A 57,671-nucleotide genomic window follows, 5' to 3' on the forward strand; every position below is an offset into this window, starting at 1 on the left:
TTACACTGCCACCCTAACCGGTGCCGACGGCAAGCCGGTCACCGCGCAGAATGGTCCCGTCACCGTTACCCTGGACAGCGGCAAGACCATCATCATCGCAGCCGGCGCAAGCTCGGGGGCGTTGGATGTCGCGGTTGGCAACGATGTCTACACCGGCGCGCCGTCCATCACCGAGACGATCAAATCGGCATCCGGCGGCAATCTCGAAGCCATCGGTATCGACAAGACCGGCGCGTCGACGGCCGTGGGTGACACGGTCGACAACACCACCGTCAGCATCACCGGCAGCACGTCGGTCACCGAAGGCCTGGCGGCCACGTACACCGTCAGCCTGACGAACCCGGCGCAAACCGAGGTGACGCTCAAGATCGTCTACAGCGGCACCGCCGCCGACGGCACGGACTTCACCGGCGTCTACACCGTGAAGATCCCGGCCAACGCCACCAGTGCGACCTTCAACGTGGCGACGCTGGACGACAAGATCACCGAAGGCACGGAAAACTTCGTGGTCAAGATTGACTCGGCTACCGGTGGCAACTTCGAGCACTTGGCGGTCAGCGGCACCAACGGCAGCGTCAGCACCTCGATCATCGACAACGATGCGCCGCCGGTACTCGACCTGGACGCCAACAACTCCAGCGGCAAGACCGGCGCCGATTATCAAGTGACGTTCACTGAAGGCACCACCGGCCAGGGCGTATCGATTGCCGACACCGACCTGAAAATCACCGACCCGGACAGCACCATGCTGACCGGCGCCACCATCGTGCTGACCAACCGTCAGCCTGGCGATCATCTGAACCTGGGCAATAGCGTCAACGGCATCAGCATCAACGCCAACAGCACCGACGGCAAAGTCGTCCTGACGCTGACAGGCAATGCAACGCTGGCCGACTACATGCAGCAGATCAAGAACATCAGTTTCATCAACAACAGCGAAGATCCGAGCACCGTACCGCGCGTCATCACCGTGACAGTGACCGACGGCGCAAGCTACTCCAACACCGCCACCACCACCGTGAACGTGGTCGGGGTCAACGACGCACCCGTAGCCACCGGTGGCGCGGTGACCGGTACCGAAGACACTTCACTGGTCCTCGGCTGGTCGACGTTCGGCATCAGCGACGTGGACAGCGCCGCCACCAGCCAGGGCGTGAAAATCACCGGGCTGCCGGGTGACGGCAAATTGCAGTACCTGGACGGCGCAACCTGGAAGGACGTGGCCAACAACCAGACCTTCAGCAAGGCGGACATCGACGCTGGCAAGCTGCGCTTCACCCCCGATGCCAACGAATCCGGTGCCAACGGCAACCCGGCCGGCGTGGGTAATCAAAAGGCCGACTACGCGCAAATCAGCTTCCAGCCAACCGACGGCCAGACGCTAGGCAATACCGGCACTGTGAAGATCGACATCACCCCGGTCGCCGACGCACCGAGCCTCAACGTGGCCGGCAACAACGTGACCTCCACCGGTTTGATCAAGGAAGTCTGGACCGGCCTGTCCGGCCTGGGCACCGACGGCAGCGGCGCGCCGTCCGGCACGCTCAAGTCGGTGATCGATGCCGCCGGCACGCCGAACAGCAGCACCAATGTGAGCAACGTTCAGAACGACAGCAACGTCAACGCAGGCACCGCGTCGAAAACCTCGGGCCTGATTTTCCTGGAGGCCGGCAAGACCTACACCTTCAGCGGCACCGGTGATGACAGCCTGCTGGTGACGATTGGCGGCAAGGACGTGGCGGGTATCACCTGGGGCGCGGGTGGCAAGTTGAACGGTTCGTTCACGCCGACCACCAGCGGCTACTACACCCTGGACATCTACCATCACAACCAGACCGGCCCGGGCAGCTATGACGTGAACCTGTCGGTCAACGGCAGCACGCCCGTGGACCTGAGCAGCGCCGGCGTACCGCTCTATACCGGCGTGACCGACCTGGTGAATGCCGGCGTGTCCGTCTCCGACCTGCACGGCACCAATGGCGAAGGCTACTACGACGGCTTCAAGCTCAACGAAGGCGCCGAAGGCGGCAGCGTGAACCTGTCGAAGATCACCACCGCCCTGACCGACACCGACGGCTCCGAAAGCCTGAGCGTGAAGATCGGCGGCATGCCGGAAGGCAGCGTGCTGAGCGACGGCGCAGGCCACACCGCGACCGTGGGCGCCAACGGCGAAGCCTCGGTCTCTGGCTGGAACCTGGGCAGCCTCAACCTGACGCCACCGACCTACTTCAATGGCCAGATCAACCTGACCGTGACCTCGACCTCCACCGAAGCCCTCGGCGGATCGGCCGTGACCACCGCGCAAATCCCGGTGACGGTGCACCCGGCGGTCTACAACGCCACCACCGCCACTTCCGGCAGCGACAACGTCACCGGTACCGACGGCAACGACGTCATCGTCGCCGACATCGGTGGGCTGACCGTGGTGCCAGGGGTCAACTACAACATCGCCTTTATGGTCGATAGCTCCGGCAGCATGAGCGACTCGTCCATTGCAGCGGCGAAGGCCTCGCTGACTTCGGTGTTCAGCACCCTCAAGCAGAGCCTGGGCAGTAACTCCGGGACGGTGAATATTTTCCTGGCGGACTTCGACAGCCAGGTGAACAGCACGGTCTCGGTCAACCTCAAAGACTCGAACGCCTTGACCTTGCTCAAGGGCCTGCTCGATTCGATGGTGTCCGGTGGCGGTACCAACTATGAAGACGTGTTCAAGACCACGGCGAACTTCTTCAAGAGTACCGAAGCCCTGAACAATACCGGGGCGAAGAACCTCACGTATTTCATTACCGACGGCAAGCCGACCTACTACCAGACCGAAGAACAGGGCAACCCAACGCTCTACGGCACCGTCAAGCTTGATGACGTCCTGAGCGCGGCCAACTACAGCGCTGGCAAGTACTACACCCAGACGATCGACAGCACGCACAAGTACACCATCTACGAAAACGGCGAGATGTATCTGTCGACCAAAAGCGGCAAGAAATGGATCGACAGCTATGTGGGCACGGTGCATGCCGAGGGCAATGGCACCTTCGAAGTGTCGAAACAGGGCGGCACCGGTTATGGCGACTACTGGAACTATGTAGATTCAGCGGCGGGCTCGACCGATAGCTTCACGCTGCTCAAGGGTTTGAGCACCGTCGAAGCCATCGGCCTGAACAGTGATGTGACCCTGAACGATCTCAAGCCGTACGATTCGGACTCGTCACCACAGACCAACATCGACCCGAACAACCTGGCCAACTCGATCATCGGCCACACCGAAGCAACGTTGCCAGGTGCCGACACGGTCAATGGCGCGGACGGCAACGACATTCTGTTCGGCGACCTGGTGAGTTTCAACGGCATTGCCGGTGAGGGTTACCAGGCCATCCAGTCGTTCGTGGCCCAGCAAAGCGGCGTGGACGTCAGCAAGGTCACCACCAGCAATGTGCATCAGTACATCACCGAGCACTACACCGCGTTCGATGTGTCCGGCGCACATGACGGCAACGACACCCTGCTGGGCGGCGCCGGTAACGACATCATTTTCGGCCAGGGCGGCAACGACCTGCTGGATGGCGGCAAGGGCAATGACATCCTGCTCGGTGGCAGCGGCAACGACATCCTGGGCGGCGGCAAGGGCAACGACACCCTGATCGGTGGCCTGGGCGGCGATACCTTTGTCTGGAAGTCCGGCGACACCGGCAATGATGTGATCAAGGACTTCAAGGCCGCCGACGGTGACCGGATTGACCTGCGGGACCTGTTGCAGGGCGAAACCGGCAGCACCATCGACCACTTCCTGAAAATCAGCACGGTCGATGGCGTGTCTTCTCTGCAAGTCAGCACCACCGGCCAGTTCAACGCGGCCAACGGTGCGGCAGCGACGCCAGACGTGACGATCAAGCTGGAAGGCAACAACTGGTCGAACATCAACCTGAACTCGCTCATCGCCGGCAGTGATCCGACCATCAAGATCGATCACAACAACAGCTGAACCTGACAGCGTCCCATGCGAGAGAGCCAGCTCCCTCGCATGGGATAAGTGTTCATAATCCCCACAGTTGGCCTATGCTGCCCAGCATGACGCCGCTTCATACATGAGGGATGCCCGATGTTTTATGTGCAACGCGATGCACAAGGCCTGCTGGTGCGCGTCGAAGCCACCGCTTATGCCGAGGCCACCGAGACCTTGCCGGCCGACAACCACGAGATTCAGGACTGGTTCGCCAACCAGGCCGTAGAGAACAGCCTCAAGCAACTCAAGCAAAGCGACCTGGAGATGATCCGGGTACTCGACGACTTGATCCAGGTCCTGACCGCTAAAGGCGTCATCCGCGTCACCGACCTGCCAGCAGCGGCCCAGGCCAAGCTGATGGACCGCAACCAGGCGCGGGAAGCGCTGGGTGGGTTGAGTCGGTTGATCGATGATGACGAGAAAGGGTTGATCTAGCCTGTCACCCGGGCTGACGCCATTCCAAGCAGTACACAGCACCTGTGGCGAGGGAGCTTGCTCCCGCTGGCCTGCAAAGCAGGCCCCTGCATTTTTCCAGGTTGACCACATTGCCCGGTTCTGCGACTGCTGCGCAGCCGAGCGGGAGCAAGCTCCCTCGCCACAGGTTCTGCGTCAGCCCGACGCTTGAACCTCCAGCCGATCCATCGCCCGCTCCACCAACAGGTGCACCCCGTCGGCCATTCGGCTGAGCGCCAGGATCACGCTGCGGCGTGAGCCGTCGACGTCATCCGCCAGGTCGGCCGCGATGGCGCTGATGGACAACAAGTCTTCGGAGGCATTGGCCAGGAGGGTTTCGGTGTCGATGTCTGGAGAGACCATGAAAAGCTGGGCGGTTTGGGGTTTCCCCCGAGGCTTTATCGGTTGGTTTGGGATTGAGGTAGTAGTCGAGGGCGCGTTCGGCGGCTTCGTCGAGTTTTTTGGACTTCGCTGATTTGCTAGAGGTTTTGCCAGGGTTTCCTGGCGGATTTGGAGTTACTTTGAACATGTCGTGAAGCTCCATCTGTAGAAGTGGAACCGACACCGTTCGCTTGCACGCAAATGAGGTGGCAGCTGTACGCAGGTGTGCAAGACCGGGCAGACGGAACCCCGGCAGACTCCTTCTTGCAAAGAAATCTCCCACGCACAACCGCCATAAAGCGCTTGCGCGTCGTCTTTTAACCGGCTTGCACGCCAGTGTCACCGTTTTTTCGGTGACAAGCTCAGACTAGCCATGAGACAGACGCCGGACAAGTTCACCAAGTTCGCTACAACTTGAAGGAAATCTCCTAGGATTTTGCTTTCAGAAAAGGGTGTATATCCGTTTCTGCGGTAACGGCTACTGGCGGTTCCGCTCTTACAGCGGGTCACTTTTGGAAGAGCGCCAAAAAAAGTGAGTCGCCGTCAGGGCGAAACCCTAAGTCGCCGTTACCGCAGCAACGGATATGCACTCAATCAGAAGCGTACAAGCCGCCTCACCCCCAACGCTTAGGCTCCCCAACCAACTGCCCCTGCACCCCAAACAACCCCATCTCCCGAATCACCGCCAACTCCCCCTCCGTCTCAACCCGCTCAGCAATCAACGGCAGATCAATACTGTGAGCAGCCCGCTGAATAGCCTCGATAAACAGACGCTTGTCACTTTCCTGATCAATCGCGCGAATGTAGCTGCCATCAATCTTCAGGTAAGCCAACCCCAGCCGCGACAAGTTACCAATCATGCTGAACCGCCCACCAAAACGCTGCAAACTCAAGGAGAAACCGAGCTCGCGCAACTGCCGGGTCAATTGCTCCAGCACCGCTTGCTCCGGCAGTTGCTCTTCACCAATCTCCAGGGTCAGGCGCGACCCAAGGTTGGAATGCGCCCGCAGGATCTCAAAGATCTTGTTCAGCGCCTGCGGATCGGCCAAGGTCGCCGAAGACAGGTTCAACGCCAGGGACTGCTCATGCCCGGCCATTTGCTTGAGCACCTGTTCGAGCATCAGACGGTCCAGGCGCGCGGTCCAGCCAAAGCGCTCCAGCCACGGCAGGAAACGTCCGGCGGGAATGGTCTGGCCTTGTTCATCCAACAACCGCGACAGCACTTTGTAATGCAACACCACATCGGTGTCCTGGGTAGCCACCACCGGTTGGAAATACAGCTCGAAGCGCTGGTTGCCCAAGGCCTGGTCGAGCAGGTTGTGCCAGGCATGGTGATCATCGCCGACACTCGCCGAGGCGCTGTGATCCAGGCAAGCCCAGCCCGGTTCGCCCTGGCTTTCGGCCTGGGCCAGGGCCTGGTCGCCGAGCTGGAGCACCGCTTGCGGCGAGTCGCCATGAACGAACGGCGCCAGACCGATGGAAGCCACCGAGGCCACGTCGGTCGCGCCGGTGGCGTGCAGGCTCGCCAACGCGCTTTCCAGGTTTTGCGCCAGTTGCAGCGCCTCCTCGCGCACCAGCCCCGGCGCCAGCACCGCGAACTCACCGCCGCGGATGCGTGTCACCAGGTTATGGGTTTCCGGATAGCGGGCGCATTCACGCAACAGCTGCTCGCCCACGGCCTTGAGCAATTGGTCAGTGCGCTGCCCGCCCAGCCGCTGGTTCAAACCGGCCAGGTCCTTGACCCGTAGCAACAGCAGATAGCCGGAACTGGCCTGCTCCGGATTGCTCACCCGGGCATGCAATTGCATTTCGAAATACCGTCGATTGGCCAGCCCAGTGAGATTGTCCTGGTAGGACTCGACCCGCAGCTTCTCGCTGCGCTCAGCCTGTTCCTGGAACAGTGCCTTGAGCTTCTCGACCATCTGGTTCATTGCTTGCACCACCCGACGCAGCTCTGGGGTGCGCGGCAGCTCCGGCAGGCTGAGGAATTCACGACGGGCGATGGCGTGGGACTGGTGCACCATGTAATCCAACGGCTTGAGCTGACGACGCAACAGCAAGGCGCCGAGCACCGCGCTCACGGCGCCGCACAGCAGCAACCAACCCAGGCTGCCCAGCGCGCTCTGCCACAGCTTGGCAAGGGCGAACATCGGATGGCTGACCACCTCGACCCGCGCCGCCTGCTCCCAACCACGGCTGACGATCGCATCGCCACCAGCCGGTTCAAGGCCAATAAGCCTGATGAACCATTGCGGGACGCTGCCGGCGTCCGGCGTGCCAGTGCGCTCGGCCAGGGTCCTGTCGGTGGCCACGTCGATCACGCGGATGCTCGCGTAGTAACCGCTGTCGAAGATCGAGCTGACCATCAACTCGACCATCGCCGGATCGTCGATGTTCGGCGTCAGCGACAGTGCGAGCGCCGTGGCCGCGTCCTGGGCATGGGAGCGCAACTGATTGACGTACTGGGTCCGCGAGCTCTCCAGGCTGACCATGAAGCTGCCGCTGAAGGCAACCACCAGGAACAGACAGATAGCGATCAACAGCTGTTTGAACAAGGACATCTGAGCGCGCGCTCCTAGTTAGTCGTCTCGACCGGAAAACCTTCGGCCTGCATTTTTTTCAACACATCCTGCCACCGGGACAGGCGCTTGGTGTCACCCACTTTCTTGTTGCCCTTGGCGCCCGGCAGCCACAGCCCTTCGGCATTGAAAGAGTAGACCGGGAGCAAGTCGGTTCGCTGGCTGGCCGGCTGGATGCCGTCGATCAGGCTGTCGAGCACCAGCGGCATGGCGTCGGGGGTGGCGTAATACGTGAGCACCATGTGCGCACGGTTCTGCCGCAACGCCTTGACGTAGGTGATACGCAGCTTGTCACTGGACACCCCGAGGTGACGCAGGCTGAAATACTTGGCGATGGCGTAGTCTTCACAATCGCCGGCGCCCTTCCACAGGGCCTGGATCGGCGTTTCCCAATAGTCGACCTCACGCCACAGGTCGATGTCCTCCACGTAGCGCACCTGTTTGTTGAAAAACAGGTTCACCACCTTGAGCTGTTCCAGCTCCGGGATCTGTTTCTGGGTCGCCAGCAATTGCTGCCACGCGTCGATCCGCTGCTGCCCTTCGCCCAACGGTCCATATAACGCTTGCGCCCGCCGGCTGATCTGCGCAAAGTCCCAGTCGGCTCGCAAGCCGCCCAGCATCAGGCCGGCCAGCAGCAATGCCGTACACAGCCAGCGCAAGGACCTGAGGACCGGGAAAGGTGCAGCCAAGGGAAATAAGTCCGAAAAGGGCCGTTGGAAAATTCGTTGGATGGTGAAGCCTGGCCCGGCAAAAGACAATGGCAGGTTGCAATCACCACAAGCAGACTAAACTTTAGTTCAGGAACCGGGGCCGCGAGATTTTGACGGCTTGGCAATCTGTAACTAATGTTGGCTTGGATCCAATTTCGTTACTACCAGTCAGGGTGTTGTCGTGACGCAGAAGCCCAAACCGTTAAGCACAATCCAGGTCAACGGACCTATTCCCGCTGCGCAGGCCCGCGCCGTCATCGAAAGCTCCCTGCGCGAAGCCATTCTCGACGGCCGCTTGCCCAGCGGCACCGCGTTGCGCCAGCAGGAGCTGGCCGACCTGTTCGGCGTCAGCCGCATGCCGGTGCGCGAGGCATTGCGTCAGCTTGAGGCGCAATCGTTGCTCAACGTGGTCCAGCACAAGGGCGCGGTGGTGGCTCCGCTGATCACCAGCAGTGCGGTCGAGACCTACGCCTTGCGTTCGGTCCTGGAGAGCTTCGCCCTGCGCCTTTCCATTCCGCTGCTCGATGACAACGACTTGGCAATGGCCGCCCACTACATCGAGCAGCTGGAAACCCAGGCCGATCACGCCGAGATCGCCAGGCTCAATCGGCTGTTCCATATGTCGCTTTACCACCGGGCGCCCAACGCCAAGCTGCTTGACCTGGTCGAGCACGAGCTCAATGAAGAAGAGCGCTTCCTGCGCTTTCATCTGTCATCCATGGGCCTGGGCAAGCTGACCCAGGACGACCATCATGCAATGCTCGCCGCTGCGGCAGCCAAAGACATCGATCAAGCGGTTTACCTGCTGGAGCAGCATCTGGAAAAAGCGTCCATCACGATGCGCAAATACCTGAATCAGTAAGCGAAACGCTCCCCCTATGCGCCGGCCCCGAGCCGGCGTAGCACTTTCTTACACATCCTTCCTACAGCTCAGATTGCCCGCCCGGCACGGCCTCACCGCGGCGGCGATCCGTCTCGACATCAGTTCAATGGAACTGCTATCGATTTGGGCTCACTCTTGCGTTTATCGGTTCGAAAAAAAGACCTGAAGAAGTCAGCGCCTGGCTGCACGCCAAGCGAATCGAAACCACCTCGCAAGGAGCGTCGCCCACTGGCGGAAAGACCCGGAAGTCCGACCGGTCTCCCGCCCATAAACACCAACTTCTTTATTCCCCCGATCCCTGAAGTGCTCCGAGCGAGGCATTCGTTCGAACCATTCGATTCTGATAGTTACAAATCGGAAGGAGCAACTTCGCCCCAATAAAACTTACAACAAAAGTTTTAATTAGCCTCTTCGCGCCTAATAAATACCCAACTTTAAATAACTAAAAAATAACTTGCAGAGCCTTTGATACATGCACTAACTTTTTAATTGTCGAGTTGCTATCGACCGCTCCAGCGCTTTGGCAAACCACGCCAGACAACGGCACAACAGAGCGAAGCGCGCACCAACAAGCATTATCACGAAAACATGGATTCCGGTTCAGGCCCCTGCTCGCCCTGGCAAACAAGGCGAGCAACTTCCGGACAAACATCATTGATGAGGACGTTTCAATGCAGCCAACCAAAGAGCAACTTTCCCTGAAAAAGCACGAACTTGGCCAACACCCGGTCTTTTCTGAAATAACATCAATCGACCTGTTGCGCCGTTTTATGGAAAGTCATGTTTTTGCCGTGTGGGATTTCATGTCACTGACCAAACGCCTGCAACGGGAACTGACCTGCACTCATCTACCGTGGCTGCCGCCGGCCGACCCGCATGCGGCGCGCTTGATCAACGAAATCGTCTTGGGTGAAGAGTCCGACGACCGTCCCGGCGCGGGCTATTGCAGCCATTTCGAACTGTACCTGGACGCCATGCGCGAGGTCGGCGCGGACACCCGGGCGATTGAGCAATTTATCGCCCTGCAACAAGAAGGCGTCAGCCCGGAAACCGCGCTGGACAGCGTCGAGGTAGAACCCGCCGCGGCGCGCTTCGTGCGCCAGACCCTGCACACCGCGCTTCATGCCCCGGCCCACAGCGTGGCCGCCGCATTCGTGCATGGTCGCGAAAGCGTCATCCCGCAGATGTTCCAGCGGATGCTGGACGCTTGGGGCATTGGCCTGGATCAGGCACCGACGTTTCGTTATTACCTGCAACGGCATATCGAGGTGGACTCCGAAGACCACGGCCCGGCGGCGGAAAAACTGCTGGCACGGCTGATCGATGGCGACCCGCAGCGCGAGCACGAAGTCCTGGCCGCCGCCCTCGCTGCCGTCCACAGTCGCACGGCGCTGTGGGATGGCCTACGCCTGAGCATGACCCAGGCCGTTGCGCAGGTGACGCCATGAACGCCATTCAATATCAGTCCTTCGCCGATGCCTGGGAGAGCCGCGCCACGATCCGCACCCGTCCGCGGCGCCGGGTCGAAGACGACGACAAGCTGATCTTTCCCATGAGCCGCCAACCCATGGTGCACAGCCAGACCTTCCTGAGCCATTGCCCGCAGCTGCGTGATTTTGTCCTGGTGCAAAGCCTCTACAAATTTATCAACGACGTGGTGATTTTTGAAACGGAGCTGGTGGACCACACCGCCCGGCGCATCGCCAAGAACCGCTTCGGTATCGAGTTTCCGTTTGCCTGTCGCTACGACGCGATGACCGTGGTGGTGGATGAGGATTACCACGCACTGGTGGCGATGGACTTCATGCAGCAGACCATCGACATGACCGGCATCACGCCGATCCCGTTGCCCCAGCAGATCGAACTCAGCCGGGCGATTCCGGCCACGCTGGCGCGGGCGCCGGAGCATCTGCTCAGCGCTGTGGAACTGATTTGCATCGCCATCGCCGAGAACACCGTGACCAATGAGGTGGCGGCGTTTGCCCGGGACGATTCGGTCAAGGCCTCGATCAAGGGATTGATGGCCGACCACCTGCTGGACGAGGGCCGGCACTCGGGCTTCTGGACGCGGCTGGTGCAGATCTACTGGCGCACCGCGCCCGAAGAGGACCGCGAGGCGATTGCCCGCTTGATGCCTGGTTTCATCGCCGAGTACCTGGCCAGCGATCTGCAACAGGCGTTCGATTTCGAGTTGATCACGCACCTGCCCATCGACGAATCGGCGCGCCAGTCGCTGCGTGAAGACGCTGCCGCACTGGCCTATCCCATCAATCGTTTTCACCCACTGGTGGGCAACATCACGCGTTTCTTTCGCGGCAGCTCGATGCTGGCGTCACCGTGTGTGCGCGATGCCCTGGCTGATTACCTGACCCCATGAGGACCTTCCAATGAGACGCCTCGAAATTGCTGTGTCTGGCAAGAGCCAGGCCATGGCCGAACTGGCCCGGGAACTGGAACTGCACGGCCACGGTGTCGCGGATGCGCAAGCACTGACCGGCCACGGCGCGATCGACTTGTTGATCGACGACGGTACGGTGCCGTGCGCCCTTGAGGTCCGGTTTTGCCTTCAAGTGCGCGTGCTGCTCCAGGCCGTGCCCGGCCAGGCCTTGCCGCAGCCGGTGGTGCTGTTTCGCGACGGTGCGCAACGGCTGTTGGCCCAGGAACGAATCACAGCGCATTGCGACGGCAACGGCCAGTCTTTGCGCCTGCACGCCACGGCAGCGGTGGTGGAGCATGGCGCGCGGCTGGTCAGCCGGTTATCCCGTGAGGAAGCCGGCTTCGATCAATGGCCGACGGAACCGAGCGATCTTATCGACCAACCGCTTCACGGGCTCGACGCGCTGGAGCCGCTGGCCTTCGAGCACCGTCTCAATCAGCCCGCGGTGCCTTGGCTGCTGGCGGCCTCGGACGTGCCGGTGATGCACAACATCGAGCAGCGCATGCTCGATGACGCGAAGCACCCCGCGTTGTGGGTCAACGGCCACGTCATCGACTACAAAGCCTTACGCAACACCGTGCTGCAGCTGCAGCAATCGATACTCGCCAGCCTGCCAAAGACAATCGGCCGCCCACAGGTGATCGGCGTGTGCCTGCCCAAGTCGGCGCAGCTGTATGCCGCGATCCTGGCGGTGCTGGGTTGCGGGGCGGTGTATCTGCCACTCGACCCGCAACATCCGGTGCAACGTCGGCGCTTCATCCTGGAAAACGCCAAGGCCGACCTGTTGCTGCACGACGGTGACGACGAACCGGGCGAGTCTGCAATACCGACGCTGGATGTCCGCCGACTGCCTTCGGCCAAGCCGGGCTTGCCGGCCTCGACAATCCGCCGCGTGGTGAATGCCGATGAACCGGCTGTGGCGATCTACACCTCCGGCACCACCGGCCAGCCCAAAGGCGTGCTGCTCAGCCACCGCAACCTCAGTCATTTCTGCGCCTGGTACGCCGACCATGTCGGGTTGCGACGCGACAGCCGTGCGTTGCAGTTTTCCACCATCAACTTCGACGCCTCATTGCTGGACCTCTTGCCGACCTTCATCCAGGGCGCGCTGCTGGTGGTGCCCAGCGAAGATCAGCGCCGCGATCCGCAACAGCTGGTGGCGTTGATTCGTGAGCAGCGCATCAGCCATGCCTTCCTGCCGCCCGCGCTGCTGAGCGTCATGCCCCTGGGCGCACCGTTGGGGCTGACACGCTTGGTCACCGGCGGCGATGTCTGCGAACCCTTCGTCATCGAGCAGTTGGCGCCGCAGTGCCGGTTCCACAACATCTACGGCCCGACCGAAACCACCGTGCTGGCGACCACTCGGCAATTCGCCGTGGGGGATAACAACCGCAACCTGGGCGCACCCATCACCAACGCGCGGATGCTGATTCTGGATGAACATCTGCAACCGGTCGCACAAGGCACGCCCGGCGAACTGTATATCGCTGGGCCGGGGGTCGGCCTGGGGTACCTGAACGATCCGGCGCTGACCGCCAGCCGCTACCTCGACCTGACGCTGCCCACCGGACAAGCGTTGCGGGTCTATCGTACTGGCGACGTCGGCCAGTGGACCGGCGACGGGATCGAGCTGTGCGGTCGCCGCGACAACCAAGTGAAGATTCGCGGCTTTCGGGTCGAGCCCGAGGAGATCGAACATTGCTTGCGCGACAGTCAGCTGTTCCGTCAGGTGGCGGTGGGGGTCGATGAGCGCCGGCGAGTCCTGGCGTTCCTGGTCAACCCGGTGGACACAGCGCCCGGCGCGGCGCTCCAGGCCTTGCGCGAGCATGTGCAGGACACGCTGCCCAGCTACATGCACCCGGCGGCTTACATCGAACTGCCCAGCCTGCCCTACACCAGCAATGGCAAAGTCGATCGTCGGGCGCTGCTGGCAACGGCGGGCTCCGTCCAGGTCGGCAGCCAAGGGCGCCAGCCGCAAAACCCAGTGGAAACCCAACTCCAGCAGCTGTGGGCCGAGCTGTTGGAATTGCCGGCCGAGGACATCGCCACTGACGAGAGCTTTTTCAACCTTGGCGGGCATTCGATCCTGCTGTCGCAATTGCTGCTGAGCATTCGCCAATCGTTCGGCCGCAGCCTGTCGATCAATCGCTTCATCGAAGCGCCGACGTTGATCACCCTGGCGAAGTTGCTCGACGGCCCGGAGCAAAGCGGCACCGCCACCCTCAGCCCCCAAGCGTTCATCGATGCCGAGGCCGAACTCAACCTCGATCCGCTGCCCATCAGCCAATGCGGTGACGTGCACAAAGTGCTGGTGACGGGCGCCAACAGTTTTCTCGGCGTGCACATCGTCGAGGCCTTGCTGGCATGGGGCGCCACCGAGGTGGCGTGTCTGGTGCGCGAATCCGGCGGGCAAAGCGCCGCCGAACGTTTCGCCCAGGCCCTGCGGGACAACCAGTTGGAGCATCTGGACCTGAGCCGGGTCAGCGTCTATGCCGCCGACATCACCCAGCCGCAACTGGGCTTGCCGGACGACATCTACCTGCGCATCGACAGCACGTTCGGCGCGTTGGTGCACAACGCCGCCCACGTCAACCATGTGCTCGACTACGAGTCCCTGGCGCGAGACAACGTTGAGCCAATCTTCGAATGCCTGCGCCTGTGCGAAGGGCGCAGCAAGAAGATCTTCAATTTCGTCTCGACGCTGTCGGCTTCCAGCGCACTGGATGCCGATGGCCAAGTCTTGGAGCAGCCGGCGGCCAAGACCCCACCGATCTACATCAAGAATGGCTACAACCTGTCCAAATGGGTCGGCGAACGGATCCTGCAACGGGCGCGGGATCGCGGCGTGTGGGTCAATCTGTTCCGGCCTGGCAACATCAGTTTCAACAGCCAGACCGGGGTCTGCCAGCCCCACAAGAACCGGCTGATGCTGATGCTCAAGGGCTCGATCCAGCTCGGCCAGGTGCCGGACCTGTCGCTCAATTTCGACTTGATGCCGGTGGACTTCCTGGCTCGCTTCATCGCCTTCCACGCCAGCCGCTACCAGCCAACGCAAGCGGTGTTCAACCTGCACAACCCCGAACCCCTGAGCTGGGACGCGTATGTGGCGTCGTTCCGAGACAGTGGCCGGGAGTTTTCCCTGGTAAGCGTCGCCGACTGGCAGCAGCAGCTGGCGCGGGTCGATGCCGACAACGCGCTATTTGGCGTGCTGGGTTTTTACCTCAACGGTTTCGAGGAAGACATCGGCGACATCTCGCTCATTCGCCACGACAACGCCCGCTCCGGTGTGCGGCAGATGGGCGCGCGCTACCCGGAAAAGTCCCCGGCCCTTCTACGCCGTGGCGCCAATTATCTCAAAGCTATCGACTTCATCTGAAACATCCCAACCCAACGCAAGGAGCAAGACCATGAATGCATTCCAACCCGACACCCTGATCAAGAACCCCCACGCCTGCCACGTTGAAAGCACGATAGAAATACCGGCCGGTGCGGCTCGCGTGTGGGACGTGGTGGGCGATTTCGGCGGGTTCAACCGTTTCATCCCCGCGCTGGCGCGCATCGAAATGACCGGGGAAGGCGTGAGATCGCTGCGCAAGAAGTTTTTCGTCGACGGACAGAACCTGGTCGTCGAACAACTCAACAGCCGCGACGACCAGGCCATGCACATGACCTGGACGCTGATCTACAACACCCTGGGCATCGACAACCTCTGGGCAGCGATGCGCGTCGAGCCTTTGGCGGACAACCGCTGCCGCGCCACCTGGACCATCATCGCCGACCACACCGACGCTCACACTCCGTCGGGCTTCAGGGATTTCCTGCAAGGGTTTGCCGATGAGGCGATGGGGAATGTGAAGAGAATGTTCAGCTAATCCCTGTGGGGCTTACTCACAGCCCGTGGCGAGGGAGCTTGCTCCCGCTCGGCTGCGCAGCAGTCGCAAAACCGGCCAATGCGGTCCGCCTGCAAGAATGCAGGGGGGCCTGCTGCGCAGGCCAGCGGGAGCAAGCTCCCTCGCCACAGGGAACCGGGTTTGCTCAAGTAAGCACTGGTTCGCCTGGTTCAGATCTTGAAGCTGTCCACCAACTGCTTCAACCGGTTGGCCTGTTGTGACAAGGCGTCGCAATCCTTCAGGGTTTCGTTGAGGTTGGCGACGCTCTGCTGGTTCAGCAGGTTGATGTGGCTGACGTCCATGTTGAGGGTTTCCACCACGGCGGTCTGTTCTTCAGTCGCGGCGGCCACGGATTGGTTCATGCCGTCGATTTCGCCAATGCGCTGGGTCACGCTGACCAGGCGCAGGCCGGCCTGGTTGGCGACTTCCACGCTTTCTTCGCTGGAGACCTGGCTGGCGTTCATGGTGGTCACGGCTTCGCGAGAACCGACCTGCAGCGAGGTGATCATCTTGTGAATCTCTTCGGCGGATTCCTGGGTGCGGTGCGCCAGGTTGCGCACCTCATCGGCCACCACCGCAAACCCACGCCCGGCTTCACCGGCACGGGCCGCTTCGATGGCGGCGTTCAGGGCCAGCAGATTGGTTTGCTGGGAGATGCCCTTGATCACGTCCAAGATGTGGCCGATGTTGTCGGTGCTGGCGTTCAGGGTTTCGATCTGGGTGCACGACAAGCTGATTTGCTGCGACAGCTCGGTCATGGCCTGGATGGTTTTTTCCACCACCTGGCGACCGTCATCCGCCTGCTCGCTGGCGCCGCTGGCTTGTTGCGAGGCATCGGCGGCATTGCGGGCGATTTCCTGGGTCGCGGCGCCGAGCTGGTTGATCGCCGCAGCCACGCTGTTGGTCCGGGCGCTTTGCTCATCCGAGCCGACAAGCGAGGCGTTGGACGAAGTCATGACCCGTTGCGACAGATCATGCACTTGGCGGGTAGCGGAAGACACTTCGGCAATCGAGGCGTGGATACGCTCCACGAACTGATTGAACGAACTGCCCAACACGGCGAACTCATCCTTGCCCTGCACGACCAGGCGCCGGGTCAGGTCGCCTTCGCCCTGGGCGATGTCCTGCATGGCGCGGCCCATGGTGGTCAGCGGACGCATCAACACCTGGATCAACAAGCTCAGCAGCGACGCAATCGCCGCCACCGCGACAAACATCGCGATCAGCGCGGACGTGCGGAAGTGGCTCAGCGGCGCGTAGGCCTTGGCCTTGTCGATCGACAGGCCGATGTACCACTCGGCGTTCGGCAAACCGGCGACCGGGGTGAACGACAGGATGCGGTCCTGCCCGTTCAGCTCGACTTCCTGGACGCCCTTGCCGATGCGCACTGGCGTGCCGGGGTAGATGTCCTTGAGGTTTTTCATCACTTGGTCTTTGTCCGGGCTGACGATGACTTGGCCATCGCCGCTGACCAGGAAGGCATGACCAATGCCGCCGAAATCCACGGAATTGATGATCTTCACCAAGGTTTCCAGGCTCAGGTCACCGCCCACCACGCCGAGCAGTTCACCGTTGTGCTTGACCGGCAGGGCGATGGTCACCACAAGGCCACCCACTGCCGCCAGGTAAGGCGGGGTCAGCATGGTTTTATCGGCGGCCACCGCCTGTTTGTACCAAGGACGCTGACGCGGATCGTAGCCGTCGGGCATCTTGGCGTCCGGACGCTGGGTGAAGACGCCAGTGTTCTGGCCTACGTAAGTGAACTGGAAATTCGAGGTTAACGCCGGTTGATCGACCAGTCCTGGCAAATCGGCGGCAGCGCCCTGATGGGCAATGTTCTGCGCCAGGTTTTCCAGCACCAGGACCCGGCCAGTCATCCAGTTCTGGACGCTGCTGGCGGTCAGGTCACCGGATTGCTCGATAGAAGATTCGAGGCTGCGGCCGATGGTGTTGCGCTGCAGATAATCGTTGTAGAGCGTGAACAGAGCAAAAGCCAGAACCACCACACCAGAGGCGGCCAGGAGGATTTTGTGGCTGAATTTTAGATTCATGGACGGGGCTTCTTATGCAAAAAGTGAGGGTGCATTCCGTTGTGCAACTTCCCTGTAAATGATGGGCAGGATATTGGATCCGCTCCATTTTGGTGCACGCATACCTCTCTGTCGGCCAGCCCGGGGAAAAAATTAGCCCCTTGTACAATTGTCCGACGAGATGGCACTCCACGCTGCTTGGGGCAGGCGAACGGTGGTTGCAAATTTGACTGACCCTGATGACAATGCGACCTATTATCATTTGTGATACCAGGCCGGCGCGTTCATGTCATCTCCCCAGTTTGCAGTACAGGCGCTCTACAGCAGCCATCACGGCTGGCTCCACACATGGTTGCGCAGCCGATTGGGCAATGCCGCCGATGCGGCGGACCTGGCCCAGGACACCTTCGTGCGCCTGCTGCAACGTAGCGAACGCCTGGAACTCAAGACCCCTCGCGCCTTTCTGCGCACCATCGCCCAAGGCCTGGTGATCGACCATTGGCGTCGGGAAGAAATCGAACGTGCCTACCTGGAAACCATCGCGCATTTGCCGGAAGCACAAACGCCCAGCGCCGAAGCCCAGGCGTCGATCCTGGAACTGCTGGAAGCGATTGCCAGGATGCTCGAAGGGCTCAAGCCCAAAGTGCGCAGGGCGTTCCTGCTCGCCCAGTGTGAAGGCCTGACCTACAAGCAGATTGCTGAACAAATGGGCGTCTCGCTGCGGTCGGTGGAGCGTTACGTCGCCGATGCGCTGTACCACTGCTACGTGCTGCGCTATGCAGACTGAGCCAGTGCAGACTCCGCTGGGCCGAGGTCGCGGCCCCTCACAGCAAGTGGTCAAGCAAGCGATCCATTGGCTGCTGCGCCTGCGCAACCATGCCGCCAACCCGGCCTTGCGCCAACAGTGCGAGGCTTGGCGCATCGCTCATCACGATCACGAATTGGCTTGGCAACGGGTGCAATCGCTACACAGTGAATTGACCGCCAACCTGCGAGCCGTGCCCGGCGCCCACGTCGCCCTCGAAACGCTGGAAACCAGCGCCCAGCGCCTCGGCCGGCGCCAGGCCCTGAAGCTGCTGTCTGGCGTGGCCGTGCTGGGCTGCGCCGCCTGGCTGGGCAAAGACCTCGGCTGGCAGCCATGGAACGCCGACTTCGCCACCGCCACGGGCGAGCGACGCGGCTTCCAACTGCCGGACGGCACACGGCTTGAACTCAATACCAACAGCGCCGCCGACCTCGACTACACCGCCACGCAACGCCTGATCACGTTGGCGCGCGGCGAAATAATGGTCACCTGCGGTCGCGATCCCGCGCGCCCATTGTTGGTGAAAAGTCGGCATGGCGAGTTCGAGGGGCTGGAAGGACGCTTCGTCGTGCGCCAAGACAACGATTGCACACGCCTGAGCGTCACCAGTGGTCGGGTCGCCATTGCCTCGCACCGGGACAGCGAGGGTGAGCCGATCCAGGTCAATGCCGGCCAAAGCTATTTGATCACCGCATCGGCAGCGACCCTGGCGCCGCCATTGGACATGGACGCCGGCGCTTGGGCGGACGGATTGATCGTGACGCGAAACATGCGCCTGGAAGATTTTCTCAACGAGGTCAGCCGCTACCGTCGCGGCTACCTGAAATGCGCCGCAGCGGTGGCGGACCTGCGCCTGTCCGGGGTGTTCCGCCTGGACGATATCGACAAGATGCTGGCCGTGCTTCCACGCACGCTGCCGGTGCAATTGCGTTATCGGACCCGCTGGTGGGTCACGGTGGAACGTCCGGCCTGATTTTTTTTTGGCGGGTTTTGCCAAGGCGTCCGGCTAGGACAGTAAGCAACGCTTATCTGCCTTCAGCGACTCCAACGGAAATCCATAATGACTGAGCGCGTAATCCCCAAGACCCCCTTTGGCTGTTCCTCGCAAACAGGCCTGCTGCGCCAGGCCATCCGTGCCACGCTGTTGAGCACCGCGCTGGGCGTCGGCGCCGTGCCGATGCTCGCCGTCGCGGCACAGGATGGCGTCAGCGCCAGTCACCAGAGCTACAACATCCCCGCCGGCCCATTGAGCGAGGTGCTCAACCAGTTCGCCCGCCAGGCCGGCATTACCCTAGCGAGCACGCCCGAGCAAACGGCTGGCATCCAGTCCCCGGGCCTTAAAGGCGAATACTCGGCGGACCAAGCCCTGAACCGACTGCTCAGCGGCTCAGGGTTGGTAGCGGTCGGCCAAGAGGGCAGCGGCTACGTGCTGCAAGCCGAAGCCGCGGACAGCACACTCGCGCTGCCGACTACCGACGTCAAAGGATTTGCCTTGGGCAACGCCCTGGGCAGCATGCAAGGCTACAACGCCACCCACAGCCAGGTCGCGACCAAAACCAGTACCGCGCTGCGCGACACTTCGCAAAGCGTGTCCGTGGTGACCCGCGAGCAAATGGACGACCAAGGCGCGCAAACCGTGTCCCAGGCGATGCGCTATACCCCCGGCGTGTTGACCAACCCCTACGGCGCGACCCACCGCTACGACTACGTGGCGATGCGCGGCTTCAACGACGGCTCGGTGGACAACATCTACCTCGACGGCCTCAAGTCCATGGGCGACAGCGGTACCTACAGTTCCATGCAGGTCGATCCGTATTTCCTCGAGCGGGTGGACATTCTCAAGGGCCCGTCCTCGGTGCTCTATGGTCGCAGTTCACCGGGTGGCCTGGTGGCGCTGACCAGCAAAAAGCCGCTGTACGAGGCTTATCACCAGGTCCAGGCGACCGTCGGCACTCAAGGCCAGCGCGGCATGGGCTTCGATTTCAGCGGGCCGGTGGATGAGGACAAACGCATTGCCTATCGGCTGATTGGCCTGGCGGATACGTCCGATACCCAGTTCGATCACAACAAGGAAAAGCGTTTCGCCCTGGCGCCTACGGTGAGCATCGACTTCACCGAGGACACCTCGCTGACGCTGCAAGCCTACCTGCAACATGATCCCGACGGCGGCTACCACGGGGGCCTGCCGGCCGACGGCATGTTGCATCAACGCAACGGTCGCCGGATCTCGGAACACTTCTTCGAAGGCGAGCCTGGGGTCGACGGCTACGAGCGCGACCAACAGTCGTTCGGTTATCAATTCGAACACCGTTTCAACGACGTCTTCACCGCCCGGCAGAACTTCCGCTACCTGGATTCGCAGGTCACCAACGATCAGGTTTACGCCTTCGGCTGGACCAGCCCCACCAGCAACGAGCTGAACCGTTATTACACCGGTGCCGAAGAGAAGGTGCATTCGTTCATCGTCGATAACATGCTGCAGGCAGAGTTCTTCACCGGGGCGTCCAAGCACACCCTGCTGATGGGCACCGACTACCAGCGGCGCAAAACGGTGGTGGACTGGACCAGCGGCACCCTGGCCCCGGTCCACGCCTTCGACCCGGTCTATGGCAACTCGGCTATCGATAATCGCAATGACACGAGCTATTTGCGGCGTCTGGAGCAAACCGGTGTCTATCTGCAAGACTTGATCGAAATGGACAAGTGGCGCTTCTCCCTCGGCCTGCGCCAGGATTGGGTCGAGACCTCGGACGAAAACCGCATCGCCGAATTCGGTCGCCCGCAAGGCACTGAGATCAATGACAAGCGCACCAAGCTCACTGGCCGCGTCGGGGCGCTGTACCTGTTCGATAACGGCCTGGCGCCGTACATCAGCTATTCCGAGTCGTTCAACCCCAACTCCTACGCCGACAGCGCCGGCAATCCGCTGCCGCCGACCGACGGCAAGCAATGGGAAGTGGGCCTGAAATACCAGCCGCCAGGCACGGATGATTTGTATACCGCCTCGCTGTTTCGCATCGACCAGGAGAACCTCGCGACCAAGCAGCCCCAGGACGACTTCTATCGAGCAGTCGGTGCCGTGCGTTCCCAGGGCCTGGAGTTGGAAGCGCACATGCAACTGACCGAGCAATTCAAGGTGTTGGGCAGCTATACCTTCACTGACATTGAATATTCGAAGTCGATGGTCAGCGACCTGAGCACGCCCACCAACGTCATCGAAAACAAAGGCAACTCACCGACCCAAGCCCCGCGTCACATGGCCTCGGTGTGGGCCGACTACAAGTTCGACAGCGGCGCTCTCGACGGCCTGCGACTGGGCGGGGGCGTGCGTTATGTCGGCTACAGCTGGGTCGACGCGGAGAACACCATGAAGGTGCCGTCGTATACGCTGTTCGATGCCTCGGTTGGGTATGACTTGGGCAAGGTCGGCTTGAAAGGCGTGGATGTACGCCTGAACGCCAACAACCTGACCAACGAAACCTACGTCGCTTCGTGCGCCAGCCTGAATTTCTGCTACATGGGTGAAGAGCGCAACGTGGCGGCCACGGTGAGTTATCAGTTCTGATCCAATCTTCAGGCCAGACGCACTTGTCTGGCCTGAAGGATGGTTACTGTGGCGAGGGCTTGTCTTTGCCCTTAGGCCTGAATCGCCTTCGCCTCCTCCCTCGCAACGCCTCCCTCTCCCACAAACCGATTCGCCCGCCCAAACGTGCCGAAATCATTGAACCGCACGCCCATCTCGCGCATCACCTTGTGCGCCACCGGCACCGTCATCTGGCGGATGTAGAACGGCTCCTTCACCACAAAATGGTGAATGCCGTGGCTGCTGCCGAAATTGAAGCAGAACGCCTGCAACGGCCATAGCCACCACGGGTTGAGCACCTGGGTTTGCTGGATGAAATTGCCTGCCTCGATGTCGCCGTAGTAGTGCATGTTCGAGCTGATGAAGTGCAGGCAAAAGGTGCGCAGCACGTTTGGCCCGATGATCACCACCGCCGCGATATCGATCACGTGCATCACCGCCAAGGTGTTCGCCGACCAGTCGATGGAGGTGCCCAGCAACCCGGCAACTGCGTTGGCGCCATGGAAACCGAGAAACACATACCAGGCGCCCCAGTGCAGCAACGCCAGCGGAAAATAAACCTTCAGCGTGCGCTTGAGGATGCTGCGCTTGTGCGCCCAGGTCTTGGCTCGCAACAGGCGGATGAACGCCGACATCACGTTGTCGCCGACCATCAGCAAGCGTGCCAGCCCCCACGGCTCGCCATTGGTAATGGCGCGCTCTTCCAAGTCCGCTTCGCTGCCGGAAACCTTGTGATGGTTGAGATGCAAATGGCGGCGAATCCACGGATTGATCGTGCTCGGCCGCGCGAGCCACACCAGGCCCATCATCAGGTTGTGAGGCGCGCGCTGCTTGCGAAAATACATGCTGTGGATCAGGTCATGTTCCAATTCATGGGTCAGGGAGGCGAAAAATGCGTTGAGCAGCAGGCAGGCCCAACCGGCTAGGTAACCCGCGATATAGAGCCACGCAGCCCCCATCATTCCCGCCAGGGCAAAGATCAGGATGCCCGCGCCAAGGGCGTCCTGGTGCCGCAAGATCGGGTAGCGCTGGCGCAACGCCTCGCCTCGGGCCAGGACCACTTGGCGAATATGGGCGGCTCGTTGTTGTGCATTCAATCGGTCGGGGCTTGCGCATGTGCCGTGCATGGCTTACATCCTCTGTTATCGATGTGCTCATCCTGCCGGGCGTTGTCTCACAGGGTGGTAGCCGTAAACGCCAACCTGTTGACCGCAAGCGCCAATCGCCATGACGGAACCGACCTCTCTCGCCAGCTGGACCCGCGCCCTGCGCAAACAGCTCGATGCACTGGGCCTGGACAGCCATGCCCTGTGCCTGGAGGCGGGCCTGGATCCGCAATTGATGGACGACCCCAATGCCCGTTATCCGCTCTCGGGCACTACCCGCTTGTGGGCGCTGGCCGTGCAAGCGAGCGGGGACCCGGCGATCGGCCTGCGGGTGTCGCGCTTCGTCAGCCCCACCACCTTTCACGCCCTGGGTTATGCCCTGGTGGCCAGCGGCAGCCTGCGGGAAGTGTTCGAGCGGATCGTGCGCTACCACCCGGTGGTCAGCGATGCGTTGACGCTGCAACTGAGCCGCGGCGAAGACCGCTACCGCTTCTGCCTCGATGTACCGCCGCAAGGCCCGGCGCCGGCCTTCGAGGCCATCGATGCGTTCGCGTCGATCTACGTGCGCACCTGCCGCAACCGCCTCGGCCGCGATTACGCACCGCTGGCGGTGTATCTGCGGCGCCCGGAACCGGCAGATCCGGCCCCCTGGCATAAAGTCTTCCGCTCACCGGTGCATTTCGACGCTGCGCAGGATTGCCTGGAATTCAGCTTCATCGACTTCGACAGTCACCTGGACGACGCCAACCCGGAGCTGGCCGAACACAACGAAACCGTGCTCAAGCGCACCCTCGCCCAACTTCAGCCGCTGACCTGGGAGCGCAAGGTCCGCGCCGCCATCGAAGCCCAACTGCCCGAAGGCGAACCCAGCGCCGAACGCATCGCCCAAGCCATGCACCTGAGTCTGCGCAGCCTGCAGCGACACCTGGCCGACGAAGGCTGCCGCTTCGACGCCTTGCTCAACGAATGCCGGGAAAATCTCGCGCTGCTGCACCTGCGAGATCCGCAATGCTCATTGAGCGAAGTCAGCTATCTGCTGGGCTTTGCCGACACCAGCAGTTTCAGCCGCGCGTTCAAGCGCTGGACGGGGATGACGCCGGGGCAGTTTCGGGATGGGTTGCGGTAGAGCCTTGCAGTTGCCTGGGTTGACCCAATCGCGAGCAAGCTCGCTCTCACATTGGAAGCGGCATGACCGCGATATCTGCGCCAACACCGGTCCTGTGGGAGCTTCGCGATAGCGGTGGATCAGTTGACAGTGGGTTTAAGGCTGCGTGCAAGCCCTGCGGTCCAAACCTCGATCATGGCCCGTCCAGTCAAACCGTTGATTAGCGCCCATGTAATGGCGTATTTCAGCCATGGAATGGGTGCTTCCTCAAGAAGTCGAGCGTAGGACGCTCCAATGGTCGGGCAACCGCTGTTAGCTCGTAGCCAAAACCATTGAGGATCGCTTTGACCTTACGGATCCCGACTTCAGCAATGGTGTTGTTTTCGATGCCGGAAATCGTGGCACGGCTCATGCCGTACCGTGCAGCCAATGCCTGCTGGGAGAGGCGGTGTTCTTTACGCAGTCGCCCGATCAATTCGCCAAGAGTTTTCATGTTTGGACTCCGCATCGTATGCAGTGCATAAATTAAAAAAACTAAATATGCACAGTATTTGATTCAAATTTGGGAGCGGGCTTGCTCGCGAAGACGACTGCACAGGCAACATCCCAACCAACAGACTCACCGCTTTCGCGAGCAAGCCCGCACCCACAGACGCTGTGGCCGGACCTCAGACCGAAGTCAACGCCCGCAACCGCTCGATGTCCAGGATCTCGATCTCGCCATACCCCAGATGAAGAATGCCCTGCCCCTGCAAATCCTTGAGGATCTGATTGGTGGTCTGGCGCGACAGCGACAGCATCGACGCGAGCTGTTCCTGGGGCAGTTGCAAGACCCGGCGCGCCGATTCGATTTCGCCGTAGCCTTCGGCGATCAGCAGCAGGCGATGGGCCAGTCGCGCCGCGGCGGGCATCACGCTCAAATGTTCGAGATTGATAAACGTCAGGCGCAGCTTGTGGCTCATCAGCAGCGCCAGGTGCCGCCAATGGACGGGTTGCTCTTGCAGGAAAGCCAACAGTGCGGTTTGAGGCAAATGCAGCAATGTGCACGGTCCCACGCCCACCGCATCGTGCGTGCGCGCCTGGCCATCGAACAGGCAGATTTCACCGAACCAATGCGGCGACTCCACTACGCTCAGCAACGCTTCCTTGCCCTGCTCGCTGACAGCGCCGATCCGCACCGCGCCCTCGAGCACGGCGTACAGGCCGCACGGCGGATCGCCGCGCTTGAACAACCGCTGCCCTGGCGACAAGTGACGCTCCCGCGCCATGCCCAGCAGACTATTCTGTAACTCAGCGGGCAAATGACTGTACCAATGGCCGGTCAGCAGATGCGTGTGCCAGGGGTGCGAATTCATGGAAACTCCGGGACAAGTGTCGGCTAGCTGACAGAGCGCCTTGTGAAACCTGGGCATCATGCAGGCATCACCTCAGGAGGAACAACAATGAAAAGCCTCGTCGATCATCTCAGTCAATACGCGGCGTACCACCGCGATCCGCGCAACATCGCCAGCCACTTCATCGGCATACCGCTGATATTCGTCGCCGTCGCGGTGCTGTTGTCACGGCCGGGATGGCCGGTTGGCGCGGTCCTGGTCTCTCCCGCGCTGCTCGTGGCGATGGCAAGTGCCTGGTTTTATCTGCGCCTGGAGCTGCGCCTGGGTGTGCTGATGGCCGTGCTGCTGGGGCTTTCCGTCTGGCTGGGCCAAGTGCTCGCGGCGCAAAGCACCACCGTATGGCTGGGCAGTGGCCTGGGCATGTTCCTGGTGGGCTGGGTGATCCAGTTTGTCGGCCACTATTACGAAGGCCGCAAACCGGCGTTCGTCGATGACCTGACCGGGCTGATTGTCGGGCCGTTGTTTGTCGTGGTCGAAGCGGCTTTCCTGCTGGGCATGCGCCACGATCTCAAACAGCAGATCGAGACGCAGGCCGGGCCAGTAAGAGTCAATCCGAAGCGGGCTGCCGCCTGAGGAAGCATCGCGAGCACGCTCGCGATGGCTTTTGCTGTTAAAGATTGGCGACTTTTTGCCAGACCTTCGGCTTGAAGAACAGTGTCTCGCCCTTCGCCAGGCCCACGAGGCTGTCGTGGTCCTTCACCACTTCGGCCTCGATCAGTTCGCTCTGGCCTTCCACCTTCAACGTTACCCGGGTGGTCGCGCCTAGCGGGCGAATGTCGCGCACTTCGGCGGCGTGATGATCTTCCAGCTCCGAGCGCGACAGCGACACTTCATGCGGGCGGAACAGCACATGGCGGTCTTCGCCCAGGTGCAGCCGGTTCGAGTCACCGAGGAAGTGGTACACGAAATCGCTGGCCGGGTTCTCGTATACATCGCCCGGTGAGCCGATCTGCTCGATCACGCCCTTGTTCATCACCACGATCCGGTCGGCGACTTCCATGGCCTCTTCCTGGTCGTGGGTCACGAACACCGAGGTCAGGTTGATGTCCTCGTGCAGCCGCGCCAACCAGCGGCGCAGTTCCTTGCGGACCTTGGCGTCGAGGGCGCCGAACGGTTCGTCCAGCAGCAATACCTTCGGCTCCACCGCCAGGGCGCGGGCCAGGGCGATGCGCTGGCGCTGGCCGCCGGACAGCTGCTCCGGGTAGCGGTCAGCGAGCCAATCCAATTGCACCATATTCAATAGCTCGTGGACCTTGGTCGCGATCTCGCTTTCGTTCGGACGCTGGTTCTTGGGCTTCATGCGCAAGCCAAAGGCGACGTTATCGAACACGGTCATGTGGCGGAACAAGGCGTAGTGCTGGAACACGAAACCGACGTTGCGATCACGCACGTCATGGCCGGACACGTCCTCGCCATGGAAGACAATGTTGCCTTGGTCGGGCGTTTCGAGGCCGGCGATGATTCGCAGCAGCGTGGTCTTGCCACAGCCCGACGGGCCGAGCAGCGCCACCAGCTCGCCGCTCTGGATGTCCAGGCTGATATCGTCGAGCGCCTTGAAGGCGTTGAAATTCTTGCTGACGTTACGGACTTCGATCGACATGACTTATTCCTCCGCGGCGCTGGCGCGCAGGCGGTTGATTCGGTTTTCGCTCCACTGCTTGAGCAGCAGGATGAAGAGCGCCAGGATCAGCAACAGGCTCGCCACGGCGAACGCGGCCACGTGGTTGTATTCGTTGTAGAGGATCTCGACGTGCAGCGGCAGGGTGTTGGTCACCCCGCGAATGTGCCCGGACACCACCGACACCGCGCCGAATTCGCCCATGGCCCGGGCGGTACACAGCACCACGCCATAGATCAGGCCCCACTTGATGTTCGGCACGGTGACATGCCAGAACATCTGCCAGCCATTGGCGCCCAATAGACGCGCGGCCTCTTCTTCCTGGGTGCCCTGCTCTTGCATCAGCGGGATCAACTCACGGGCCACGAACGGCACCGTGACGAAAATCGTTGCCAGGACGATGCCCGGCAGCGCAAACACGATCTGGATGTCGTGGTCCGACAGCCACGGACCGAACAGGCCCTGGGCGCCGAACATCAGCACATAGACCAGGCCAGCGATCACCGGCGACACCGAGAACGGCAGGTCGATCAGCGTCACCAGCATGCTTTTGCCGCGGAACGAGTATTTGCTCACGCACCACGCAGCGCTGACCCCGAACACCAGGTTCAACGGCACCGAGATCAACACCGCGAACACCGTGAGCTTGAGCGCCGACAACGCATCGGGTTCGAAGATCGCTGCGAAGAAAGTCCCCAGGCCCGACTTCAAGCCCTGGGACACGACGATGAACAGCGGCAACAGCAAAAACAGCGCAAAAATCAGCCAGCCAAGGCCGATCAGGATGCGCCGCGAAACCGCGCTGCCGCGACGGGCAGCGTTGGTGGAGGCGGCGGAAATAGACGATTGGGACATGGTTCGCGCCTCCTTATGGGGTTTCGATGCGCCGCTGCAGCAAATTGATCAGCAGCAACAGGACGAAGGAAACCACCAGCATCAGCACGCCGATGGAGGTGGCGCCGGTGTAGTCGTATTGGTCGAGCTTGACCATGATCAGCAACGGCAGGATCTCGGTTTTCATCGGCATGTTGCCGGCGATGAAAATCACCGAACCGTACTCACCCACGCCACGGGCAAAGGCCAGGGCGAAACCGGTCAACCAGGCCGGCAACAACGCCGGCACGAGGATGTGGCGGAACACCTGCCACGGCTTGGCACCCAGGCAGGCGGCGGCTTCTTCGACTTCACGGGGAATATCAGCCAGCACCGGCTGCACCGTGCGCACCACGAACGGCAGCGTCACGAACGTCAGCGCCAGGGTGATACCCAGCGGGGTGTAGGCGATTTTGAAACCCAGGTCGGTGGCGAACTGTCCGACCAGGCCGGTCGGCGCGTACAGCGCGGTCAGGGCAATACCGGCCACCGCGGTGGGCAGGGCGAACGGCAGGTCGATCATCGCATCGATGATCTTGCGACCCGGGAAGGTGTAGCGCACCAGCACCCAGGCCAGCAACGTACCGATCACGCCGTTGATGATGGCGGCGCAGAGCGCGGTGCCGAAACTGAGTTTCAGGGCTGCCAGCACCCGCGGCGCCGAAATGATCGTCCAGAACTGATCCCAGGTGAGTTGGGCGGCATGCACGAACATCGCAGCCAGCGGAATGAGCACAATCAGACTGAGGTACACCAGGGTGTAACCCAGCGTCAGCCCGAAGCCGGGTATGACGGGGGATATGCGACGCGACATAAAGGTCCTTGGTTGAGAACGCGCTTACCGTGGCGAGGGAGCTTGCTCCCTCGCCACAATGGATCCGGGGTCTATTCAGCTTACTGCGCCTGATAGATCTGGTCGAACACGCCGCCATCGTTGAAGAATTTCGGCTGGGCAGTTTTCCAGCCGCCGAAGTCCTTGTCGATGGTCACCAGGTCCAGTTTCGGGAATTGCCGTGAATACTTGGCGGCCACGTCCTTGTCCCGTGGGCGATAAAAATTCTTCGCGGCGATTTCCTGACCGACCGGGCTGTACAGGTGCTTGAGGTACGCTTCGGCGATTTCGGCATTACCCTTCTTCTCGGCGTTCTTGTCCACCACCGCCACTGGCGGTTCGGCGAGAATCGACAGCGACGGCACGACGATGTCGAACTTGTCGGCGCCACCGTCTTCTTTCAAGGCCAGGAACGCTTCGTTTTCCCAGGCCAGCAGCACGTCGCCCTGGCCATTGTTGACGAAGGTAATGGTCGAGCCACGGGCGCCGGTGTCGAGGATCGGCACGTGCTTGAACAGCGCCTGCACATATTCCTTGGCCTTGGCCTCGTCGCCACCGTTGGCTTTCAAGCCATAGGCCCACGCGGCGAGGAAGTTCCAGCGTGCGCCGCCGGAGGTTTTCGGGTTCGGCGTGATGACCGACACGTCGTTTTTAATCAGGTCTCCCCAATCCTTGATGCCCTTGGGATTGCCCTTGCGCACCAGGAACACAATGGTCGAGGTGTAAGGCGTGCTGGCGTCCGGCAGGCGTTTTTGCCAATCCACCGGCAGGGATTTGCCCAGCTTGGCGATTTCATCGATGTCACCGGCCAGGGCCAGGGTCACCACGTCGGCGCGCAGCCCATCGATCACCGCCCGGCCTTGCTTGCCCGAGCCACCGTGGGACTGTTGGATCTTCACGGTGTCGTCCGGGTGGGCTTTTTTCCAGAAGCTGGCGAATTCGGCGTTGTAGTCCTGGTACAGCTCGCGGGTCGGGTCGTAGGACACGTTGAGCAGCTCGTAATCCTTGGCAACCGCGGAACCTGCAAAAACAGCGCTGGCCAGGGCGGCCAAGGCATAACGGCGAATCGACGACATGGTGAAAGCTCCTGGAATTCTGGTTTTTATGGCTTCTGGAAATCGGGTGACCCGCACAAGATCGCAGCCTGCGGCAGCTCCTACACCAAGCCCCCGGTAGCGGCGGCCACAGGCTGCGATCCTTCAGCTCGGTTTATGACTCGGCTGCTGCAAGCGGAATTTTTCCTTGCGCTCGATCTGGACCACTTGGGCGTTGTGCACGGTGATCTCCACCGCGCCAAAGCGCAGGTCACGCAAGGCACTCTGGATCTCGCGCAAAATGGTTGCTTCGTCCTGGCCGTCAACGCTACGTAGAGATGCGCTCATGCTGCTGCTCCTTTGAATGAATGCCTGGCAGTGGGCGGCACTGCTTGCGGCGTGGGAGCAATACTAGATAAAGCGGGATATTCTTAAAAAGACTATTTAAGAATTTTTATATAACCAAAATATCAACTCGAATTTGGCGTCCTACGGCAGGAGTGATTGCCGGCCATTCCCCTGCAATGTCGTCGGAGATTTCCTTCAAAACGTGGCGCTTTGCGTGAACTAGGCAGCCCGGTCATGCACCGCTAACCTCTGTTCGTCATCGCAAAAAACGGTGACACGGACGTGCAAGTCCGGTACATATCGGCGCGCAACTGCCAAGCCAAACGGCCTACGCTCGTATTGGCATGTTTATGGCGGCTGCGCGCGGGAGACTCTCGCAGTCTGCCGGGTCCGATATGCCCGGTCTTGCACACCCGCGCACAGCTGCCACCTTCTTCGGTGCAACGAGAGGTGCCAGTTTTCCAATCAATTACATATCGGGTAATTAATCATGTTCAAAGTCACTCCAAATCCGCCAGAAAATAGCCACAAATCCCGCGTCGAAATCCTCGAAGAACAGAGGCTCGAAGACGCCACCAACCGCGCCCTCGACTATTACCTCAAACCCAAACCCGCCTCACCGCCAGAACCCGACAAAGACCAACTCTTCATCGTCTCCCCCCACATCGACACCGAAACCCTGCTCGCCAACGCCTCCGAAGACCTGCTCTCCATCAGCACCATCGCCGCCGACCTGGCCGACGACATCGACGAATCACGCCGCTGCGTAGCGCTGGCAATCAGCCGCATGGCCGATGGGGTTCAGTTGCTGGTTGAGCGAGCGCTGGATCATTTGGAAACGAAGGAGATGGCGGTGGCTGCCAAGGGATAGTTTGTATTGATGCAAGCTGAACCGACGCCATCGAGCAAACCCGCACAATTGGATCGAAGTACGACAAGAGAAGCAGGTCGGCTATCAGGCCGCCTCGCGGCGGACGTTGATCTCGGCGCCCCGTTAACCACGCTGGCTGAACGAAGGTATTGCGCAGTGGGCAACCCGGCATGGATGCCGGGTTAGCCGCGCTGGGCCATGGATGGCCCTTCGCGGCGGCCCACGGAGCAATGCCTTCGTTCAGGCATGCCGAGCCTAAGCGAGGCACCGAGTGGTGGGGCAAAAGCGTTTTGCTCACTTTTGACTGGGCCGGCTTCCGGGCTTCTCAAAAGTGAGACGCCGTAAGGGCGGAACCCTAAGCAGCCGTTACCGCAGCAACGGATATGTACCCAATCACAAAACCCTGGGCCAACATCATCCCACTGACAATCAAGCAATAACCGGCGCCCGATCCCAGTCCAAATGCTGCGCCGCCACCGGCCGACCAAACCAGTACCCCTGCCCCAACTCACAGGCTTGGCCCAGCAAAAACGCCGCCTGCTCACGCTGCTCAATGCCTTCAGCGTGCACCTGCATGCCCATGCTGCGGGCCAGCGCAATAATCACCCGGACGATCGCCGCATCATCCTCATCCCACGGCAAGCCGGCGACAAAACCCTGGTCGATCTTCAGCTTCTGCACCGGCAAGCGCTTGAGCCGCAGCAGCGACGAATAACCCGTGCCGAAATCATCGATGGCCAGCCGCACGCCCAGCTCACGCAGGCGGTGCATCTGTTCCAGCGCCACTTCGGGATCCTCCATGACCGCGCTTTCGGTCACCTCCAATTCCAGAAAAGCCGGATCCAAGCCCGTGTCATGCAGTACGCGGGCGACCTGCTCGTACAATTCCCGACGGGCGAACAAGCGGCTGGAGACATTGACCGCGACGAACGACAGGACCACGCCGGCCTGCTGCCACCGACACATCTGCCGGCAGGCCTGGTCCATGACCCAGGCGTCGATCTGGGCGATCAACCCCGTGCGCTCGGCAATGGGTATGAACTCTGCCGGCGAAACCAGCCCGCGCGTGGGATGCTCCCAGCGCACCAGCGCCTCGACACCGACCAGACGGCTGGTGCCCAGGTCGTGCACCGGTTGGTAATGAACCCGCAATTCCTGCCGCTCCAATGCACGGCGCAGTTCGGAGGCGATCTCCACCCGTTGCTGGGCATGGGCGGTGAGCTCTTCGGTGTACAAGGCATAACCGTCACGTCCGCTGCTCTTGGCCTTGAACAGTGCCGAATCAGCGTTACGCAGCAATTGCCCGGCGCTGAGGGCATCGCCGGGAAACAGGCTGATGCCGATGCTCGCGTTGATAAACAGCGACTGGTTGCCGAGTTGCAGCGGCTCTTTCAGCGCATCGAGAATACGCCGGGCCAAGGCCGCCGCCTGACCGGGTTGCGAGCAGTTCTCCACCAGCACCGCGAATTCGTCACCGCCCAACCGGGCCAAGGTAACGCCCGGCGCAAACAACCCAAGAAAACGCTTGGCCACGCCTTTGAGCAACTCGTCACCCACGTTGTGCCCGAGGCTGTCGTTGATGTTCTTGAAATGATCCAGGTCCAGCAGCAACAGCGCACAACCACGCTTGTGTAGCTGCGCTGATGTAACGGCCTGCTCCGTACGATCGGAAAACAGCAGGCGATTGGGCAGGCCAGTCAACGGATCGTGATGGGCCAGGTGCGCCAGCTCATGCTCCGAGTCCTTGATTGCGCTGATGTCGGAAAAGACCGCGACGTAGTGGCTGACTTGGCCTTGTTCGTCGGCAACGGCGCGAATGGTTTGCCATTGCGGGTAGATCTCGCCACTTTTGCGTCGGTTCCAGATCTCACCGCTCCATTCGCCACGGCTGGACAGGGAAGCGAACATGTCCTGGTAGAAAGCCGGGCCATGACGACCGGACTTGAACAGATTGGGTCGCCGGCCCAGCACCTCCTCCCGACCATACCCGGTGATAGCCATGAATGCCCGGTTGACATGGACGATCAAGCCATGTCGATCCGTCACCAACACGCCCTCTCGCGTGCAATCGAACACTGCGGCAGCCTGGCGTAATCGCTCGCGATCAGCGCTGCGTTCGCCTTTGGCGAACAAACGCGAGCCGCGCACCCGCGCCAGGAAAATCAACCCGGCGCTGACCAGCACCCAGGCATAACCGTTGATCAGTTGCCAGCGAAGCCGGTCGGTTGAATGATCGAAGATACTGTTCAATAAATAACCAACCAGCTGCAACCAGGCGACTGATAGCACGAGGTAAAGCAATGCCCCACGCATGGCAGTGCGGTGATAAACAGTCATGCGGTCGTCCATGTCCCTGTAATGTGCGGGGATTATAGAGTAAGAAACATCCTGCCACTCTTATCTGAAAGGCCGACTGGTTTTATCGCTGAGGGTGGTGATAATGCAACGGCAGTTTCCATCTTTATCGAGGGCCCAACAGCCTATGTGGTACGAAGGTTTTCTTGGCTTGTCGGCCTGGTCGCTGGTGGCAGTCACCCTGCTGATGACCCACGTCACGATCATCAGCGTCACGGTCTACCTGCACCGTTATTCGGCTCACCGTTCCCTGGAACTCAACGCCGGCCTCAAGCATTTCTTCCGTTTCTGGCTGTGGCTGACCACGGCGCAGAATACTCGCGAGTGGACTGCCATCCACCGCAAGCATCACGCCAAATGCGAAACCGAGGATGACCCTCACAGTCCGGTCATCAAGGGTTTGTCTACCGTGTTGCGCAAAGGCGCCGAATTGTATCGCGCCGAGGCGGAAAATCCGGAAACCCTGCGCATCTACGGCAAGAACTGCCCCGAGGACTGGATCGAGCGCAACCTCTATAGCCGCTATCCGCTGCTGGGCGTCGCCATCATGGGCGTGATCGATCTCCTGCTGTTCGGCACCATCGGCATCACCATCTGGGCCATCCAGATGATGTGGATCCCGGTCTGGGCTGCCGGCGTGGTCAATGGCCTGGGTCATGCCGTGGGCTATCGCAACTTCGAATGCCGCGACGCGGCGACCAACCTCGTGCCTTGGGGCATCCTGATCGGTGGCGAAGAGCTGCACAACAACCACCACACCTACCCCAATTCGGCCAAGCTCTCGGTGCGCAAATGGGAGTTCGACATGGGCTGGGCCTGGATCAAGGTCTTCAGCTTCCTGCGCCTGGCGAAAGTCCAGCGCGTAGCGCCGATTGCCCACCGGGTCGAAGGCAAGGGCCACCTGGACATGGATACCGCCATGGCCATCCTCAACAACCGTTTCCAGATCATGGCCCAGTACCGCCGGCTGGTCATCGCGCCGTTGGTCAAGCAGGAGCTGGAGAAAGTCGATCACTCGGTTCGTCACCAGTTCCATCGAGCCAAACGCCTGCTGTCGCGGGAAACCAGCTTGCTGGACGACCGTCACCACGTGCGTATCCAGAATATGCTGGAGCACAGCCAGGCACTGAAAGTGATCTATGAAAAACGCTTGGCCTTGCAGCAGATCTGGGTCAAGACCAGCAGCAACGGCCACGACATGCTCGCCGCGATCAAGGAGTGGGTCCACGAAGCCGAGGCCAGTGGCATCCAGTCCCTGCGCGACTTCGCCGATCAGCTCAAGACCTACTCGCTGCGACCTGCCACGGCCTGACCCGGCAACGCCATCTGAAGAAGGGCTTTCTGTGGCGAGGGAGCTTGCTCCCGCTGGGCTGCGCAGCAGCCCTTCTTTTTCTTGTGAGCGCTTCGCACTGGAGCGCCAGCAAGCTCCGTCGCCATAAGTTCAGCCCCCACAGTCAGGGCCGCCAATCTCCCCGCCCTTCGTCGCCTGCAAAGGAACTTCGCCCGTAATCCCCTATCTCAAGAGCACTTCGCCATCCTGGCGGGCTCTGGAGCAAGCGCGTGCAAATCCATAGCAATGCACGTTCTTTGAGATTGGTACCGATGGTCGACAAGAACCTACAGGATTCATCCCAACCGCATTGGCCCGAAGCGGCCCAGACACTCATGGCGCTGATGCACGCCCAAGGCGAAGTGGCGCGCTTGAGCGAGCGTGAGCAGCTGTTCAGTTCCTTGCTGGTCAGCGTCAACGCGGTGCTGTGGGCGTTCAACTGGGAAACCCGGCAGGTGCTCTACGTCAGCCCCGCTTACGAGCGGATTTTCGGCCGCCCCGCTGGCCTGGTATTGGCCGACTACAACGAATGGCGTGACGCAATCTACCCGGATGACCTGGATTACGCCGAGCGCAGCCTCGCTGAAGTATTGGTCAAGGGTGCCGTGGAAGACCGCGAGTATCGCATCATCGCCGCCGATGGCCAGATCCGCTGGCTCAGCGACAAGTGTTTCATCAACCGTCAGGCTGACCCGGGGCAACCGGTGATTGTGGTGGGCATCGCCGAGGACATCACCGAAAAGAAGTTGCTCGAAAGCGAGCTGCAGCGGCTGGCGACCACCGATGTGCTGACCCAGAGCAGCAACCGTCGGCACTTCTTCGAATGTGCCCACCGCGAATTCGAGCAAGCACGGTTGCAAGGCACGCCAATGGCGTTCCTGCTGCTGGACATCGATGATTTCAAATTGATCAACGACACTTACGGTCACCAGGAAGGCGATACGGTGTTGCAGAAAATTGCCGAAAGCGGACGGAACGTGCTTAGACGCGGAGATTTGTTCGGACGGATCGGCGGCGAAGAGTTTGCCGCCGTGTTTCCAGGTTGCGCCCCGGACATGGCCTTGCAGGTCGCCGAACGCTTGCAAAGGGAAATCCAGCGCCTGGCGTTCCGCTGCGGCGACCAAAACTTCGGCATCACCGTCAGCCAGGGCATCACCAGCATCATCGCCGAGGACCAAACCCTCGATAGCCTGTTCGCCCGAGCCGATGCCGCCATGTACGAAGCCAAGCGCCAGGGTAAGAACCGCATAATCGCAGCTTGAGTGAACGTCGTGCCGCGCCGGGTTAAGCGGGGATATTACTTGCGACGCAACCGCATCAACTCCGGCAGCCCGATTTTCAGCAGACGCGCCGTGCGCCCACGGGCCAACTCTTCAAGGCCTTCGTGCGCAGGCAGATGAGCCATTTGCGCGGCCATGTTCATCACCAACGCTTCACGGGAATAAACCCCACCGCCGAGGCCGTAGACCGCCGCGATCAGCTCTCGCAGTTCCAACGGCAAACGCCAGCGTGCGCGCAGCGCCGAACCGAACCCGGCGCCGAACTGGTCGAGCGAATCCCCTACTTCCTCCGGCTCATCCAATTCGCCACCGGCCTGCTTCCATTCTTCCAGGCAACGCAGCAGCGCCAGATCGCCCAGACGATGCAGCAGGCCGGCGCAATAACAACGTTCCTGCTCCAGATCGAGCATCCGCGCCATCGTCCGAGCGTACTCGGCGGTGTGCAGCGACAATTCCCAATAGCGTTCGGCATAGTCGGCCAGGCAAGGGACACTCAGCCGGGCACAGCGCTTGAGCGCCAGGCCAAGAATCAGGTTCATGCTCTGCCCGGTGCCGAGCTGGTGCAGCGCTTGGGCCACGGTTTGTAGCGGGCCGCCGCCCTGATGCTGGGCTGCGCTGTTGGCTGCGGCGATCAACACGGCGGTGATCTGCGGGTCGGTGCGGATTTCTTCTTCCAGCCGCTTCAGATCCAGGCCGCCGGGATTGAGGGCGCGTTTGACGGCCACCTGCACATCGGTCATCAACGGTGCACCTTCGGCCAAGTCCCGTCGATGTTCCAGGAACGTGGCCAACGTCAGCCCTGGCCCCGGGATTGGCGCGGTATTGGAAGTGTCTTCGCCGCTCAGGAGCAACCCTTGCAAACGCTGGGTCAGGTTTTCCCGGTTAAAGGGTTTGGTCAGATAGGCCGTCGGCGCCAACGGCAAGACTTCACGCACGCTGGCGCTGTCGTTGCGACGACTCACCAGAATGAACGGCAACGCCGGCGTACGATGCTGTTGGCGCACGCCACGCAGGATACTCAGGCCGTCGACACCCGGCAGTTCCCAATCGGCGATCACCAGATCGTAAGGGTTTTGCGCCAGCAGCTCCAAGGCCTGCTTCCCCTCGTCACACGTGTCCACCCGGGCATCGCAGCGCACACTTGATAACACCTGCTCAATCAGCTCCCTGGACGCCGGGTCGGCCTCGGCAATCAATACCCGCGGTACAGCCGGTAAATGCACAGCAGTCATGCCGCATCGCTCCCTTGCAATACATGAACCTTAGACAATAGCGGCCGTTCCAGACAGCTCAAAAACGCCGGGGATCTGCTCGTGAATATGAAAAAACCCGCCGAAGCGGGTTTTTTGTGGATCAGCGCACAGCTCAGGGCTCGTAAATATCAGAGCCCGTAAATATCAAAGCTCGGAGAAGCACTCTTCAATGATTGCCAAGCCTTTGTCCAACTGCTCATCCGGCGAGGTCAGCGGCACCAGTACCCGCAAGACGTTGCCGTAAGTACCGCAAGACAGCAGGATCAGGCCTTTGTCGCGAGCCTTTGCCACGACCTGCGCAACAGCGGCCGCGTTCGGCTTGTGGCTGTCGCCATCTTCGAACAGCTCCACGGCGATCATCGCGCCCAGCGCACGCACTTCGCCAATGACCGGGTATTTCTTCTGGATAGCCTTGAGGCCGGTCACCAGGCGTTCGCCCACGGCTTTGCAGCGATCCAGCAAGTGTTCTTCTTCGAACACTTCCATCACCGCCAGCGCCGCCGCGCACGCGATCGGGCTACCGGCGTAAGTGCCGCCCAGGCCACCTGGCGCAATGGCGTCCATGTATTCAGCCTTGCCGCACACGCCGGCGAGCGGGAAGCCGCCTGCGATGGATTTGGCGAAGGTGGTCAGGTCAGCTGCAACGCCCATCTGTTCCATGGCGAAGAAGGTACCGGTACGGCCGGCGCCGGTCTGCACTTCGTCAGCGATCAGCAGGATGCCGTGCTGGTCGCACAGGGCGCGCAGGCGCTGCATGAAGGCCTTCGGTGCCACATAGAAACCGCCTTCGCCCTGGACCGGCTCGATGATGATCGCAGCGATGTCACGCGGCTCGGCGTCGTTCTTGAAGATGCGTTCGATGCTGGCGATGGAATCGTCGATGCTCACGCCATGCAGTTCATTCGGGTACAGCGCGCGGAAGATGCCACCGGGCATCAGGCCCATGCCGGCCGAGTAAGGCACGACTTTGCCGGTCAGGCCCAGGGTCATCATGGTGCGGCCGTGGTAGGCGCCGGTGAAGGCGATCACACCGGCACGGCCCGTGGCGGCGCGGGCGATCTTAACGGCGTTTTCCACCGCTTCGGAACCGGTGGTGACCAGCAGGGTTTTCTTGGCGAAATCACCCGGGACCTTGGCGTTGATTTTTTCGCACAGTTCCACGTACGGCTCGTAGGCCAGGACCTGGAAGCAGGTGTGGGTCAGCTTGTTCAGCTGTGCGGTCACTGCGGCGATGATTTTCGGGTGCAGGTGGCCGGTGTTCAGCACAGCGATACCGCCGGCGAAATCGATGAATTCACGACCTTCAACGTCGGTCACCGTGGCGTTCTTCGCCGACTCGGCAAAGATCGGGTGAATCTGGCCGACACCACGGGGAACAGCGGCGGTACGGCGGGCCATCAGGTCTGCGTTGGTCTTGCTCATTAAAATGTCCTCATTCGCAGCTCAGGGCGGCGTGGATCAAGGAATACATGGCGGGGAGGCAACTGCGACAGCATGCGATGATCGACTGCCGCAGCGTTCCGGCCACAAGAAACAGAACAGGTGAAACGCGCAAAGGGACAGCGCTCTCGTGCCCTTTGCGCTTGAAGCAGATCAGATACCCAGGCAGAGGTATTTGATTTCCAGGTAATCCTCGATGCCGTACTTGGAGCCTTCACGGCCCAGGCCCGACGCCTTGATGCCGCCGAACGGCGCGACTTCGTTGGAAATCAACCCGGTGTTGACGCCGACCATGCCGTATTCCAAGGCTTCGGCCACACGGAACACACGGCCCAGGTCGCGGGCATAGAAGTACGAGGCCAGGCCGAACTCGGTGTCGTTGGACATCGCGATCACTTCGGCTTCGTCTTTGAAGCGGAACAGCGGCGCCAGCGGGCCGAAGGTTTCTTCCTTCGCCACGGCGGCGCTCGATGGGACGTTGGTGAGGATGGTCGGCTCGAAGAAGTTGCCTTCCATCGCCTTGCCGCCCGCCAGCACGGTCGCGCCTTTGCTGACCGCGTCGGCGATGTGCTCTTGCACCTTGGCGACGGCTTTTTCGTCGATCAACGGACCGGTGGTGGTGCCGTCTTCCAGACCATTACCGATCTTGAGCTTGGCCACCGCCACTTTGAGTTTTTCGGCGAACGCGTCGTACACCGAATCCTGGATGTACAGGCGATTGGCGCAGACGCAGGTCTGGCCGTTGTTACGGTATTTGGAGATGATCGCGCCTTCGACGGCCTTATCCAGGTCCGCGTCATCGAACACGATGAACGGCGCGTTGCCGCCCAGTTCCAGGGAGACTTTCTTGATGTCCTTGGCACATTCGGCCATCAACTGGCGACCGATCTCGGTCGAGCCGGTGAAGGACAGCTTGCGCACGATCGGGTTGCTGGTCAGCTCGCCACCGATGTCGCCGGCGCTGCCGGTGACTACGCTCAGTACGCCTTGCGGGATGCCTGCACGGTGCGCCAGTTCCACCAGCGCAAGGGCCGAGAACGGGGTTTGCGAAGCGGGCTTGATGACCATCGTGCAACCGGCAGCCAGCGCTGGGCCAGCCTTACGGGTGATCATCGCAGCTGGGAAGTTCCACGGCGTAATGGCAGCGGTAACGCCGATCGGCTGCTTGATCACGATCAGCCGCTTGTCGGGCTGATGGCCCGGAATCACGTCGCCGTAGATGCGCTTGGCTTCTTCGGCGAACCACTCGATGAACGAGGCGGCGTAGACGATTTCGCCCTTGGACTCGGCCAGCGGCTTGCCCTGCTCCAAGGTCATCAGGCGACCGAGGTCGTCCTGGTTTTCGATCAGCAATTCGTACCAGCGGCGCAGCTTGTTGGCGCGTTCCTTGGCGGTCAGCGCACGCCAAGCCGGCAGTGCCTTGTCGGCGGCTTCAATCGCCCGGCGGGTTTCGGCAGCGCCCATTTTTGGCACGGTGCCCAGCACTTCGCCCGTCGCCGGGTTGGTGACCTTGATCGTCTGACCATTGTCCGCATCGACCCAAGCGCCATCGATAAAGGCTTGCTGGCGGAACAACTGGGTGTCTTTAAGCTGCATGTCGGCTTTCCTTAACAGCACCGCGCGCACGCGGAGCGAATTAGAGTTGTAGAAAGGCGCCTCGGGGGGCTGCCGTCAGGGAAATCATTCACCGGGCTGAAGCACGGAAATATCGCACATAAGCACAGACGTGCGGTTCAGCACCCAGACAAGAGCGTTTGAAATCTCAAACGAATCCTAGGGCCGATGGGGTCGTAGGACAATAGGCTGTTCGAAAAAAAGAACGAAAAAGCTGATTTTGCCTGTTTTTTCTGATCAGCGTAGTCAATGGCCGGCGAGCTGCCCAAAAACGCAGGCGATTCAGCAGCATGGACGCCCGCCATGCATATGAGTATCATGGCGCCCGCGTTGCACCAGTAGCTCAGCTGGATAGAGTACTGCCCTCCGAAGGCAGGGGTCGTGGGTTCGAATCCCGCCTGGTGCACCATCTTCAGATTCAAAAGCCCCTGGTCGCAAGACCTGGGGCTTTTTTGTGGACACGGATCTTACTCAACGCGTCTGCAACGCCTCCAACCGCGCCGGCAAGTCTTCCTTGGGAAAACGCTTGTGCAGCGCCAGCAGCTTCTCATCAGCAGCCTTGGTGTCCCCCGCCTGGCGCAGGCGCAGGATTTCCATCAAGCCTTGCTCAAGCGATGGCAGTGCAGCCGGCGCCGGTTTGCTGATTTTTTTTGCAGTTGTATCCGCCAAGGATTGCATCGGGATGGCCGGGGCTCGCGTCAGCTCGCCTTGCGGCGCCATGCGGGTGATCGGCGCGGGGGCGGGCATGGCGGGCGCTTGCCGCTCGGCGGAAAACTCCATCGAGGCAGGCGCGGACAGAGGCTCCTCGGGCACTGGGGAACGCAGCACCAAGCCGATCATCAGCGCCACGCCGGCGACCGTGGCGAAGGCCACTTGCCCGCGCGGCCGCTGACAGGCCTGAAGCCAGCGCTTCCACAAGCTCGGTGCAGGCGTCGGGGCTTCACGGCGGGCGGCGGCCAGGATGAAATTGTCGAGGGAGGCCGGCGGTTCACCGCTGGCGTGTTCGCGAAAATGCTTGATCAACATCTCGTCATCGGAATTCGGCGCGTGTTTGCGGTCGATCATGCGGGTACCTCCTCGGCCAACAGTCGATGCAATTTCTGCTGGGCGTAACGCAAGCGGCTCTTGACCGTTTCCAGCGGGACGCCGGTCAGGGCCGCAATTTGTGGCAGTTCCAAATCGCCGTGCAGGCGCAGCAGGAAAACTTCCCGCTGGTCCTCGGGCAATGCCTGCAGCGCTGCGTCCAGGCGCGCCTGATCACGACTCAGGCTCAACTGTTGCTCGGGGCCGCTGCTGTCGTCGGGTTGGACGTGAAGTTGTTCGTCATAACTGTCATGCAGTGGATTATGAACGCCGTGTCTACGCCAGTGATCGATCAAGCGGTTGCGGGCGATCTGGAACAACCATGTACGAAAACTCGCCCGGCCTTGTGGCTGGGTGGTGCTGCGGATCAAGCTGAGCCAAGTGTCCTGGAAGATTTCCTCGGCCAGTTCGGCTTTGTTGCTCAAGGACACGAGGAAACGATAAAGCCCGAGGCGATGGCGCGCATACAGGGCTTCGAAAGAAGCCCCGTCGCCATCGCGGTAACGGGCCAGCAGCGATTCGTCGCTGGGAGAATCAAGCACAACGGCCATGTCGGTGACGAACTCCTTTCGCTGATCAGGGTGCAGGCTTGAGGCTCTGCGCAAGCTCCACTAACTGCACAAACTCCGCTCGCAGCCCGAACGGGTCTTCGCCGCGGGCCGAACGCGCCAATTGCGCGGTGTCCTTGAAACTCATCGCCCCAGTGTAGCGCCCATCACCCTTGAGCTGCTGGGCGAAGGCAGCCACGGCGGCGGCGAAACGCAAATCATCGCTGGGCTTGTCATTCTGCTGAGCGGCGGCGATGGGGTGCTCGATCAAGCGACTGTTACCGCCTTCAGCCGGTTTGTAGCGTACGCGCAACATCGCCAGTTCACCTGGCGTGCCGTCCGACTTGGGCACGCTGGCATAGCGCAGCGGGTCCAGCCAGCCCTTCTCACCCCTCGCGACAATTTCATACAACGCCGTGACTGTATGTCCGGCGCCGATCTCACCTGCATCAACCTTGTCATTATTGAAATCCTCACGCTTTAGCGCGCGGTTTTCGTAGCCCAGCAGGCGATATTCGCTGACTTGGGCGGGGTTGAATTCCACTTGCAATTTCACATCCCGCGCGACCACCGCCAGGGTGGAGCTGAGCTGGCCCACAAGGACTTTGCGCGCTTCGAGAAGGTTGTCGATGTAGGCATAGTTGCCGTCGCCGGCGTCGGCCAGTTGCTCCATCAGATGCTCGTTGTAGTTATCCACACCGAAGCCCAGCGTGGTGAGGGATACGCCGCTTTTGCGCTGGTCCGTTGCCATCTGCTTGAGGCTGTCGAAGTCGCTGATGCCGACGTTGAAATCGCCATCGGTGGCCAGCAGGATGCGGTTGATGCCTTTGTCGATAAAACTCTCCCGTGCCATCTGGTAGGCCAATTCGATGCCCGAGGCGCCAGCAGTGGAACCGCCTGCGCTCAGTTGATCGATGGCGTTGCGGATCTTCGCCTTTTCGCGGCCCGAGGTAGGCTTGAGCACTACACGCGATTCGCCGGCATAGACCACCAGAGACACTCGGTCCTGGTCGCGCAATTGGTCCACCAGCAATTTCAGGGTGCTTTTGACCAGCGGCAGGCCCTCGCGACGATCCATGGAGCCGGAAACGTCCACCAAAAAAACCAGGTTGGCTGGGGCCAGGTCCGCCACGGCGCGGTCGGACGCCTTGATGCCGATGCGCAGCAAACGGGTGTGGGGGTTCCATGGCGATGGGGCGATTTCGGTGGTCACGCCAAAAGGCGAACCATCGGCAGGCAGCGCGTAGTGGTAAGGGAAGTAATTGACCATTTCCTCAAGTCGTACGGCGCCGTCGGGCGGCAGGCTGCCTTGATTGAGGAAACGTCGCACATTGGCGTAGCTGCCGGTATCGACATCAACGCTGAAGGTCGAGACCGGTGTTTCGGCGACGCTGTGGATCGGATTGTCCGGCAGTTTTTCGTACTGTTCCCGCGGCTCGACGCGGTAACCCCCGACGACGGCATCGTTCGCCACGCCAGGGGCGGGCATCGATGCGGGCTTCATGACCATGCGCTTGACGGTCGACTGGCGCAGTTCGCCTTGCGGTACGACGCTAGGCGCCACGGGCACCGGCTCGGACGGCTTGGCCGACTCACGGGACGAAGACAACCCACAACCGGCCAATGCCACCAGCAGGGTGACAGCAAAGCCCTGCGCAGCAGGACGCATATAGGAAAGCGGACGGGACATGGGCTGAACCTCGTGAGTGAATGATCCGTTCACAGGGTCAGACGCAGGGCACGCGCGGTTCGGGTTAACGACCAGAATATTTTTTTGATGCGCTGAAAAGACAGCGCCGGCCACCCCAGGGTGGCCAGGCCGTTACTACGCGTTGCAGCAGGCAGCACTAGCGGGACGGAATGCCCCGCAGGTCATCGGCGATGAATCCGCTCAACTGGCCGGTGTAATAGTCTTCGACATCGGAGTTGCCTCTGTTCGTCAGGGCGCCCGCAATGCCCCTCATGGCTTCAAGTTGCCCGATCGCCCCACCCGGCATCAGCCCTTGGCGGGCCTGGGCAAAGTGCAACACCTCGGCGCCAGCCTTTTTCACCTTGACCTGATAATTGAAATCGACACTGGCCAGATACGTCCCGTCGGCAACGATCTTGTTCATGAAGCCGCCTTGGGTGTCTTGAATACGGCGCGCATAGACGGCGTTGACGTCCAGCAGGTAGTCAGCGGTTTCCTTGCTGGAGGCATAGCGATTGCCGTCGAGCAGGCGGACGATCAGGTCAGTATGCAACCGGTCACGGACTTTTTCGTCAGGCAGAAAGCGTTCGTTTTTGCCTACGACCTCAACGTTGAACGTGTCGATCCAATAGGTGGCGGTCTCGGGGATCGCCACCGGCGCAGGGGAAATGTAGTAATCGGGCTTGGAAGCGCAGCCTGCCATAAGGCAGAGGGCAAGCAACAGGGTAAACACTCGCATGTTTGAATTCGTCCTTGAGAGGTAGCGGCATAATGGCGGCAGCATTCTACGGGGTTTGAACGAGCGCTCAAGTTGTCTGGCCCTACTTTGCGCCGTTCCGTCTCACTCAAACCCAATATCCACCACCGTTTCCTCCGCCCCGCGCCCTTCGGCTACCTGGGCAAACGCCAGCCACCTGTCGCAGATTGGATTCTCGCAGTCAAGGCCTAGATTGGGTCTTGCTCGAGTGCTTGAGCTTGCGCTTTACCTGGCGCGTACCTTCCTGACGAACTACTAAGAAATCCTTAGTGGTTGCGTTTTGATCAAGCTCCCCCTCGCTGAAGATGTTCTTCAGATGCATCAACACGTTCTCTGGCGTGGTGCTGAATAACTCTCCCATCAAGGCTTGGGTCAACCATACGGTTTCATCGACAAAGCGCACGTCCAACCGGGTTCGCCCGTCTTCACTCTGGTAGATGATGAGCTGCGAGGTATTGGCGTTATCCGTGTTCATATCTCAACGACTCCCCAGGGTCAGCGGCCCATGATCGGAGGCCAACAACCGCCACAAAGACTGGGTCCGCAACCGACGAAACGTAGCAATGGCTGTACTGGCTTTCATGCAAGGCTCCCCAACAGAAGAGACGCCCATGGTAAACACAATGTGCGTTGGATCTACCTCGACTCAGGCTGACTCATACAGCTTCAGAAAAGGCCTACAACAAAATTTACGGATTGTAGTCAGGGCTCCGACGCCAACGCCGAACCGTAAACACGCTCTCCCCGCCCCGGAAAATACGCCGCAGCCCCCACGCCCACCGCGCCCATCACCGCGCAATACCCCACGCACACCCAAGGGCTCCAAGGCACCAACGCGATCAACACCAACGGTGTCATGCTGGCCCAAAGCGCGTAGGCGATGTTGTAGGTGAACGAAATGCCGGACACGCGGATCTTCGGCGGAAACAGGCTGACCATCACTGAAGGCACCGCGCCGACCACGCCGCAACTCAGCCCGGCCACGGCGTAAGCCAGGCCCAGCCAGGCGCTGCCGCTGATCAGGCTGGCATAGAGCACGGCGATGCCCAGGGGCAGCAGCAGGCTGTAGAGCATGACCGTGCGCCAAGCGCCGATGCGGTCGACGATGAGTCCAGCCAGGACACAGCCGATGTTCAGGAACACGATACCCAGGCTACTCAGGGCAAAGGTGTGGCTAGGTGTCAGGCCGAAGCTTTTCTGCATCACGGTCGGGGTGATGACCACGAACACCACCACGGCGGAGGTCAGCACGCAGGTGAGGATCGCTGCGGGCAGCAAGGCGTGGCGATGGTCACGCAGGACGGTGCGCAACGGCAATTCAGGCGCGCCTTCGCGATTGGCTTGCAACGCCATGAAGATCGGCGTCTCGCTCAGCCAGCGACGCAGCCAGACGCCGATCACGCCAAAGACGCCGCCCAACAGGAACGGCAGGCGCCAGGCGTAATCGAGGATCTCCGCCGGCGTGTAGATCCGCGCCAGCGCCGTGGCCGTCAGGGCGCCCAGCAAGTAGCCGAAGGTCAGGCCGGCCTGGAGGAAACCCAGGGCATAGCCGCGATGATGCAGCGGCGCATGCTCAGCGACGAACACCCAGGCGCTGGGTACTTCGCCGCCCACCGCCGCGCCTTGCAGGATACGCAGCGCCAGCAACAGCAACGGGGCGAAATAACCGATTTGTGCATAGGTAGGCATCAGCCCGATGAGCAGGCAAGGCAACGCCATCATGAGGATGCTCAGGCTGAAGACGCGCTTGCGGCCCAGGCGATCGGCGAAGTGCGCCATGAGAATCCCGCCCAAGGGACGCGCCAGGTAGCCGGTGGCGAAAATTCCGAAGCTTTGCAGCAAGCGCAACCACTCGGGCATTTCCGGCGGGAAAAACAGTTGGCTCAAGGTCAGGGCGAAAAAAACGAAAATGATGAAGTCGTAGATTTCCAGCGCACCGCCGAGGGCGGCCAGGCCCAAGGTCTTGTAGTCGGATCGGCTGAATCGCGCGCCTGGTAAATGAGTGGTGGCAGTCATTGGCATCGTTGAAAAAGTTGAAGACAGTGGCTCAGGCAGCGGGATTCGTGTCCACCGGCTGAGTCAGCGGTTGGCCTGGCTCGGCGTCTGCGGCCTCGTCATCAGGCAGGAAATCCTTGCGGCTGCGGGCAATCGCCTGGCGTATCTCGTCGCCCTTGGTGGGGCAGTTCAAGAGGCGGGCGATGCCGTCCGGTTTCTGCGTCATCGCCATACTCCGGCATGAGTGAACAGGGGCTCGATAGTGCTCGCTTTTGGCCCGTGATGCCAACTTCCGTGACGATTGGCCGACTTCGCAGCCCAACGGGAGCAAGCTCGCTCATCACGGGGTTTTGTGCTGTTCGGGTCAGCGGTGGTAGCGGCGCACCACACTGCTGTTGCGCAATACGTGGCCCTTGAGTTTTTCCATCAGTTGGGCGCGCGTCAGGCCGGCCGGCAGGGCTTGCGGCGCAAGGTCCAGGGCGAATATCTGGATCAGGTAATGGTGCGCACTGTCGCCGACAGGCGGGCACGGGCCGATATAGCCAGGGGTGTTCTTGCTGTTTATCCCGCTCATGCCCTCCAGCGTGGATTTGGTGCCCGCACCCGTTGGAATCTGCCGCGTGGTGGCCTTGATCCCGTAATGGACCCAATGGTCCACACCCTGCCCTCGTTGGCCGTCGGGGTCGAGCATGACGATTGCATAGCTGAGGGTGCCAGGCGGGCCGGCGTTCCAGCTCAGGGCTGGGGAAATATTCTTGCCGCCGCAGGTGTTGGCGTCACTGGCGGCCGCGGCGGTGAAGAGGCGGTCGTCCGACACACCGGGAATGCTCAGGGTGAAACGCTCTTCGGCCTGGACAGCCCCTTGTGCGCACAGCACGAGGGTGACGGCCACGAGCCAGGAGGAAAGGGAAGTCAATCGGGTCATACCGGGCACCTTAAATGCGATTCAGGCCATGGACGGCCTGCGAACTATAGCCGCAGGGCCAGCCCGGTTGCAGTGACAATTATGCTGAACCTCATTCCAATCAACCGACTCCAACGGGAAATGCCTGTCGGAGAACGACCATGCCCATGCATCAAGTCGCCCGCCTCGCTGATGTGCGAGAAGACCGCGGCCTCGAAGTCACTCTCAACGACGCGCCTATCCTGCTGCTGCGAGCTGGCGGACAGGTGCGGGCGTTCCAAGGCAAGTGCCCGCATGCCGGGGCGCCGCTGGCCAAGGGTGCGGTGTGCCATGGACGGGTGATCTGCCCGTGGCACAAAGCGGCGTTCCGCGCCGAAGACGGCGCCCTGTGTGAACCGCCGGCCCTCGACAGCCTGGAGCGTTATCACGTCGAGGTGCGAGGCGATGACGTCTGGGTCGATGATCACCCCCTGCCGGCCGAAAAAATCCCCCCGGCCGACGACCCCCGCACGTTCGTCATCATTGGCGCCGGAGCGGCCGGCACCGCCTGTGCGGCGGCGCTGCGGGAAAAAGGTTTCGGTGGCCAAATCCTGATGATCGACCGCGAAGCCGAGGCCGGCTATGACCGCACGGTGTTGAGCAAATACGTGCTGGCCGGCGACATGGCAGCGAAAGAAACCCCGTCCTTGCGCGATGAAAGTTATTTCACCCAGCAACGCATCGAACGACGCCATGGCGAAGTCGTCGGTCTTGAGGTTGCGGCGCGCCAAGTCCGCCTCGCCGACGGCACGTTGCTGGGCTATGACGCGGTGCTGATTGCAACCGGAGGGGAGCCCAGGAGGCCGGATCTGCCCGGCAGCGATTTGCCCCAAGTCCTGGTGTTGCGCTCGCTGGCCGACAGCCGGCAGATCCTCGAACAAGCCAAGCCAGGACAACGGGCGGTCATTATCGGCGACAGCTTTATCGCCATGGAAGTCGCCTCGTCCCTGCGCAAACGTGAGCTGAGCGTCACCGTCCTGGCCCGTCATCCGGTGCCGTTCGCGGCGCAGTTCGGCGACAGCATCGGCAAGGCGATCCTGGCCCGGCATCGGGCCAATGGCGTGGTCTATCACAGCGATGGCGAGGCGGCGCGAATCGAAGGCGCGGGCAGGGTTGAAGCCGTGCTGCTGGACAATGGGCAGCGCTTCGCGGCGGACCTGGTCATCATCGGCGTCGGCATACGCCCCGCGACGGAACCGTTCGCTGAGCTGCCACGGGCGGATGATCGCTCATTGATGGTCGACGACGGCATGCGCGCGGCCGATGGCGTATGGGCCGTCGGCGACATCGCTACCTTTGCGCTAAACGGCCAGCCTCGGCGTATCGAGCATTGGCGCCTGGCCCAGCAACAGGCACGCATCGCCGCGACGAACATGCTCGGCGGCGAAGAGCATTACCTGGATGTGCCATTCTTCTGGACCTACCACTTCGGCAAACGCTACGACTACCTCGGCCACGCCGAAGAATGGGACGAGGTGCAGTTCAAAGGCACGCCTGAGCATCCGCCTTTTATCGCATTGCTCGGCAAGGACGGCCTCGTCGCTGCTGCCGTGGCCTGCGATGAAGGCCGGGCGATGGCGGCGCTGGCCCAGCGGATGAAACAACCGCTGCCGGTGGATGAGGCTTGGCGGCTGGTTCGGGATTTTTCGGCGTAGTCCCTATGCAGAGTAGTGCCTATGCGGAATGGTCCGCCGGCAGATGGATTACCAGCGGCCGTTCCAGCGGCGCCAAGGGCGCAGGTTGCATGTCCGGACTCAACAGGTGGAAATGCGGCACCACGTGGCTGATGTCGCCCTCCTGATTGTTGTGGATAATCTTGGAACCCGGCTGGCGCAAAGTGTCCAGACGCTCGTTGGTCAACTTGAAGCTGGCGCTCAAGCCCAAATCGTCCACCACTGGCGCCGGCAGCCGGCGCTGGGCGAAGCTGCGGCTCTTGCGCTGCTGGTAACGCGCCCAGGTGATCAGAATGATCGCGTTGACCAACGCAATCCAACCGTAGATCTGCAAAGTCCCAAGGGTATCCAACAGCGAACCGCCCAGCCGCGGGCCGGCATGGCTGTCGAACAAAGGCCAGAGCCCATTCACCAGCAAATACAACAATCCGACCCACGCCAGTACGGTGAAAAGCACATCGATGACCACCAGAAAAGGCCGTTGCCGGGTCCTGATAATTTTCATCGGATCACTTCCTCTTCTTCGTCATCGATCGGTTTGATCCCGCGATCCGGGCTGACCCAGCGCGCGCGTTTCTGATGCTGGCCGAACAGCACTTTGGGAAAACTCACCAACGTGGTGAACAGGCTGATCAACCAGAACACCAGCGGATACCAGACCACCCAGAACATGATGTGCCACAGGCCTTTCTCGTAGCGGCGGTCGATCAGGATGCTCACCGCGAACTGCATCAGGCACACCACCGCCAGCAACAGCCCAGTGAAGGCCGGCGGCATGAGATGGTCCACAGCAATGGCGGCGGGCATCTCGACGAATTTCCCGGCGCCCCAGAAGATCACCGACAGCAGGAAGGTGAACGCCCAACCGGTGGACAGGCAATATTCGAACAGCAACGGCCACAGGTAGCGGTGGCGGTATTGCCAGATGCCACGGATGTTCTTGAACAGCACTTCGGCACCGCCCTGGGCCCAACGCAGGCGCTGGCGCCACAGGCCGCGCAGGGTTTCGGGCATGAGGATCCAGCACAGCGCGCGCGGCTCGTAGAAAATGCTCCAGTGATCCAGTTGCAGCTTCCAACTGATGTCGATGTCTTCGGTGATCATGTCCGGGCTCCAGTAGCCGACCCGGTGCAGGGCCGTGCGACGGAACGCGACGATCACGCCGGACACGGTGAAGATCCGCCCGAAGACCCGCTGGGTACGCTTGATCAGGCCGATGATCGATGAGAACTCGCCGACTTGGACCCGGCCTATCAGGGTAGAGCGAGTGCGGATTCGCGGGTTGCCGGTCACCGCGCCGAGGCGGGCGTTGTCCAGCATCGGCGCCACCAGGTAAGCACAGGTGTTCGGCGCCAGCAGCGCGTCACCATCGATGCACACCAGGTATTCGCTGCGCGCGGCGATGGCGCCCATGCGCAGGGCCACCGCCTTGCCTTGGTTTTCCGCCAAGTGCAGCACCCGCAGGCGTGGGTCTTCAGCCGCCAATTGATCCAACACTTGGGCGGTGTTGTCCTTGGAGCCGTCGTTGATGGCGATGACTTCGATGTTCGGGTAATGCTGGCCTAGCGCCGCGTGAATAGTGTCGGCGACGTTATCGCCTTCGTTGAAGCACGGGATCAGGATGCTGATCAGCGGCTCGCCGGCCAGAGGCGGCGGCAAGGTGTCGTCTTTCCAAGGCCAGTGACGCTCCCAGTGCAGCCAGAAATACAGGCCGCCGGCGATCCATAGCCCGGACATGAACAGTGGGTAGAAGAACACGAAGTCCATCAGGAATTGCCCGGTGACCAGGAAGATCAGGCCCAGGGGCACCCCAAGGACGATCGCCAGCACCAGGACGGCGAGCAGTCTGTCGAGCATGTCAAGGATTCCACTTGTTGGAGAGCGCGGGCCGTACGGCTTTCACGGCGGGCTGGTCTTCGATGAAGTTGTCCGGGTAGTAGCCGAAACTGGTCACGCCCTGGCGCTTGAGGCGCCCCATCCAGTCGGCCAATTGTTCGCCTTCGATGTCGGCCACCGGCTTGCTGTGCCAGTCACGGGCCTGCAGTTCGAACACCGTGCGCTTGAGCGCGCCGGGACGAGCCTTGACGGTTTCCACCAGTCGTTCGAGCCAGGGACCGGATTGCTCGCGGGTCTGTTTTTCCATCAACGGCATGGCCATCGGTGCCGTCCAGTCGTAGGCGGCAAGGAAATCGTCGAGGTTCTGCGCAAACCAGGCTTCGCTTTGCGGGTTGAGCATCGGTTCGGCAAAGATGTTGCGCGCCGTGCGAACCTGCGGGCCGCGAATTGCCCGGACCTTGGCGGTCAGCTCTGCGGTGAAGTCGATCAGGTAGCGACTCTTGAAACGGGTCCAGCGCTGCATCGCCGCCGGGTCATCGCGCAGGGCGGCGACGGCGGTCGGCAAACCGTTGGCGGCATAGACTTTCATCGCGGCGGGGCCGGCGTCCTCGAAGTCGGAGAACACGGCGTCGTCATGGTACAGAACGCCGTCCACCGAGCTCATCCGCGCCATGTCTTCGTAGATCTCACCGATGACCTTGCGCACGTTCGGGTCGAACGGCGACAGGCGCACGTATTGGTCCGGAGCGACGCCCGTCTTGCCGGTTTCGGGATCCCAGCGCTGCACCCGGGGCAGTTTCGGGTCGAGGGCAAAACTCAGCACCGGCATCCAGGCATACACCTTGACGTTGGCCCGAGTCCGCAGTTGCCAGGCAACCCGGTCGAACAAGTCGGCGCGTACTGGCAAGTGTCGGTTGGGAAAGTACAGCGAGTGGACCAAACCGTCGCCTTTCGGGTCGGCGAACGCTTGCAAGAACACGGTGTTGGCGCCCAAGTCGTAAACGCGCTGGACCAATTTGCCAACGTTGGCTTCCTGCTGCACGGGGTCCGGGTCGTAGACATAATCCAAGTCGACATGGACCACCCGCATCGGGTCGAGTGTTTGTACGGAAGCGATGCTCTCGGCGAAGTGCGCGCCATCGGGGTCGGACGCCACCAGAAAACGTGGGCCGCTCATCAAGTTATCGAGGCTGTCGAGGCCGTCTTCCAGGGTCAGGGCCATTTGATAGCCCTGGTCGCCGATCACTTGCAATGCAGTGCCGTCGGCTTCCCCATAAGGCCAGACCCAAACGCGCGGGCTGTAACCAGTGACTTTGCGGATTTTCTCGGAAATGGCCGCCACGTCCTTGCGCAGGCGAGCCTGAAAATCGGCTTCGGTCTCGTAACGACCGGTGGCCGGGTCGTAGCGCCGGGTGGTCGCGGCGGGTTGCTGGTTGCCTTGTGGGTTGGCGAGGATACCTTTGTGGTTGGCATCGGTGTGGGCTGCGATTTCCACCAAGCCCGATTTGGACACCTCGCGAATCTGCTCCCAGGTCAAGAACTCCGAACGCTTGCGCGGCACTCCGGCAAAGTCCACCGGCTGATTCATCGGCGTATCGATCCAGCTCCCAACCGGGGCCAGGATAGCCGGCCAGTTATAGGCGCGCAGGATGGGCATGACCCGGGTGTAGAAGCTTGAGTAGCCATCGTCGAAACTCAGCAGCACTGCACGCGGCGGTAGCTGCGGACCGCCGTTGCGGGCGGCGATGATCTGGTCCACCGTCACCGGCTGATAGTTATTCTCCCGCAGCCATGCCAACTGCTCGATCAGGCGCTCGGTGCGCACGGCTACCAAGCCTTGGTCGGGGTCGAGGTCTTCGACATCGTGATAGGCAATGCCGAGCACGTGGTTTTTTGGCCACGGAGCATCGTTGGCGGCTACCGGCCGTTGCGACGGCGGAGCGAATGCCGGGGCTTGCTGGGCACAAGCGCTGATCAGCAAGGCTCCCAGCAGAAGGATGAATCGCGAAATGACGGGCATTTTCAAACTCTTCTAGAAGCGGTAGGTGAGATCGACAAGCAGGCGCAGATCGCTTTCACGATCGCCGTCGTAGGGGCGGTTGAGCCAGCTCAGTGCAGCGCCGGCCTCAAGCACGTCGTTCCAGATCACGCGCTGGCCGTAGCTGAGCAAACCCATGGCTGCGGTGCTGTAGTCGCGCTGGCTGTAGGTACCGGCACCGGCCTGGAATTGCTGGCTCCAGGTGGTTTCGTAACGGCGGTACAGCACGTGGTTGGCGCTGACAGTTGGCATGACGCTGAAGTCCGACTTCGGATTGAAGTACGGCACTTCATCGGAGCCGCTGTTGCGACTGGCACCGACTTCCAGGCCCAGCTCTACTTGCAATCTCGGGGCGCTATAGATGCCTTCGCGGCCCGTCAGCAATGTCTCGAGGCGGTTGTTGCCATCGCTGAAGTGGGACGGGCTGACATCTAGTCGCCATTCACGGCTTTCATTGGCTCGCCAGCGGACGAAGCCGCTCCCACCGTTGGCTCGAATGCCACTGTTGAGCGCTCGAAGCGGAGTGTTGGCCGAGAGGTAATCCAGGCTGCCGCCGTACTGCCAATGGTCATTGATGTCCCGGGCCACGGCGACGCGCGCGCCTTGTTTGTCACCGGAGCCATACGAGTGGTTGGACACTTCGGCTTCGAGGGTCATGTCACGGGTGCGCCGCTCCACTCCCAGGCGCTGCCAGCGATGATGGCCTGTGCCCTCTTCGAAATCGCCGGTGGCGTAGCCGGCACCGCCGAACAGGCGCCAGTCCTCGTCAATGGGCGGGCTGTACAGCAACGTTTCAATACCAAAGTCCCGGCTGCCGGTGACTGCACCGGCATCGCCATTACCGCCGCCGTAACTCTTGCCGGTATAGGCTTCGATGCGCAGTTCGGCCATGTCGTGGACTTCGCGCTGGCGTTGCAGGCGTTTGACGTGAGCGTTCTCCGGATAGCGGGCAACCACGTCGTCGGTCAGCACGTCCATCTGCCGCCACTCTTGCAAGTCCATGGCGGCACGCGCCTGGGCGACTTCCAGGTCGCGACTGCGCGGTGTCGTGGCCTCGACTTCCTTGAGCAGCATCTCCGAACGACGCGGCCATTCACGGGCCTGGTACAGATCGGCCTGGGCCAGGCGCAAACCGATATTGCCGGGGCCTTGATAGACAAGATCGTTCAGGCGCGCTTCGGCCGAAGGCAGATCAGCACCGTAAGTGCCCGCCTGGGCGGCTAATTGTTGGGCATCCATCCACTCGTCGTTAGGGTTGCCAATGGGCAGCCCCTTGAGTTCGACGCGTGGGGGCTGGGACTTGGCCTGGTCTTCGGCGAGCGCGCGAGCTTCTTCGGATCTTTCGCTTTCCAACAGTGCGTAGTAAAGCGCAGTGCTGTCCTCGAAACGATCCGCAGGGTCGGCATCGGGCGCGGTGAGCACGCGACGGTACAGGTCAACGGCGATTTCTGGCTCACGCTGCTCCAGATAGGAAGAGGCAACCCAGCGCAAGGCGTAAGTAGGAATACTGACCCCTTCAGCGACCAGCTTCTGGTATTCGGTGATCACTTCCGCACGGCGAGCTCGGGCGTTGAGGGCGCCCATGCGGTCAATTCGCCAGCGCAACACGTCCTCATGCGCCTCGGCCACCGGAGTCCAGGTGGCGAGCAATTTGTCGTAATCGGCCAGGGCGCGATCTGCGATGACAAAACGCTCCTTTTCGCTGCGACTGGCCATGTCCGCCAGGCGCACCCGCTCGGCCGCGACATCGCCTTCGAGCCTGCGCTGCACGCCACGGTCGATCAACCCAGGTTGAAGACGAGCCAGGCGCAGGGCCGGCTCGGGCAACCGGGCGCGTTGCAGGGCATGGATATATTCGCGCGCGACTTCGGGCTTGTTGCCACCGGCGCGAGTGAAGGCCTGGTCGTATTCAAACAACGCTCCGTGAGGGTTGTCGGCGCGGGCCAGGGCGTAGCCAAGGGCCAATCGGCGCATCGGGTCTTCAGGCTTCGCGGCAACAAGCGCCCTGGCACGGCTGACGGCTTCGTCAGGCTTGCCGGCGTCGGCCTGGGTCAGGGCCAGGCCGAGTTGCAGGTCAGTATTCTGCGGATCGATCGCCAGTGCCCGACGATACAATTCAGCCGCCGAGTCCCAGCGTTTGAGGTTGCGGTAGGCCCGGGCCGTAGCGGTCAGCGCTTGAACCGGCAAGTCGCGAGATCGCCCCTGGGTTTCGTAGACGTTTACCACCTCGGCATCGAGACCGGCCCAGCTGGCGATTTGCAGATGATCACTGACCTGCGCAGTGCTGACCTGACCGGGCGGAACCTGGCGCAAAACGGTCAACGCGGGCGCGTGATGGCCCGCCCTGGCGTCGAGCACCATCTGGTCATAAGCGGAGTCGGCAAACGCCACTACCGGCCAGCACAATTGGCTGCACAGCGCGACGCGAAACAACGGGCGCAAACCGAATTGAATAAGAGGACCCACAGTACGCGGCATTCGTCAGCATCCTTACATGGCCAGCCGGGTCGCAGTGCCCCCTTGCCCATCAAACAGGAGGCCGGATCAAAGGAACCCAGCCAAGCTCTAACGTGCCTAGTTTTGCATCCTGTGAAGGGTCATCTTCCGGAACGCCATAATTCTTCAGAATCCATGCAGATTTCAGCGCTGGCTTTATTCGATGGCAAAAAAAAGGCCCGTGCGCATGGCACGGGCCGGTCTTGGTGTTACTGAGGCGGATTACTGTACGGCGACGCCGCCGCCCAGCTTGCTCATGACGAATGCCGAAAATTGTTCGACTGTCATTTTCTGGCCATTGAAGTCGACCTGATTGTTGGCGTAGTGCAGGTTGGTGACAACGTCGTTGCCTTCAAGCTTCGCCAGCTCGGTACCTATCGCCATGGCGCTGAACATATCGCTGGTGGCGGTGGCCTGGTCAGCAATCAGTTTGGCGTCGGTCTGACCTTCCATCTGCGCCTGCACGGTCAGGAGATCCACCAGCATCGGCTTGGATACTTTCACCTTGAAATCCAGCAGGGCGAGCAGCTGACGGCCAAGCTCATCTGGCGGAAGGTCCATGGATTGCGGCTTGGCCAAGTCAACGATCAGGCTCGCGCGGCTTTCACCGTTGGCGGTATTGAACGACAGATTTTCCAGCGCGACTTGCGGGCCACCCGCCAGGAGCTTCTCCAGATCCGCCTTGACCTGTGCTTCTTCAGCCTCGGTCAGGTTCAGTTCTGGAGCCGGTTCGCCAGCTGCAGCCGCCTCGGCAGCCGCTCTTTCATAAGGCTGCAGTTTGGACTGGTAGACCTGCATCAGCGACATGGTGGCAGGGATGTCCAGGTTCTTCAGGCTGACCGCCATCTGTGCAGAACCGATAACCTTGTCGTTGAAAGACAATTCGCCAATCTTGTAGTCGGCACGCCCCGAAGCGCTGGTGCCGTTCTCGCTGCTGTGGTTCTTCATTTCGAAGTTCTTCAAGCCCAGCACCGATTTCGGTTCGCCAAAACTGGTTTTGCTGCTGCTCAACAGCAGGGTGTTGTCACCCATGTAGTAGCCGTAGGTGCTCTTGGTCAGATTGCTGGCTATCGTCAGGCCACTGAATTCGACTTGCACCGGGGTCTGATCTTCGGCGACGGTGGTCAGCTTGAAGCTGTCCATATAGCCGTCGGCCTTGATCTTTTGCGCTTGTGCACTGGCGGCCACATCGATTTTCAGACCGGAAAAAATGAGCTGTGTTTGCTCATCCAGCTTGGTGTCCAGGGGTAGCAGCTCGACTGTACCGTTGCTGGACTGGTCGTATCCCAGGTTAACAACACCTTTGAGGGGAGACTTGTCCTTCGCAGCCACGAACCATTTTTCAGTCAGCGGGGTGCGCTCAAGTTCGGTGTGACTGGTAGCCATGACGGGCAACCATTTGAGCGTAATCAGGCGCGAGAACGGCAGTGGCCCGTGTTCGATATTGTCCACGAACAGCAACTCGACCGGCTCACCACCAAACATCTCGCCTTCGCCCTTCAGGCGATAATGCGCGGTACTGCTGAATGTGCCACGGTCCAGGGAAACCAGTTCGATAGAAGCGGTGCCATTAGAACCGGCCAATGCGGTTTGCATTTGCTTATTGCTGTCGGCAATAGCGGTGTTCAGCACTCCTTCGAGTTTCGTGCCGGTATACCAGGCGCCACCTGCGCTGACCGCACCGATAACCACAACGATTCCCAGAAGTACGCTTGCTGATTTATTCATGAGTGACCCGATCGTATTCCATGGTTGAAAAAGTCGTCGTCTTCCTTGACCCGCAAGGGCTGTGGCTCGACGCGGTAAAAGTGGTGGGGAGATTAGCATCAGGCAGGCCGGCAAGCCCAATGTTTAAAGGGGAAAAAGCGCGTTCTTGCGAAATGGTCTACGAATATTGGACTTCGATCTCGTCGAGTTGGTGATCGAACGTCTTTAGCCGTGCCGTCCAGGTGTAGACCAGCACTTCGAAATCACGGTTGATTACTGCCGCACCCGACGAATCGGCACGCCCATCGCAAAAATCCAATTGGTAGCGCTCCCGAGCCATGGCGTTGGCAACGTCGCACAGTTCGCGAGCATTGTTGAGCCAATGCCAGTCATCTTGAGCAACTTGCTTGTCCAAGGCGACGCATTGGATTTTCAGGGCCTCGAGGCTTTTCTCCAGCGGGGTACCGGTGAGTTCCCCCATGACCTCTTGGAACGTGCGCCCCGGCTGCCAGTAACTGCCCCAGAAATAGCGATCGAATACCGTTTCGACCCGCCGTAGGGCAACCTTGGTATCCCAGATCAACACCAAGGTCTTGCCCTGCTCAAGTTGTTTTTTCTTGATGCGCTGGCCTTGAAGTGAAGCCCAGGCGACGATGGCGATGGATATGACACCGATCAGCGCAGACGCGCTATCGAGGAAA

At 61.1% G+C, this 57,671-nt stretch carries 45 protein-coding genes, 1 tRNA gene and 1 pseudogene (1 of these 47 running past the window's edge); 17 read left to right on the plus strand and 30 right to left on the minus strand.

Annotation, left to right across the window (positions count from 1 at the left end):
* Together HU742_RS22910 and HU742_RS22915 are read left to right on the plus strand one after the other, a co-directional pair.
* The coding region (locus HU742_RS22910; protein ID WP_217828413.1) for a beta strand repeat-containing protein at nucleotides 1-3,979 on the plus strand (3,979 nt) is incomplete at its 5' end.
* 117 nt (nucleotides 3,980-4,096) lie between these two features.
* A complete protein-coding gene (locus HU742_RS22915; RefSeq protein WP_186614004.1) occupies nucleotides 4,097-4,435 on the plus strand; it encodes a tryptophan synthase subunit beta in 339 nt (112 codons plus the stop codon).
* 174 nt (nucleotides 4,436-4,609) lie between these two features.
* Here the strand turns inward: HU742_RS22915 and HU742_RS26845 are convergent.
* From HU742_RS26845 to lapG, 3 genes and pseudogenes are all read right to left on the minus strand, one after another.
* Nucleotides 4,610-4,982, minus strand: a pseudogene (locus HU742_RS26845) (DUF6124 family protein).
* Between the two features lie 466 nt (nucleotides 4,983-5,448).
* Complete coding sequence (gene lapD / locus HU742_RS22925) at nucleotides 5,449-7,395, minus strand: cyclic di-GMP receptor LapD (protein WP_186641336.1); 1,947 nt, start codon at nucleotides 7,393-7,395, stop codon at nucleotides 5,449-5,451.
* A gap of 14 nt (nucleotides 7,396-7,409) precedes the next feature.
* A complete protein-coding gene (gene lapG / locus HU742_RS22930) occupies nucleotides 7,410-8,102 on the minus strand; it encodes a cysteine protease LapG (RefSeq protein WP_186613998.1) in 693 nt (230 codons plus the stop codon).
* A gap of 202 nt (nucleotides 8,103-8,304) precedes the next feature.
* Between lapG and HU742_RS22935 the strand changes: the two genes are divergently transcribed.
* From HU742_RS22935 to HU742_RS22955, 5 genes are all read left to right on the plus strand, one after another.
* A complete protein-coding gene (locus HU742_RS22935; RefSeq protein WP_186645206.1) occupies nucleotides 8,305-8,985 on the plus strand; it encodes a GntR family transcriptional regulator in 681 nt (226 codons plus the stop codon).
* Nucleotides 8,986-9,677: 692 nt separating this feature from the next.
* A complete protein-coding gene (locus HU742_RS22940; RefSeq protein ID WP_186641339.1) occupies nucleotides 9,678-10,454 on the plus strand; it encodes a DUF3050 domain-containing protein in 777 nt (258 codons plus the stop codon).
* Nucleotides 10,451-11,383, plus strand: a complete 933-nt coding sequence (locus HU742_RS22945; protein WP_186641341.1) for a diiron oxygenase — start codon at nucleotides 10,451-10,453, stop codon at nucleotides 11,381-11,383. The genes HU742_RS22940 and HU742_RS22945 overlap by 4 nt, the downstream gene beginning before the upstream one ends.
* 10 nt (nucleotides 11,384-11,393) lie before the next feature.
* Nucleotides 11,394-14,819 carry a non-ribosomal peptide synthetase gene (locus HU742_RS22950; protein ID WP_186645204.1) on the plus strand — a complete coding sequence of 1,142 codons (3,426 nt, stop codon included), beginning with the start codon at nucleotides 11,394-11,396 and terminating at the stop codon, nucleotides 14,817-14,819.
* A gap of 31 nt (nucleotides 14,820-14,850) precedes the next feature.
* On the plus strand, nucleotides 14,851-15,315 hold the full coding sequence (locus HU742_RS22955) for an SRPBCC family protein (RefSeq protein WP_186645202.1): 465 nt from the start codon (nucleotides 14,851-14,853) through the stop codon (nucleotides 15,313-15,315).
* A 188-nt stretch (nucleotides 15,316-15,503) separates the two neighbouring features.
* Here the strand turns inward: HU742_RS22955 and HU742_RS22960 are convergent, their stop codons facing one another.
* Nucleotides 15,504-17,384 (minus strand): methyl-accepting chemotaxis protein, encoded by a 1,881-nt coding sequence (locus HU742_RS22960; RefSeq protein ID WP_186645200.1) that lies wholly within the window; start codon nucleotides 17,382-17,384, stop codon nucleotides 15,504-15,506.
* A gap of 265 nt (nucleotides 17,385-17,649) precedes the next feature.
* Between HU742_RS22960 and HU742_RS22965 the strand changes: the two genes are divergently transcribed.
* The 3 genes from HU742_RS22965 to HU742_RS22975 all read left to right on the plus strand — a co-directional run bounded on the left by HU742_RS22965 (nucleotide 17,650) and on the right by HU742_RS22975 (nucleotide 21,733).
* Nucleotides 17,650-18,150: a sigma-70 family RNA polymerase sigma factor gene (locus HU742_RS22965; protein ID WP_186645198.1), complete on the plus strand. Its 501-nt coding sequence runs from the start codon at nucleotides 17,650-17,652 to the stop codon at nucleotides 18,148-18,150.
* Nucleotides 18,140-19,141: a FecR domain-containing protein gene (locus HU742_RS22970; protein WP_186641350.1), complete on the plus strand. Its 1,002-nt coding sequence runs from the start codon at nucleotides 18,140-18,142 to the stop codon at nucleotides 19,139-19,141. The genes HU742_RS22965 and HU742_RS22970 overlap by 11 nt, the downstream gene beginning before the upstream one ends.
* A gap of 87 nt (nucleotides 19,142-19,228) precedes the next feature.
* Entirely contained in the window at nucleotides 19,229-21,733 is a 2,505-nt protein-coding gene (locus HU742_RS22975; protein ID WP_186645196.1) for a TonB-dependent siderophore receptor, read from the plus strand.
* 71 nt (nucleotides 21,734-21,804) lie between these two features.
* On the opposite strand, the gene HU742_RS22980 is transcribed toward HU742_RS22975, so the two are convergent.
* The gene (locus HU742_RS22980; protein WP_186645194.1) at nucleotides 21,805-22,878 is read right to left on the minus strand and encodes a fatty acid desaturase; all 1,074 of its coding nucleotides are present in this window, start codon (nucleotides 22,876-22,878) and stop codon (nucleotides 21,805-21,807) included.
* A 100-nt stretch (nucleotides 22,879-22,978) separates the two neighbouring features.
* Here HU742_RS22980 and HU742_RS22985 point away from each other — a divergent pair, with 100 nt between their 5' ends.
* Complete coding sequence (locus HU742_RS22985; protein WP_186645192.1) at nucleotides 22,979-23,983, plus strand: AraC family transcriptional regulator; 1,005 nt, start codon at nucleotides 22,979-22,981, stop codon at nucleotides 23,981-23,983.
* A 223-nt stretch (nucleotides 23,984-24,206) separates the two neighbouring features.
* Here HU742_RS22985 and HU742_RS22990 read toward each other — a convergent pair whose 3' ends face one another.
* On the minus strand, nucleotides 24,207-24,455 hold the full coding sequence (locus HU742_RS22990; RefSeq protein WP_186645190.1) for a helix-turn-helix domain-containing protein: 249 nt from the start codon (nucleotides 24,453-24,455) through the stop codon (nucleotides 24,207-24,209).
* Between the two features lie 175 nt (nucleotides 24,456-24,630).
* Nucleotides 24,631-25,317 (minus strand): Crp/Fnr family transcriptional regulator, encoded by a 687-nt coding sequence (locus HU742_RS22995; RefSeq protein WP_186645188.1) that lies wholly within the window; start codon nucleotides 25,315-25,317, stop codon nucleotides 24,631-24,633.
* 87 nt (nucleotides 25,318-25,404) lie between these two features.
* On the opposite strand from HU742_RS22995, the gene HU742_RS23000 reads away from it, so the two are divergent.
* Nucleotides 25,405-25,929 carry an Mpo1 family 2-hydroxy fatty acid dioxygenase gene (locus HU742_RS23000; RefSeq protein ID WP_186641356.1) on the plus strand — a complete coding sequence of 175 codons (525 nt, stop codon included), beginning with the start codon at nucleotides 25,405-25,407 and terminating at the stop codon, nucleotides 25,927-25,929.
* A 37-nt stretch (nucleotides 25,930-25,966) separates the two neighbouring features.
* Here the strand turns inward: HU742_RS23000 and HU742_RS23005 are convergent, their stop codons facing one another.
* The 5 genes from HU742_RS23005 to oscA all read right to left on the minus strand — a co-directional run bounded on the left by HU742_RS23005 (nucleotide 25,967) and on the right by oscA (nucleotide 30,061).
* Nucleotides 25,967-26,956, minus strand: a complete 990-nt coding sequence (locus HU742_RS23005) for a sulfate/molybdate ABC transporter ATP-binding protein (RefSeq protein WP_186641358.1) — start codon at nucleotides 26,954-26,956, stop codon at nucleotides 25,967-25,969.
* Between the two features lie 3 nt (nucleotides 26,957-26,959).
* Nucleotides 26,960-27,829, minus strand: coding sequence for a sulfate ABC transporter permease subunit CysW (gene cysW / locus HU742_RS23010; protein ID WP_186613959.1), 870 nt, complete (start codon nucleotides 27,827-27,829; stop codon nucleotides 26,960-26,962).
* A gap of 13 nt (nucleotides 27,830-27,842) precedes the next feature.
* Complete coding sequence (cysT, locus tag HU742_RS23015) at nucleotides 27,843-28,661, minus strand: sulfate ABC transporter permease subunit CysT (RefSeq protein ID WP_186641360.1); 819 nt, start codon at nucleotides 28,659-28,661, stop codon at nucleotides 27,843-27,845.
* Nucleotides 28,662-28,741: 80 nt separating this feature from the next.
* A complete protein-coding gene (locus tag HU742_RS23020) occupies nucleotides 28,742-29,755 on the minus strand; it encodes a sulfate ABC transporter substrate-binding protein (protein ID WP_186645186.1) in 1,014 nt (337 codons plus the stop codon).
* 123 nt (nucleotides 29,756-29,878) lie between these two features.
* Nucleotides 29,879-30,061 (minus strand): sulfur starvation response protein OscA, encoded by a 183-nt coding sequence (gene oscA / locus HU742_RS23025; protein ID WP_003186967.1) that lies wholly within the window; start codon nucleotides 30,059-30,061, stop codon nucleotides 29,879-29,881.
* A gap of 490 nt (nucleotides 30,062-30,551) precedes the next feature.
* Between oscA and HU742_RS23030 the strand changes: the two genes are divergently transcribed.
* Nucleotides 30,552-30,932 (plus strand): DUF6124 family protein, encoded by a 381-nt coding sequence (locus HU742_RS23030; protein ID WP_186645184.1) that lies wholly within the window; start codon nucleotides 30,552-30,554, stop codon nucleotides 30,930-30,932.
* Nucleotides 30,933-31,361: 429 nt separating this feature from the next.
* Here the strand turns inward: HU742_RS23030 and dibA are convergent, their stop codons facing one another.
* Entirely contained in the window at nucleotides 31,362-33,269 is a 1,908-nt protein-coding gene (gene dibA, locus HU742_RS23035; protein ID WP_186641363.1) for a phosphodiesterase DibA, read from the minus strand.
* Between the two features lie 145 nt (nucleotides 33,270-33,414).
* On the opposite strand from dibA, the gene desA reads away from it, so the two are divergent.
* Both desA and HU742_RS23045 read left to right on the plus strand, forming a co-directional pair.
* Nucleotides 33,415-34,599, plus strand: coding sequence for a delta-9 fatty acid desaturase DesA (gene desA / locus HU742_RS23040; protein ID WP_186613951.1), 1,185 nt, complete (start codon nucleotides 33,415-33,417; stop codon nucleotides 34,597-34,599).
* Between the two features lie 290 nt (nucleotides 34,600-34,889).
* Nucleotides 34,890-35,879, plus strand: coding sequence for a GGDEF domain-containing protein (locus HU742_RS23045; protein ID WP_186613949.1), 990 nt, complete (start codon nucleotides 34,890-34,892; stop codon nucleotides 35,877-35,879).
* A 35-nt stretch (nucleotides 35,880-35,914) separates the two neighbouring features.
* Here HU742_RS23045 and HU742_RS23050 read toward each other — a convergent pair whose 3' ends face one another.
* From HU742_RS23050 to gabD, 3 genes are all read right to left on the minus strand, one after another.
* Complete coding sequence (locus tag HU742_RS23050) at nucleotides 35,915-37,129, minus strand: HDOD domain-containing protein (RefSeq protein ID WP_186645182.1); 1,215 nt, start codon at nucleotides 37,127-37,129, stop codon at nucleotides 35,915-35,917.
* 165 nt (nucleotides 37,130-37,294) lie between these two features.
* Nucleotides 37,295-38,572 (minus strand): 4-aminobutyrate--2-oxoglutarate transaminase, encoded by a 1,278-nt coding sequence (gabT, locus tag HU742_RS23055; RefSeq protein WP_186645179.1) that lies wholly within the window; start codon nucleotides 38,570-38,572, stop codon nucleotides 37,295-37,297.
* Between the two features lie 171 nt (nucleotides 38,573-38,743).
* Complete coding sequence (gabD, locus tag HU742_RS23060; protein WP_186641367.1) at nucleotides 38,744-40,186, minus strand: NADP-dependent succinate-semialdehyde dehydrogenase; 1,443 nt, start codon at nucleotides 40,184-40,186, stop codon at nucleotides 38,744-38,746.
* A gap of 350 nt (nucleotides 40,187-40,536) precedes the next feature.
* On the opposite strand from gabD, the gene HU742_RS23065 reads away from it, so the two are divergent.
* Nucleotides 40,537-40,613 (plus strand) — tRNA-Arg (locus tag HU742_RS23065).
* Between the two features lie 62 nt (nucleotides 40,614-40,675).
* On the opposite strand, the gene HU742_RS23070 is transcribed toward HU742_RS23065, so the two are convergent.
* The 8 genes from HU742_RS23070 to HU742_RS23105 form a co-directional block, all read right to left on the minus strand.
* Nucleotides 40,676-41,269 (minus strand): hypothetical protein, encoded by a 594-nt coding sequence (locus HU742_RS23070; RefSeq protein ID WP_186645177.1) that lies wholly within the window; start codon nucleotides 41,267-41,269, stop codon nucleotides 40,676-40,678.
* Nucleotides 41,266-41,838, minus strand: coding sequence for an RNA polymerase sigma factor (locus HU742_RS23075; protein WP_186641370.1), 573 nt, complete (start codon nucleotides 41,836-41,838; stop codon nucleotides 41,266-41,268). The genes HU742_RS23070 and HU742_RS23075 overlap by 4 nt, the downstream gene beginning before the upstream one ends.
* Before the next feature lie 25 nt (nucleotides 41,839-41,863).
* The gene (locus tag HU742_RS23080) at nucleotides 41,864-43,525 is read right to left on the minus strand and encodes a vWA domain-containing protein (RefSeq protein ID WP_186645175.1); all 1,662 of its coding nucleotides are present in this window, start codon (nucleotides 43,523-43,525) and stop codon (nucleotides 41,864-41,866) included.
* Nucleotides 43,526-43,682: 157 nt separating this feature from the next.
* Nucleotides 43,683-44,264, minus strand: a complete 582-nt coding sequence (locus HU742_RS23085; protein ID WP_186645173.1) for a hypothetical protein — start codon at nucleotides 44,262-44,264, stop codon at nucleotides 43,683-43,685.
* 199 nt (nucleotides 44,265-44,463) lie between these two features.
* Nucleotides 44,464-44,757 carry a virulence RhuM family protein gene (locus tag HU742_RS23090; RefSeq protein WP_202884265.1) on the minus strand — a complete coding sequence of 98 codons (294 nt, stop codon included), beginning with the start codon at nucleotides 44,755-44,757 and terminating at the stop codon, nucleotides 44,464-44,466.
* Nucleotides 44,758-44,984: 227 nt separating this feature from the next.
* Complete coding sequence (locus HU742_RS23095) at nucleotides 44,985-46,298, minus strand: MFS transporter (protein WP_186641376.1); 1,314 nt, start codon at nucleotides 46,296-46,298, stop codon at nucleotides 44,985-44,987.
* A 31-nt stretch (nucleotides 46,299-46,329) separates the two neighbouring features.
* On the minus strand, nucleotides 46,330-46,503 hold the full coding sequence (locus tag HU742_RS23100; RefSeq protein WP_186641377.1) for a hypothetical protein: 174 nt from the start codon (nucleotides 46,501-46,503) through the stop codon (nucleotides 46,330-46,332).
* Between the two features lie 138 nt (nucleotides 46,504-46,641).
* On the minus strand, nucleotides 46,642-47,202 hold the full coding sequence (locus tag HU742_RS23105) for a YbhB/YbcL family Raf kinase inhibitor-like protein (RefSeq protein ID WP_186641379.1): 561 nt from the start codon (nucleotides 47,200-47,202) through the stop codon (nucleotides 46,642-46,644).
* 140 nt (nucleotides 47,203-47,342) lie between these two features.
* Between HU742_RS23105 and HU742_RS23110 the strand changes: the two genes are divergently transcribed.
* Nucleotides 47,343-48,875, plus strand: coding sequence for an FAD-dependent oxidoreductase (locus HU742_RS23110; RefSeq protein ID WP_186641381.1), 1,533 nt, complete (start codon nucleotides 47,343-47,345; stop codon nucleotides 48,873-48,875).
* Between the two features lie 19 nt (nucleotides 48,876-48,894).
* Here HU742_RS23110 and pgaD read toward each other — a convergent pair whose 3' ends face one another.
* The 6 genes from pgaD to HU742_RS23140 form a co-directional block, all read right to left on the minus strand.
* Entirely contained in the window at nucleotides 48,895-49,398 is a 504-nt protein-coding gene (pgaD, locus tag HU742_RS23115; protein ID WP_186641383.1) for a poly-beta-1,6-N-acetyl-D-glucosamine biosynthesis protein PgaD, read from the minus strand.
* On the minus strand, nucleotides 49,395-50,750 hold the full coding sequence (pgaC, locus tag HU742_RS23120; RefSeq protein ID WP_186641385.1) for a poly-beta-1,6-N-acetyl-D-glucosamine synthase: 1,356 nt from the start codon (nucleotides 50,748-50,750) through the stop codon (nucleotides 49,395-49,397). The genes pgaD and pgaC overlap by 4 nt, the downstream gene beginning before the upstream one ends.
* Nucleotide 50,751: 1 nt before the next feature.
* Nucleotides 50,752-52,749 (minus strand): poly-beta-1,6-N-acetyl-D-glucosamine N-deacetylase PgaB, encoded by a 1,998-nt coding sequence (pgaB, locus tag HU742_RS23125; RefSeq protein ID WP_186645171.1) that lies wholly within the window; start codon nucleotides 52,747-52,749, stop codon nucleotides 50,752-50,754.
* A 12-nt stretch (nucleotides 52,750-52,761) separates the two neighbouring features.
* The gene (gene pgaA / locus HU742_RS23130) at nucleotides 52,762-55,245 is read right to left on the minus strand and encodes a poly-beta-1,6 N-acetyl-D-glucosamine export porin PgaA (RefSeq protein WP_186645170.1); all 2,484 of its coding nucleotides are present in this window, start codon (nucleotides 55,243-55,245) and stop codon (nucleotides 52,762-52,764) included.
* Nucleotides 55,246-55,485: 240 nt separating this feature from the next.
* Nucleotides 55,486-56,991, minus strand: a complete 1,506-nt coding sequence (locus HU742_RS23135; protein ID WP_186645209.1) for a YdgA family protein — start codon at nucleotides 56,989-56,991, stop codon at nucleotides 55,486-55,488.
* 157 nt (nucleotides 56,992-57,148) lie between these two features.
* Nucleotides 57,149-57,671: the 3' portion of an NADH:ubiquinone oxidoreductase subunit N gene (locus HU742_RS23140; protein ID WP_186641391.1), read on the minus strand. 113 nt of this gene lie beyond the right edge of the window; the window shows 523 of its 636 coding nt (coding positions 114-636); the start codon falls outside the window, past its right edge; its stop codon occupies nucleotides 57,149-57,151.

It is taken from the genome of Pseudomonas marvdashtae, from assembly GCF_014268655.2.
In the GTDB taxonomy this organism is placed as follows: domain Bacteria; phylum Pseudomonadota; class Gammaproteobacteria; order Pseudomonadales; family Pseudomonadaceae; genus Aquipseudomonas; species Aquipseudomonas marvdashtae.

Coding starts and splice junctions, on each gene's coding strand:
- HU742_RS22980 (WP_186645194.1), bottom strand. CDS start 22,878: ATGCACGGCACATGCGCAAGCCCCGACCGATTGAATGCACAACAACGA.
- HU742_RS23050 (WP_186645182.1), bottom strand. CDS start 37,129: ATGACTGCTGTGCATTTACCGGCTGTACCGCGGGTATTGATTGCCGAG.
- HU742_RS22915 (WP_186614004.1), top strand. CDS start 4,097: ATGTTTTATGTGCAACGCGATGCACAAGGCCTGCTGGTGCGCGTCGAA.
- HU742_RS22960 (WP_186645200.1), bottom strand. CDS start 17,384: ATGAATCTAAAATTCAGCCACAAAATCCTCCTGGCCGCCTCTGGTGTG.
- HU742_RS23020 (WP_186645186.1), bottom strand. CDS start 29,755: ATGTCGTCGATTCGCCGTTATGCCTTGGCCGCCCTGGCCAGCGCTGTT.
- dibA (WP_186641363.1), bottom strand. CDS start 33,269: ATGACTGTTTATCACCGCACTGCCATGCGTGGGGCATTGCTTTACCTC.
- HU742_RS22995 (WP_186645188.1), bottom strand. CDS start 25,317: ATGAATTCGCACCCCTGGCACACGCATCTGCTGACCGGCCATTGGTAC.
- cysT (WP_186641360.1), bottom strand. CDS start 28,661: ATGTCGCGTCGCATATCCCCCGTCATACCCGGCTTCGGGCTGACGCTG.
- HU742_RS23135 (WP_186645209.1), bottom strand. CDS start 56,991: ATGAATAAATCAGCAAGCGTACTTCTGGGAATCGTTGTGGTTATCGGT.
- HU742_RS22965 (WP_186645198.1), top strand. CDS start 17,650: ATGTCATCTCCCCAGTTTGCAGTACAGGCGCTCTACAGCAGCCATCAC.
- HU742_RS22975 (WP_186645196.1), top strand. CDS start 19,229: ATGACTGAGCGCGTAATCCCCAAGACCCCCTTTGGCTGTTCCTCGCAA.
- cysW (WP_186613959.1), bottom strand. CDS start 27,829: ATGTCCCAATCGTCTATTTCCGCCGCCTCCACCAACGCTGCCCGTCGC.
- pgaA (WP_186645170.1), bottom strand. CDS start 55,245: ATGCCGCGTACTGTGGGTCCTCTTATTCAATTCGGTTTGCGCCCGTTG.
- HU742_RS22990 (WP_186645190.1), bottom strand. CDS start 24,455: ATGAAAACTCTTGGCGAATTGATCGGGCGACTGCGTAAAGAACACCGC.
- HU742_RS23000 (WP_186641356.1), top strand. CDS start 25,405: ATGAAAAGCCTCGTCGATCATCTCAGTCAATACGCGGCGTACCACCGC.
- HU742_RS23080 (WP_186645175.1), bottom strand. CDS start 43,525: ATGTCCCGTCCGCTTTCCTATATGCGTCCTGCTGCGCAGGGCTTTGCT.
- HU742_RS23110 (WP_186641381.1), top strand. CDS start 47,343: ATGCCCATGCATCAAGTCGCCCGCCTCGCTGATGTGCGAGAAGACCGC.
- HU742_RS23085 (WP_186645173.1), bottom strand. CDS start 44,264: ATGCGAGTGTTTACCCTGTTGCTTGCCCTCTGCCTTATGGCAGGCTGC.
- HU742_RS23100 (WP_186641377.1), bottom strand. CDS start 46,503: ATGACGCAGAAACCGGACGGCATCGCCCGCCTCTTGAACTGCCCCACC.
- gabD (WP_186641367.1), bottom strand. CDS start 40,186: ATGCAGCTTAAAGACACCCAGTTGTTCCGCCAGCAAGCCTTTATCGAT.
- lapD (WP_186641336.1), bottom strand. CDS start 7,395: ATGTCCTTGTTCAAACAGCTGTTGATCGCTATCTGTCTGTTCCTGGTG.
- HU742_RS22945 (WP_186641341.1), top strand. CDS start 10,451: ATGAACGCCATTCAATATCAGTCCTTCGCCGATGCCTGGGAGAGCCGC.
- HU742_RS23030 (WP_186645184.1), top strand. CDS start 30,552: ATGTTCAAAGTCACTCCAAATCCGCCAGAAAATAGCCACAAATCCCGC.
- HU742_RS22970 (WP_186641350.1), top strand. CDS start 18,140: ATGCAGACTGAGCCAGTGCAGACTCCGCTGGGCCGAGGTCGCGGCCCC.
- desA (WP_186613951.1), top strand. CDS start 33,415: ATGTGGTACGAAGGTTTTCTTGGCTTGTCGGCCTGGTCGCTGGTGGCA.
- HU742_RS22940 (WP_186641339.1), top strand. CDS start 9,678: ATGCAGCCAACCAAAGAGCAACTTTCCCTGAAAAAGCACGAACTTGGC.
- gabT (WP_186645179.1), bottom strand. CDS start 38,572: ATGAGCAAGACCAACGCAGACCTGATGGCCCGCCGTACCGCCGCTGTT.
- HU742_RS22950 (WP_186645204.1), top strand. CDS start 11,394: ATGAGACGCCTCGAAATTGCTGTGTCTGGCAAGAGCCAGGCCATGGCC.
- pgaC (WP_186641385.1), bottom strand. CDS start 50,750: ATGCTCGACAGACTGCTCGCCGTCCTGGTGCTGGCGATCGTCCTTGGG.
- oscA (WP_003186967.1), bottom strand. CDS start 30,061: ATGAGCGCATCTCTACGTAGCGTTGACGGCCAGGACGAAGCAACCATT.
- HU742_RS23105 (WP_186641379.1), bottom strand. CDS start 47,202: ATGACCCGATTGACTTCCCTTTCCTCCTGGCTCGTGGCCGTCACCCTC.
- HU742_RS22985 (WP_186645192.1), top strand. CDS start 22,979: ATGACGGAACCGACCTCTCTCGCCAGCTGGACCCGCGCCCTGCGCAAA.
- HU742_RS23090 (WP_202884265.1), bottom strand. CDS start 44,757: ATGAACACGGATAACGCCAATACCTCGCAGCTCATCATCTACCAGAGT.
- HU742_RS23070 (WP_186645177.1), bottom strand. CDS start 41,269: ATGATCGACCGCAAACACGCGCCGAATTCCGATGACGAGATGTTGATC.
- pgaD (WP_186641383.1), bottom strand. CDS start 49,398: ATGAAAATTATCAGGACCCGGCAACGGCCTTTTCTGGTGGTCATCGAT.
- HU742_RS23005 (WP_186641358.1), bottom strand. CDS start 26,956: ATGTCGATCGAAGTCCGTAACGTCAGCAAGAATTTCAACGCCTTCAAG.
- HU742_RS23045 (WP_186613949.1), top strand. CDS start 34,890: ATGGTCGACAAGAACCTACAGGATTCATCCCAACCGCATTGGCCCGAA.
- HU742_RS23095 (WP_186641376.1), bottom strand. CDS start 46,298: ATGACTGCCACCACTCATTTACCAGGCGCGCGATTCAGCCGATCCGAC.
- HU742_RS23075 (WP_186641370.1), bottom strand. CDS start 41,838: ATGGCCGTTGTGCTTGATTCTCCCAGCGACGAATCGCTGCTGGCCCGT.
- HU742_RS22955 (WP_186645202.1), top strand. CDS start 14,851: ATGAATGCATTCCAACCCGACACCCTGATCAAGAACCCCCACGCCTGC.
- pgaB (WP_186645171.1), bottom strand. CDS start 52,749: ATGCCCGTCATTTCGCGATTCATCCTTCTGCTGGGAGCCTTGCTGATC.